Below are 57671 nucleotides of genomic sequence, written 5' to 3' on the forward strand. Positions count from 1 at the left end.
ACTCAAATGGTGGCCCAGGGCCACGATTTTCCGCGGTTGACCCTGGTCGGGGTTCTGGACGCCGACAGCGCGCTCCGCCTGCCGGACTTCCGCGCCGCGGAACGAACCTTTCAATTGATCACCCAGGTGGCCGGGCGGGCCGGGCGGGCCGACCGTCCGGGGGAAGTGATCGTTCAAACCCGGCACCCCGACCATTACGCCCTGCGGTCGGTCCAATCCCGGGATCAGGCGTCCTTCGTGGAAGAAGAATTAAATTTTCGACGGGAAGCGGGCTATCCCCCCTTCACGCGGCTCGCCGTTTTCCGCGTGCGCGCCGCCCGGGCGGATCGGGCGGAGTCCGCCGCCGAGGCCTTGACCCGAACCCTGGAGTCCCCCGCCCTTCCCGACGGCGCGGCGCTTCTGGGGCCCGCCCCCGCTTTTCACGAACGGCGGGAAGACGAAGCCCAGTGGCAGGTCCTGCTCAAGGCGCCGCCGGCCCTATTCCCGGAAATTCTTCAGCGCCTGGAAAATTTTGAAACGCCCACGGGCGTGAATCTTTCCGTCAACGTGGACCCCGAGGACTTGGACTGATGGCCGCGCTCCTTCTTTTCCTGTCGGCCTTCGCTTTTTTCGTGTCCCACCTCCGCCCGTCCATCGGGCCCGGGGACGGGGGTCGCTGGGCCGCCCTGGCGGCCGTGCTGGACCCCCGGTCCGGGCCGGACCACGCGCTCACCACGATCCTCGGAAACGCCGCCACGATCCTTTTTCCCTTCGGGTCCCCGGCTTTTCGTCTGAACGCCCTGGCCGCGCTTCTCGTGGCGGCCTCCGCACCGCTCCTTCTCGGCTTTTTGCGGGGCGCCAAGGATCGGGACGCGCCGCCCTCGTCGTTGGACGCGCTGGACCGCTCCCGGGCCCGGGACGCCGGTTTCTTTTTGGCCGCCCTCCTATGGCTCTTCTCCGAACCCGTTCGCGCCGCCGCGGCCGCCTGGGGTCCCGGGGCGCCGGCGCTCTTTCTTGTGTTCGCGTTTCTTTGGTCCCTGGGATTTCGACCGGCGGGATCCCTGGCCGGGGCGATTTTGATTCGCGGCTTTTTGGGCGGATTGGCCCTGGCCGCAGACCCTCGCCACGTGTGGGGGATCCTGGCCCTTCTCCCTTTTGCGTTCACCCATCGGTTCAAAGACCGTCGATCCTGGGGAACCCTGCTTTTGGCCCTCCCCGCCGCGTTCCTCGGGTGGGGGCTGGCCGACGGGGTCTGGGCGGCCCTCCAAGGCGCCACCGCGCACCAGGCGCTCACGATTTTTTGGAAAGCCCTTCCGGACCGGGCCGTCGGCTTTCTTCCCGCCGTTGGATCATTGAAGCCATCGGGACCGCTCTTGCGATCGGCTCTGGCGCCCCTGCCGCTGACCGCCTGGCCCTTGGCCCTGTGGGGGGCCCAATCCCTTTGGCGGCGGAACCGCCCCCTTTTCGAATCCCTCGGATTCTTTTGGCTCCTGACCGCGTTCGGGCCTCGGTTCATCGGCCCGCCGGGCGTCGGCGCGGCGGCCTTGATCCTGCCGGCGTTGCCGCTGTTGATTCTGACGGGAATGGGCGCCGCCGACCTATTGGAGAGCCGCCCCCGCTGGCTGCCGGCCCTGTTGGCGCTACTGCCCTTGACCCTGTCCGTGGAATCCGTGGGAGGATCCCGGGGCGACCTTTCGGCCTTGGACCGGGGAACCAACCTCTTGGTGTCCCTCCCGGAAAACGCCGTGCTGTGGAACCCCTCCCCGGCCACCCGATCGGGGTGGGCGTATCAAACGAAGGTTCTCGGACGGCGCCCGGACATTCGACTCTGGACGCCGGAATCCCCCCCCGTCGACCTGGACCCCACCGACGTGGTGTGGCAGGGGCTGTTCGCCGAATCGGAAGAATCCTTGCCCACGCCGGACCCCGCCGACGGTTGGCCGGAGGGCCTGGCGGTGCGCTACGCGCCGGCCGGGGAATGGTCCGGTTCGTCGCCCGTGTCGTTGTCGTTGGGCCGCGTGCCCTTTTTCTTTTTCATGCCCCGTTCGGGGGGGACGGCGGGGGCGGACGTGGGCGCCGCCCACGCGCGCCTGGCAAGGGCCTTCGCGCGCCATCGGGTGATCGACGAAGCCGAAACCGAATTTCTGGCGGCCCTGGCGTTGAACCCGGACGACGGCGCCGCGGCCCGGGATTTGGGCCGGCTCTACCGGGACGCCGACGACGGGCGCCGCGCCGCGGTCTTGTTGGCCCGGGCGGTGAACCACGCCCCCGACGACGTCGCCGCGGCGGCGTTGGAAGGGGAACGGGCCGAGGCGGAATTCGCCGAAGGACGGACGGCGCAGGGGCTCGACGCCCTGGCGCGCGGGGTGGCCCGGGACGGAAGCAACGCGGGGTTGCGGGAACGACTGGCCGAAGAATGGGAGAAGAACGCCCGGCCGTCGGACGCGGCGCGGCAATGGGCGGTTTTAAGGGATCGGTATCCGACGGAGAAAACCTACCATTGGCGGTTGACCCAGGCCTGGATGATGGCGCGGGAACCGGTCAAGGCCTTCGGCGCGGTGGAGCGTTATTTGGGGTTGCCGTTGGCGGAAGACGAGCGGCGGACGGCGGAAGAATTTCGAAAAAGGCTGGCGGAAAGCGCGGCCCAGGCCGCCAAATAAGTTAGGCGGGAACCAGCTGGACCAACACGGTGCGGGCGCCCCGGGCCGCCCGGGCGTGCACCAAAAGCCATCGGCCGGCGCCCGGGCTTTGGGCCGCCGCCGGATCGGCGGGCAGAAGAACCAACCGGCTTGTTAATTCCGGGGGCAATTCCTCCAGCCGGCGGGCGAACGCGGCCACGTCGCGGACCCGAAATTCCACTTCGCAAAATCCCTCCTGCCCGGCGGGGTATTTTTCCCCCGGCGGCCAAGCCCCGGCGGCGATCGTCATCACGTCCAACCGTTGGTTCCGAAAATCGATCGTCAGCTCCCGTCGGCCGCCCTCCCCCAAGCGCTCCACCGCGCTCGGCCACGCCCCGTGGATTTGATCGTAGGTTTCGGGCGCCACCGCGATGCCCACGGCGTCGAAGGGGTCTTTGAGCGAGGCGAATCCTTCGGCCAGGGCGGGGTCCTGGGTGAGAAAGGAGAAGGCTTCCCACCCGCGCTTCTCCCCCCGGGCGCAAATCTCCCGGAAGGCGGCTTGGCGGAGGTCTTCGGTGGGGTGGAACAAGGCGGCCACCAGGTCGGGCTCCCGGTGTTTTCGCAAATCGATGTCTTTTCGGGAAGAGGTCATTGCGGCCTCGGTCGTTGCTCGCAAGGAACGAATCGGCGCGGCCTCATTCCCGTTCCTCCCGGACGAGCGCCACCACGTCCGCGTGCCGGACGCCGTTGGTGGCCACCGTCGGTTGGGAATGGGCGTGGCGCCCGCCCTCATTATACGTTAACGGAGAACCGTCCCATTGGGTCATCCGGCCGCCGGCCTCCTCCAGGATCGCCAGGGGGCCCGCCGTGTCCCAGTAATGGACCGGGTGATGATTGAGGTAAAGATCGGCCGCCCCCCGCACCAGGTAACCGACTTTGATTCCGACGCTGTTGATCGGGTCCAAAAATTTCAATCCCGGATCCGCCGCCAGGCGCTCCCGGAGCGGCGCGGGGAACCCCGTGGACGTGATGACCGGCATCTCCCGCCACGCCCGCCGTTCCGTCACCCGCAAGGGCGAACGCCGCCCGCCTTCGGTCAGAAAAGCGCCGTGTCCAACGGACGCTTCGTAGAGGCGGTCCCCCAGGGGATCGTAGACCACGCCCAACACCGGGCGCCCACCGTAAAGCAGGCCGAGCATGACGCTGAAACCCGGTTCCCCCCGGGCGTAGGCCCGGGTGCCGTCCAAGGGATCCACCAGCCAACGATAGGCCGCGTCGGAGGGGCCCTCCAGGCCGGACTCCTCGCTCAAAAGGGAATGGTCGGGAAAGCGCGACCGAAGGCCGTCCCGTAAAATGTCGTTGGCCGCGTGGTCGGCGTTGGTGACGAGGGAATGATCCGCTTTTCGGGAGCGCACCAAGGGGTCTTTCAAAAGGTCGAGCACCCGACGGCCCGCGGCGAGGGCCAGGTCCCGGGCGGGCCCGAGAAACTCCGACGCGTCCGTCACGGGACGTCGGGGGACGTCGGGTCGTGGGGAGGCAAGTGCAGGCCGCATTCTTTCTTATCGTCGGAGGTGTTGAACCATCGCCACCGCCCGGCGCGGCGGGACTCGTGGGGGCCGATGGGCGTCGTGCACATCACGCACCCCAGGGATTCGTAGAAGTAGCCGCCGGGAAGGGTTTTTTCCAACAAGGCGTGGACGGGAACCTTGTTTTCCTTCAAATAAGTCCGAACCCGCTCTTCGGTCCAATCCACCAGGGGCGCGACCTTTAGAATGGGTCGGGCGCCGGGCGGTTCCCGGAGCGTCAGGATCTGCAAACGGGGGGTTTGGGCCCGGGACCGGGATTGATCCGCCCGGAGGCCCGTGACCCAGACGTCGAGCGTGGCCAAGGCGCGGTCGTTGGGCAGAACTTTCCGCACCTCGCAGCAGAGCTCCTGCCGCTCCTTGGAATCGAAAAACAGATGCTCGCCGTAGGCCGACACCATGTCGTTCAAAATTTTGGGGTCGGGAGCGAATCGCTCGATCGTCAGCTTGTAACGCTCCTCCAAGCGCCGAAAGAGGTCGTGGGTTTCGGGAAACAGGCGCAACGTGTCGTTGGTGAAAACCCGGGGCGTGAAACCGGCGTCGACGCAGAGGGCCACGATCGCCGAACCGCTCAACTGCCCGCTGGTGCCGACCGCGAGGCGCGCGCCGAAACGGCGGTGGAGCTCTTTTAAGAGCGCGACGGGGTCCGTCAGGGCTTTGAGTTCTTCCAGCAGGGCGGGGGCGATGGGCGTCATGGGTTTATCACCGAAGGGAGGCAAAGGCTATTTTACCATTTGGGCGCCGGACCGGGCGCCCCGGACCTAAAGGACGCCCTTGCGTTTTAAAAGCGCCAGGACCCGATGGGCGCTTTCCGCCGGGGTTTCCCGGTCGCTGTGGAGAACGAGTTCCGGCGACCGGGGCGGCTCGTAAGGCGAGGCGATCCCGGTAAATTCCCCCACCGCGCCGGCCCGGGCTTTTTTGTAGAGGCCCTTGGGGTCCCGGGCCTCGCAGACCGCCAGGGGCGCGGCCACGTGCACTTCAAAAAAAGCCCCTTTCGGCATCAGGGCCCGCACCAGATCCCGGTCGGCCCGAAAGGGCGAAATGAAGGCGGTCAAGGCCACGACGTTGTTCTCCGCGAAAAGCTTGGCCACTTCACCCACCCGGCGAATGTTCTCCGTCCGATCCTCGGCGGAAAACCCCAGTCCGAACCGCCGGGCCGCCGATTCGCCGTAGCCCGCCGCGGCCAGGAGCGCGGCGTCTTTGTTCAAACCGAGGCGCACGTTGTCGCCGTCCAACACCGCGGCGTTTCGGCCGCTCTCCACCAGGAGCGCCTCCACCTCCCGCGCCACGGTGGACTTGCCGGACCCGGAGAGGCCCGTGAACCAAATCACGGAGCCCCGCTGACCCAATTTCTCCCGCCGGCGCTCCGGGGAGACCTTCCCGGAGTGCCGGGTTAAGTTTTTGTGAACGCGGGCGCCGCCGGTCACGCGGCCCCCGTCGGCACGGGAAAAGAGTGGTACGCCGTGATGCCCACGTAGACCCGCCGGCCCACGTCGAAGCCGCTGGCCAGGGAGACGCCCTTGGGCACGTGGGCCACGATGGGCCGGTCGGCCCCCACGTCCACGGAATGTTCAATCAATGGCCCCCGAAACCGCGTTTTTACGATCGTGCCTTCCACCTGGAGAGTTTCGGGCGCGGAGCTCAGATACACGTCGTTGGGTCGGAAATAGATGCGGACCTGGGCGCCCACGGCGGGGCCGGCGACCGTGAATCGAAAAGGGCCCCAAAGGGCCAGTTCGGGTTGATTGATAACGGAATCCACGTGATTCGTTTCCCCGACGAACTGGGCGACGAACTGGGTGGCCGGATGGTCGAAAATTTCGAAGGGCGTGCCTTCCTGCTCAATGCGCCCTTGGGCCATCACCAAGATTTTTCCGGAAATTTCCATGGCCTCCTGCTGGTCGTGGGTCACAAAAAGGGTGGTGACGTGGGCCTCCTCGTGCAGGCGCCGAATCCACCCCCGCAGTTCGTCCCGCACCTTGGCGTCCAGCGCGCCGAAGGGTTCGTCCAGGAGCAGGACCCGGGGCCGAGGCGCCAGGGCCCGGGCCAGGGCCACCCGTTGACGCTGGCCGCCCGAAAGTTGGGACGGAAACCGTTTTTCGTAACCTTCCAATTGAACGAGTTTTAACAATTCACGAACACGTTCCCGAATTTCCTCCACGGGGGTACGCCGCACCGCCAAGCCGAAGGCGATGTTGTCCCAGATGGTCATGTGTTTGAAAAGGGCGTAGTGCTGGAAAACGAAGCCGACGTTTCGTTCCCGAGCGGATTGGGTGGTGGCCTCCTCCCCGGTCAGGAGGATGTCGCCAGCGTCCGGCCGCTCCAACCCCGCGATCATGCGCAGGAGGGTGCTTTTGCCGGACCCCGAGGGACCCAGGAGAGCGACCAAGGAACCGGAGTCCAAACGGAAGGACACGTCGTCCACCGCCTTGAAAGCGCCGAACCTTTTGGTCAATCCCCGCACTTCGATGCTCATGGGTCTCCGTTCCTTTCAAAAAAAAACCCCGTGCGCGAACCGGCGGCACGGGACTTGCGGCCGCTTTAGCGCCCTGTCTGTCCCGCCCTCCCCACGAGTTCGTGGTCGGGGCGGCCCCAAACGGTTGAACGTTGAGGTCACTTTTCAGTGAAAACCGGCCGGGGCAAGTTGGTACTTAAAGCCTCGCCGTTAGGCGTGGTCCCCGTTTTCCCGCGGCTACGCGGGTTGGGGGCCTCGCCGTTAGGCGTGGTCCCCGTTTTCCCGCGGCTACGCGGGTTGGGGGCCTCGCCGACAAACGCGGCTCCCGATCCAAAAGGGCGCCACGCCTTGAAAACGATTATAGGATAGTTGTTCCCGGGAAACAACCGCCGGGGATCAGGCGTTGATGGAGACGAATTTGGTCCGCTGGAGGTCCTGGCCGATCCGTTCGGTGGCGTTGTAAACCAAATCCCCGGCCAAAAAGACCAGCAGCTGAACCAGGGATTCCACCCCGGCCAGGTCCCAGCCCTCGGCCGAGGGGGTGAACACGTCCAGGGGCCGCAGGGATTCGCCGGGGCGGGACTGAAGGCGGAGGGCCAATTCCCGAAGATGGATTTTACCGTCGGCGAACAAAATTCGGTGGGTGGGCTCGTTGGCGAAGTAGCGAAAATCCGCCGACGCGTCGAACGTCCACCCGGCCCGGGCCGCCAGGGCGCGGGCCTCTTTTTCCAACGCGGCGTCGGTGGACGCGCCCCGGTCCACGAAAACGACGCGCGATCGGCTGTGGGAGGATTCCCGCCGGGCCTTCCCCAATCGCTCCAGGGTGGCGAGAATCGGCTTTTCCCGGGCGGCCGCCGAGGCCAGGTCGATCACGACGTCTCGGTTCTCCGCCAGGGCCGACTGGAACCGCGTGCGTTCGGATTCGACGCGGGAGATTTCGCGAAGATCGTCGTTGAGCCGGGTCTCCAGACGGCGCGCCAATTTCTCAAACAGCGGCGCGTCGAATCCCCGGGGACCGGTGGACGCCAACCCCGCGGCCGCGACCAACCATTTGACCCCGTGCACCCGGCCGGCGTCCCGCAGATCGGCGCGCCGGGCGAACCAGGATAAGACCAGGCGGTCCGCCAGGGCTTCCATCCAGGCAACCGTTTGATCGTCGTTTTCCCGGACAACGGGGATGTCCTGCAACCGCTGGGCGGCGTCCAACACGAGGGCCGCTCCGTCCCCGTTTTCGAAGGCTTCCGCCGCCGCCCCCGCCAGGGCGGCGGGCGACAGCTCCCGTTTGTCCCACCGCGCGGCGCGTTCAATGGTCGACGGCGTGTCCACCCCGGCGACGCTTTCCGTCAATTGACGGGCCCACCAGCGGGCGTAACCGCTTCGAACGGCGGCCTCGAGGCGCACCGTGGTCGATCGTTCGCGCAAAGCGGCTTCGATCCCCAATGGGCGAAGGATGGGGAACAAGCGGTCCAAGGCCCGGCCCGGGTCCTCCGGCGCAATCCGGCGGGACTCCGCCCAATTGTCCAGCAGTCCTTCGGAACCGGTCACGGCGACGATGGGCATCGGTTCCCCGGTCAATTCCCGGTGGGCCCGACGGGAAGCCGTTTCCTGGGCCCGGCGGAAATGATTCATCAACGGGCCCATTTTCGCGGGCGAAAAGGTGACCCGGACCAGCCGCGGAGCGCCGACGTCGGCGGCCTCCCTCTTTTCCAAGACCTCGACGTCGCCGATGGACCGGAGGGCCTTCATCCAAAAATCGTGCCCGCCTTGGGTTTGATGGCGGACCAACAATTCGGCCACGGCTTTGGCCATTAATTCCGTGACGAAGTAGGGCGATTGGGGAAGGGTGGGGTCGCTTTTTAAAATCCGTTCGTCCACGGTGATGACGAACATCGTGGGGCGGACACCGAAGACGGGGTTGGAGCGGATTTCGGCCGGGATCGACTCCTCAAACCGCCGGAGATCCTCCGCCGTGAGCGAGGCCAGGCGATCGGTGGCGGCGGCCACGTAACCGGAGTCGGGCGGCGCCCGGGCGCCCCGCTCCTTGGGGGAAGGCTCTCCCGCCACGGCGAAGAGGCGTTCGGCCAAGCCGAACACGGATTGAATGAGGGCGTTGCCGCCTTGGTGGCCGACGTTGGGGAGGGATTGGGTTTCGTGGAAGCCGCGCCGCTGCAGGGGCGCCCCCTCGCGATAGCTTCCGATAAAAAAGTAGTTCAGGTAGGGGCCGACGCGCGTCCGCACTTTGCGTTGGCCGGAACGAAACGCTGCCGGGGTGCGCCATCCCGTCAAATGGTCGATGTTCTCGGGCAGTGCGGTGTTGGCCGCCGTTTGGACTTCGGCGCGAAGCGCCAGGATCTTCTCCCGGGTCACGCGGCCCGGCGGAATCGCGTCCCGGATGGCTTCGGCACCGGACAGAAGAACGGCCCGGTTGCGGCCCTCTTCCTTGGCTTGGTTCAACGCGTCGTTGGCGAAACGGTACCCCCATTCGATCAAGTCCGCCCGCCGACCGGACAGCCACCGCCCGCCTTTCATCCAATCGCCGTCCGCCTCGGTGGTGGTTTCCTCGAGGACCCGAAGGGTGTCGGCGGCGTTCACGGCCCCGATGGACAAGGTGAAGGGCCCGGCGCCCGGACGCTCAAATTGAAGGGGGGACAAATCCGTTTGACTGAAAAGAGCGCCCTGAATTTCCTCCAAGAGCGATTCGTCGGTCCGCGGCGACGGCGGAGCCCGGCCCGCCAACAGTCGGGCCCAGGCGGCCAGGGCCGAAGGAAAACGGCCCGGCTTTCGTTCGACAATTAGACGGTATCCGGCCCCGTAACGCTCGAGGACCATGGCCCCGGGGAGGGCCTTTAACGCGTTGATTTCGCTGGCCACCAACAAGGGGCGGTGAATCGCAACGAAGGCGTATTTCCCCCGGAAATGCTGATCAACGGCGGAAACAACGCGGTTTAAGAAAAACCGGGCCTTGGGTTCCGTCCCTTTAAATTCAAAAATCAGCTCGTCCCCGCCCACGCCCCGATGAACCCGCCCGCCCCCGCTTCGGGCCGCCGCGGCCACCACTTCTCGGGTTTCGCGAAATATCGATCGGCGGAGAAAGAGAATGTCGGGGCCTTGGGTCCACTCGAAAAGATCGCCGATGGCGTCTTTCCCCAGCAGTTCGTTTTTGCCCCCCAACTTATCGAAGTCCCCGGACAGAAACCACCGATTCGAGAGGTCCACCGGGCGGGCCAGGGACCGGCGAACGCGGGCTTCCCCGTCGGCCTGGGGGTCCACCGGATCGGACCGGTGGCGGTGGATGGACATGTCCCAATCCCCGTGAAGGGCGGCCGTGGTGAGGAGCGCCCAAACCGCGGCGCCGTCAAAAGGAAGGAGGGCCGTCAAGGCATAGACGCCGCTCAGCGTTAGACCGAGCAACGGTCGGGACCCCAGGAACAATTTGCGGTTGGGAACCCATTCGATCGCCCACTCCCGAGCGAAGGACGTCCAAGTCCAACCGTCTTCGGGGGCGTGGAAGGCCCAACGAACCAGGGTGTGGGCGAAGACAAAACCCGGAACCGCCCAAAAGAGGCCGGCCGAGGCGGCGAGCCAAAGCGGGAAATCGGCGTGCACCAAAAGTCCGGGAATCACGGTCAGGCCGACGTAACGGAACGCCGCCGTCTCCCAAAGTCCCACGAGGGCGTAATACAAACCCGGGATTTTCTGTCGAAAGGCGGACAGGCGAGACCAGGGCTCGAGAACGTCCAGGAAACGTCCGGACCGGGCGGCGGGCGCGAAGGACAGGGTCATGGGTTTGCCGTCCACGGAGACGTCCAGCGTCAGGGGGGAATCCGGCGGCCGCCCCGGGTCGGCCGACATCGCCGTCACCGCCACCCGGGCGGGCCCGCCGGGCCCGTCGAAGGCAAATCGATAGGATTCGCCGGCGCGGAGAGGGGCCGCGACCTCGGCCCGATCGATCGTGGCGAGGGCCTCCCGGGCCAGGGCGCGAAGGCGTTCGTTGGCCGCGGCCACGTCCACCGTTCCGGCGGCCAAGGGCGCGACGATTTGAGCCGCCAACAGCCCCTCGACCGCCCGCTGGTGGGGCGCGTCGATGTTGACCGTCGGGCCCAGGGCCCGTTCGCTCACCAGGGACAGCGGCTCACCCACGAAGATTTTTTCCAAGGGGCGGGGGTCCTCCAGGAGAGCCGCCAAACCCGGGTTGCCGGCGGGCAAAACGTCCACCCGGGGGGTGAACACGCCCACGGCGACGCCCCGGCGGGCCAAGGCGTTCTCCAGGCCCGGGGTGTGAAAGCCCCCGGCGACCAGCGCGGCCGCCCGGGCGCCGTCCTGCCGCATCCGTTGCAAGGTGTTGGCGACCAAGGCGTCGTTCCGTTGGGACGCGCGTTCGCAGAAAGACTCAAAGGGGCGGAGGGCTTCGGGCGAAGGGAAACGGGGAACGGCGACTCCCAAGGCGGCGAGATCAACGGGCCAACGACGCAGGGCGTTCCGTTCGACGATATACGCCGACCATCCGTCGGGCGAGAGGGAGAGGTCCACCATTTGGGTCAGCAGACGCCATCGGCGATCCAGGGCCAGCAACCGCCGGGCCGTGGGCCCCGCCGCCAAAGCGTCTTCCACCCGGCGTTCCAGCCCCGCCAATTCCGTCAAAAGGGGGCCGCGTTCGATGCCCTCGGCGGCCTCGGCGTATTGACGGTAGCCGGTCAGGGCCGGATAGGCCGAGAGCGAGAGTCCGTGACGACGGGCCAGCCCTTCCAGGGCGTCGAAGAGCGCTCCGTAACCCAGCCGACCCGCCCGGTGTTCGACCACCCGGTGAAGAAGTTCCGCGTTTTCCCTGGCGCTCAGCGTTTTGGCGAGCCGGGTCAGGAAATCCCGGCGCTCGCTTTCCACCCGAGCGAAATCCATGGAGCGCTCCCGGGCCAGGGCGGTCGCCAAACGGCGCACGTTGGGAACCGCGGCGCCGGCCGCCCCGGGTTGGGACAAAAGATGAACGGCGTAATCGGCCAGGGAGAGACGACCGGCGGCTTTGTCGGCCGCTTTGAGCGCGTGGGCGTGGGCGGCCGGCGAATCCCACCGGGCGTGGGCGTCGGCCAAGGCGCGGCGCGCGGGCCCCAGGGCCGCGCGGAGGGCCGGTTGGCGTCGAAGGGCCGCCCGGGCCGCGGCCAAATTTTCGTGGTAAAGCGTTGGGTCCTCGGCGCCGAAAAGTTTCGGGCCTTCGGGAGCCACCAGGCCCGCGTGCTCCGGCCCGCCGATCATATTGCGTTGGAGGAGGCCATCGGCCACCGAGGTCAACAGGTCCGCCGGAACAAAGCGCCGAAGAGGGTCCAGCCGGAAATCGCCCGTCGCGCCTTCCACGGCCACCAGGGGAAAGTCCCCCCCCGCGGACAAATCCGCCAATAGGATGGAAATGTTTTTTTGCGCGTCGGCGACATCGTGCAGGTCTTGGACCAAGAGAACCACGGGCGCGTCGGCCCGGTCGCCCGCCCGAAACGACGTTAAGCGCGCGGCGCCCCGGCCGCGTTTGGCCCACCGACCGCCGGCCCCCGCCAGCGATCCGCCGCCCTCGATCGTCGCCGCTGCTCCCCACACGGGCTTTTCGCCGGGCCATTGAGACAAGAGCGCCGTGAATTCGGTGGACTCGGCGTTGGGCCGCGCGGCCGCGGCCCGACGGTCGTCCCAAAATCGCCGACCCTCCATCACACCGGCGGCCAGGGGGTTTCCGCCGAGGAGCAGGGACAGGAGGGCCCCGCCCGCCCGGTGGGCGAAAGTTCGGAGGGAACGTCGTGTGGATCGGCGGCGAATTTTCATTGATGAGGGGGCGCTTCCGCGTCCTCAAATTAAGTTTAATAGAAGAAGACCGGCGGGGACCTTAAAGGATTGTAAATGAAATGTAAATACATGGTTTATTCCTTTGTTCTGTTCTTGGGCGGCGTGGCCTCCGCGGAGCCCTTGCACACCCAAGCGGAACTGGTGACCGTCGCCACGACGGCCGCCCCGGGCCAGGTGCTCTGGGTGGGGGTGCGATTGCGCACCTTGGACGGATGGCACGTCTTTTGGGACAACCCCGGGGAAGTGGGGCTGACGACCAAAGTGCAATGGCTTTCCCCGCCCGACGCCGCCACGGCCCCGATTCGGTGGCCTTGGCCCCTTCGCAAAATCACCGACGGTTGGGTCGCCCACACGCTCCCCGACGACGCGACGCTTTGGACGCCCCTTCGACTGGCCGACGCCGTGCCCATGGGCGCGGGGTGGACCGTGCGCGCCCGGGTGGAATGGTTGGAGTGCCGGGAGACCTGCCAGGCCGGCACCGCGGAAACCTCCCTCTTCGTGGTCACCGACCCCCGCGCGCCGGAAGCCCGGGCGCCGGTGCCGCCGGAGGAAAAGGCGGCGCCGTGCCAGGCGCGTCGGGTGGGGAAAAAGAATTGGGAGTTGGTTTTCGCCCCGGAGCGGGGCGGACAAAGCCATGTGCCGGTCGTTTTTTTCCCCCGATCCCTCGGGTGGGCGGCGGCCGCCCCCGCGGTCCCGCGGGTGTCCGGGGAGTTCCGGGTTCTTTCCATCGGCCGACCGCCCGGGGCCCTTCCGAAGCGACTCCAGGGCCTGCTCCTGGGGCCGGCGGGTTGGCGGGGACCGGGCCGGGCCCGGGGCGCCTGGGTGGACGTTCCCATCCCCGAAACCTACGATTAGCCAACTCTTTTCTTTTTAGGCCATTCCCGTCTAACCCCTGGGATAAAACTCCGGACGCCGCTCCGCAAACAGGTCGTTTCCCGAGGACAATCGCTTGTCGTCGGCCTCGGCCGGACAAACGTCGACCACCGCCGCGCCCTCCGCCGTCCCCAACCGCTGCAGCACCTCTCCCCGAGGGGACAGGATCTGGCTTTGGCCGATGAACCGAAGCGTCCCCGCCCCACAGGTCTCCTCGCCCACCCGATCCGCCGTGGCCGCGAACACGCGGTTTTCCAAACAACGGGTGATCATGGCCTGGGGACAATTCGGAAGGACCAAGTTGGCGGGGTGCAAAACGATTTGGGCGCCGGCCAGGGCCAGGGCGCGCATGGACTCGGGGAAGAACCAATCGAAACAAATCATCAGGCCGATCCGCCCGGGCGGGAGGGACCAAACGGGGAACGGGCCGTCCCCCGGGGAAAAAAGCCCTTTTTCCCGGCCGAACAAATGGATTTTCCGGTAAACGCCGACCAGCCCCGTCGGACCCCACAGGGCGGCCGCGTTAAAGACCCGCCCGCCGGCGGACTCGGCCAACCCGAAAACGGCCCACGCTTTTTTCTTCCGGCAGAAATCGCCCACCGCCCGGCCGGAGGGACCGTCGGCGGCGGGCTCGGCCAGAGCGGCGATTTCCTCTGGGCGGTCGAAATGATACCCGGTAAAGGCCAGCTCGGGGAGCACGTACACGTCGGCCGGGGCCTCCGCCATCCGCGCCAGGGCCCGGTCACGGTTCTCTTCCACGGCGCCCTTTCGAGGTTCCGTTTGAATCACCGCCAATCGCGTCCCACCGCTGTTCGCCACTGCCCCCCCCGGGGGGCCCCCCCGGGCCCCTTTGCCCCTTGATTATAGGTGAATCGGGGGCTAAGTATATATGGACCGCGGGCGGGAAAACCGGCGCGCGGGGAAGCGGGGACGACGTTGGAACGAAAGGAGGTCGGATGAATTCACGTCTTCATGGTCTCCTAAAAAAACAGTATGCCCGTTTCTTCAAGGACCGCCGGGGCCCGTTCCTCTGGCGGTTCCGATCCTTTTTGAAAGCCGTCAACGAAGCCTACCACCAGGACGAACAGGACCGAAAGATTCTCGAACATTCCCTGGACCTCCGGGGTCAGGAAATTGCCCGTCGAAACACCCATTTGCAGGCCATTTTCCAAACCTTCCCCGACCTCTTCTTGGTGATCAACGAGCAGGAAGAAATCGTGGAGTTCAGCGGGGCGTCCTTTGACGACACCGGCGAATCGGGGCGGTGGATCGGACGGCCCTTGGAGTCCTTCCCGAACCCCGACGTGGGTCGCCGATTTCGGGAATCCCTGCGCCAGGCCCGAGCCGCCCAGGGACCGACCACCTTGGAATACGCCCTGCTGGCCGGGGCCTCGCTCGGGTTTTACGAAGCCCGTCTTCGACCGATGGACGACGGACAAGCCATTATTTTGATTCGGGACATCACGGGCCGAAAGGCGGCCCTGGAGGCCCTGAAGGCCTCGGAAGAACGCTACGCCCTGGCCGCCCGGGCCGCCAACGACGGGCTCTGGGACTGGAACCTCCCCAACAACCGCATCTATTTTTCGCCGCGCTGGAAAGCGCTGTTGGGCTATTCCGACGCCGAGCTGGGCAACGCCCCCAGCGTGTGGATCGACCGGGTTCACCCGGACGATGTCGAGATGGTCAAACGGACCCTTTCCGAAACCGGCCAACCGGGCAAAGACGCCCTGGAAATCGAATACCGAATCCGCCACCGGGACAACACCTACCATTGGGCCTTGACCCGGGGGCTCGTCGTCCGGGACGACGCCGGGGCCGCGTACCGCCTGGTGGGGTCGCAAACCGACATCACCACCCGAAAATCCGCGGAGGAACAACTCCGCCACGAAGCCTTTCACGACAAAGTCACCGGCCTGGCCAACCGCGCCCTGTTCCTGGACCGCCTGACGAACACCCTGGACCGCGTCAAGCGCCAACCGGGGTATTTGTTCGCCGTTTTGTACGTCGACCTGGACCGTTTCAGCACCATCAACGAACGCGCGGGCCACGAAGCCGCCGACCGACTGTTGCAAGCCGTGGCCGCGCGCCTTCGGTCTTACGCCCGCGTCGGCGATACCGTGGCCCGCCTGGGCGACGATGAATTTGCCGTGCTCTTGGACGGCATCGCCAACGAGCGGTCCGCCGTGGTATTCGCCGATCGCATGCGGGAACTGATCGGCGCCCCCTGCGACATCGGCCCCGAGGTCGTCAACGTGGGGGCCAGCCTCGGCATCGCCCTCAACGGCCCCGACAGCGCCAACGCCGAAATGCTGCTCAACGAAGCCGAAAGCGCCATGCAACGCGCCAAGAAAAACGGAAAGAACCGCCACGAGATTTTCGATCGGGAGACCCACAGCCGACTGGTCTCTAAACTGAAAATCGAATCGGACCTGCGCCAGGCCGCCGAGCGCGGCGAATTGGAACTCTACTACCAGCCGATCTTTTCCTTAAAGGACACCGAAATCATCCGGGTCGAAGCGTTGATCCGATGGAACCATCCTCGCCGGGGGCAAATTTCGCCCGTGGAATTCATCCCCGTGGCGGAAGAAACCGGCCTCATTTTAAACATCGGCGATTGGGTCCTTCAGGAAGTCGCCGATCAGACGCGGCGCTGGCACGCCGAAGGCTACGCCCCCATCGCGATCGCGGTCAATTTCTCCCCCAAGCAGTTCCAACAGCAAAACCTTCTGACGACGGTGGGCACGATTCTCAGCCGGTGCAAACACACCGGGTTCCCCCTGGAGATCGAAATCACCGAAAGCGCCGCCATGCAGGACGTGGACGAAACCATCAAGATTTTGAACAACCTCCGGGAGATGGGCGTCCGCATCTCCATGGACGATTTCGGCGTGGGCTACTCTTCCCTGAGTTGCCTGCGCTTGTTCCCTTTGAACACGCTGAAAATCGACCGGGGGTTCGTCGAAGGCATTCCGGGTTTGAAAGACAACACCGCCATCACCAACGCCATCATCGGCATCGGCCACAGCCTGGGGCTTTCCCTCGTGGCCGAGGGCGTCGAAAACGAAGAACAGCTCAATTTCCTCAAATCCCAGGGCGTGGAGGAAGGCCAAGGGTTCCTTCTCGGAAAACCCATGCCCGCCCGGGACCTCGCCCCTCTCCTCCGCCGCAACGGCAAACCCGCCTAAATTTCCGCGTTTCCGTCGAACGCACCGAAACCCCTCCGACCTTGATTTTGCCCCCACCCGGGGATACCCTAACGGGGTGAGTCGAGGCTACGCTTACATCGTGCTCGGCGCCGGCAAACAAGGCATGGCCGCGGCCTTCGAATTGGCCCTTTTTGGACGGGCCTCCACGGTCACTTTGGCCGACGCGTCCCTCCCCCTGGCGCGCGCCGCGGTTCAACGCCTCCAGTCCCTCATCGGCAAGGAACTCCAACAAAACGGAACCGCCCTCCGTTCCCGGCGGGTGGACGGCCGCCGCGCCACCGACCTGGCCAAAGCCATCGACGGCCATCGGGGCGCCTTCAGCGCTTTGCCTTATTTTCTCAACCCCGCCGCCGCCCGGGCGGCCATCGCCTCCGGGGCCCATTACGTCGATTTGGGAGGGCACTTCGACACGACGCAGGAAATATTGAAGTTGGAGCGGAGCGCGCAAAAATCCGGGGTGACCGTCACGCCGGATTGCGGCGTGGCCCCCGGCTTGTGCAACGTGTTGGCCGCCCGGGGCATCGAACAGTTGGACCGGACCGACGAGGTGCGCATGTACTGCGGCGGTCTTCCCCAACATCCCCACCCGCCGCTGGGGTACAAATTGGTGTTCAGCATGGAGGGGGTCCTGGGCAATTATTTCGGGAAGTCCTACGAACTGCAGGAGGGCCGCGTGGTCCTGGTGCCCTCCTTTGAACGCCGGGAAGAATTGGATTTCGGACCGCCCCTGGGCCGCCTGGAAGGGGTGGTCACCGGCGGAGCGACGTCGACCTGCCCCTGGACCTACGAAGGGCGGGTGCAATCCTACAGCTACAAAACCCTGCGCTACCCCGGCCACTTTGAAAAAATCCAGGCCCTCAAGGATTTGGGCCTCCTGGACGCCGAGCCGGTGCGGGTGGACGGGCAATGGGTGTCGCCGCGGCGATTGTTCATCAAACTCGCGGAGGAACGATTGCGATTTCCGGGCGAAAGGGATCTGTTGGTGATGCGGGTGGCGGTGCGGGGAACCAAAGGCGGGGCTTCGACCGAAATCACCTACAACGTTTTGGAGTATGAGGATGTCAAAACGGGGTTCTCGGCCATGCAGCGAACCACGGGATTTCCCGCGGCCGTCGTCTTGGAAATGTTGGTGCAAGGCGAGGTGGCCAAACCCGGCGTCGTGCCCATTGAAAAATTGGTCCCGCCCAAAACCTATCTGGACGTCGTCCAGCGGCGGGGAATCAAAATCACCGAGAAGACGACCGCCCCGGGCGTTTAACCGCCCTCCAACTTTCCCCGACCCTCCCGCAAGGACTCAAACGCCCGGGCCACCGCGGCCCACACCCGATCGGGATCCTCCGACAGCACGGGGTCCAGCAGCGCCCCCCCGTCGTAACTCCAGGCCGTGATGTGCGTGGCCCCGGCGTCGGCCGCCGCACGGCACGCCGTCTCGATTTCACCCTCCGCGCCTTTGGGCAGCCGCATGGCCTGGATCCAGATCTGATTTCCCTTCTTGAGAGGCCCCGCCACGGCGGCGACGCGCTCCGTGTAGTGCCGGACGTGCCGGGCCGGGTCCTGCTTGGCGGGGCGCCAGCGCCAATAGGGATCGCACCCGAACACGTCCAAATCCGGCAGGGACCCCAGCGTGTTCCACAAGCGTTCGTATTCCGCGTAGCCTTCGAAGGCGTAAAGGCACAGGGCGTTCTTCATTCCTTTGCGCCGTGCATAGGCCATGAGCTCGCCCAGAAAACCCGCCAAGGAATCCCGGCGGAAGGCGAAGGCGTCCTCGTTGAGTTTGGGCGGCGGCGCGCCGCCGAAACGTTTACGGAACAGGGCGGCGCACCCCTCGCACACGCAGGCGTAAACCCCCTCCCATTCCAAATCCCAATGAAAATACACGTGGGGCTCGTCCCAGAAAACGACCTGGGCCCCCAGGTGGCTTGCGGCGATCACCCATTCTTTGACGAAATCCCGAAACGCCGGTCGGTTAATGCAGGCCGCGGGCACCCGGCGGCCGTCGGAAAGGACTTGCCAGGTCTCGGGGTGTTCCAGGAGAAATTTGGAATAACTCTCGCCCCCGAAGACCCCCCCCACCCCCCAGGGGTCGGCCCACACCTCCAGGCCCAAGCGCCGACTCGCCTCCACGATTCGGGCCAGGGCCGCCTTGTGAAAATACAAATCCGTTTCGCTGAACGTATGAACCACGTGGTCGGCCACCCGGGCAATGACCTCCAAATCGCGCCGCGCGTGACCCAGGAACCGATTGCCCAAGTAGGCCACGCCGGTGCGGGGGCGGGGGGGTTTACGATCCACGGCGACGGTCCCCGGGGTCGAAGGGCTCCTCCCGCAGCAGCGCCTCGGGCAGCCAATACTCGTTTTGCGGACGCCAGCCCACCTCGCGGGACAAATACCGGTAAAAGATCTCTTTCAAATCTCGGACGCGGGCGGTCCAGAGTCGGTTGCCCGACAAATCCCCTTGGGAGGCCGCGTCCTCTCGAAAATACTGGAATCGAACTCCGTCCGCGGCGGGGACGTACACCAACGTTTCGTCGGGCCACCGGAGCGCCCGGCGTTTGCCCACCAACACCCGGTCCACGTAAGCGGGGTCGAGCATCAACCGGCCGGGGGCGTCCCGGTCTTCCACCGTCAGCGCCTTCGCCGGCGGCAACGAAAAGGGCCCGCCCGTCAATCCATCGGTTTCGCTGTAGGCCACGGCGGCGTCGTCCACCGCGGGGGCGCCTTCGAACACGGGGACGCCCTCCATGGCTTGCGGAACCGGGAGCCGCAATTCGTCCAAGAGGGTCGGGGCCACGTCGTGGGCGCGCACAAACCCGGGGAGACGACGGGCGCCCGACCGGAGGTGCGGCTCCATCAGGGCGAAGGGCGCCGCGTCGAAAACGGGCCCGGCCAACGCGGCGGCCCGCTCCCGTTCCACCGGCGAGAGCGCGGCGCCGCGGGGCGACCAGACGGCCACCAGCGTGTTTTCCTCGAACCCGTCGGCCTTCAACGCGTCCGCCAGAAACCCCAGCGCGTTGTCCAGGGCGGCAAGGTTCGCGTCGTAAAGGGTTCGTTCATCAAACCGCCCCCCCGTGTCCGAGGCCCGAGAGGCGCCCCGGGCCCGGGACCGCCAGTACCGCCACGCGCGGGCGTTGACCGGCGCGGCTGTTTCCGTTAAAACAGACGCGTGCACCACGAGGAAAAAACGGGAGTCAAACCGGTGGGCGTGCAGCCAGTCCGCCGCTTCCCCGGCCAGGAGGTCGGGGTCCGCCAAAGGACCGGACCCCCGAAGCGGTGAAAACAGCGCGCGTCCCCCGCGGCCGGACAAATAGGGCAACAGGGGGAGCGACCCTTCCAGGGCGCGTCGGACCAAGACCGATCGCGCGTTGCGCACGGGCGCGCGCACCTCGTCGAAATCCTCCTCCAGGCGGCCGTACAAATCGCCCCCCGCGTCCGCGAGCGCCCCCGTGCGAAATTCGTTGGCGCGCAAGACGAGCGGAAGCGCTTCGGCCCCAAGGCGAGCGTCCCCCCCCGAGGCGAAGCGGTTCCGGACCCCATGCCGAAGGGGCGTTTGGCCGGTCAGGAACGTCATCAACGAACAGTCCGTTTCTGCGGCTGGAGGAACGCACCGCGCAAAACTTCGCCCCCGGGCCATCCATCGAACCAAACGGGGCGCCGGGCTTCCGCCGTCGGCCCGAAAAAGACGATCCGAACGAAGGCCGTCGAGAACCAACACGACGGCGTTGGGACCCGTGTTCGGGGTCAATTGCGCCACCCACACCGCGCGAAAACCGACGGCGGAAAGCGTCAAGAACGAACCGAGGACGGCGATGGCCAAGCGGGTCGGACGGTTGAACCCCCAAAACCACATTCCCACGCGGCGAACGACGTTGAGCGCCGCGGACAAAATGCCCAGAAAGGCCCCCGCCGTGAGCGGCCACCGCAGCCAGAGCGGTCGACCGTCGGCCAGAAGAAGGAAGGCGCCGCGGGCGATGAACCGACGCCCCTCGGCCAGATGAAGATAGAGGGCCGGGTGCCGCGCGGCGTCCCGCATCAGAACGGCCGTGTGAAAGAAAAAAACACCCAGGGCGGCAATGGCGATTTGCCGAGGGATCGTCCACCGGGCCCGCCGAAGGGGTTTCCACAGGTCCCCGATGAAATCCCAGGCGTTTCGAAACACCACCCCCCAGGTTAAACCGACGGCCAGATGAAGAAGCAACGCCACCCCTTGCCCCGCCCACGCCCACCCCGGAGCCGAGGACCGGGCCCAATGGAATATTTCCGCGTCGGCCGGGGACGGCATCGGTCCGCCGCCCCCCCCGAGACGGCCCCACAGCCACAACAAGCCAAAAAGGGCGGCACCCGTTTTGGCCTCCAGGGAGCCGACGGATTCCCGGGTGGAGTCCATGACGTCCCGGCCGCTGGAGCGGAGCCAACGGCGGACAAGGATCCATTGCCGCTGAAAAGGATTCTCGAAGACGGTCACGGAACGGCCACCGGGGAGGTCGAGGGCCGGGGCGCCTCGGCGGGAGGCGCAACGGCCGGGGAGGCCACCGCGGCCGCGGGCGCGGCGGCCGGAGCGGAGGGCGGCGCCAGGGGGGCGGAGCCGGACGCGGTGCCGGTGGAAGGAACCGCGACGGAGGGCGCAACGGCGGGGCGCGGAGAGACGGGAGCCGCGGGACCGGACGCCGTGCCCGTGGAGACAACCGGGACGACGGGGCCCCCCGCGCGGGCCGGAGCGGCGGGGCGCGGAGCGGTGGAAGCGGACACCGAAAGAGGATCGATGGGGCTCCCGGGAACGGGAACCGCCGAAACGGGCGGCGCGCCAAGGGGAACGGGCGCGGTCAAGGCGGGCGCGCGACCGCTCCCCACCACCCAGGAAGTCGGGAAGGGCGTCCACACCGGGGACTCCGCGAGCCGATCGGCCGCGGGTCGCCAGACTTTGGGATCGCGTTCGCGCCGCCCAAGATACGCCGTGGCTTCCGTCGCCGTGGCGGGGAGGGGCGCCCAACCGTCCATCCAAGGGAATTTAGTTCGGTCGTGCCAACCGTCGCCGGCGGACTCGAAGAGGGGCAGGTTCAACCGCGACACGCGCAGGCGCGACGCGGGGATATACCGTCCGTTCACGGTGAGATACATCATGTAGGAAGCGCCCGGCGGATCGGTTTCGAAAATCACGGCCCCCGAGGACGCCGGAACCGTGAAGGAAAATTCGGTCCGGCCGCGGGAAATCAGCGGGAGCGTGGCGTCTTCCGCCACCCGGAGGCCGTTCATGGAACAGGTGGCGGCGCCTTGGGCGCGGGCGCCGTCCGCTCCTTGGAAGGCGACCCGGATGTCCGTGGGATCGGGATCGATCTCGTCCATGGCCTGGCGAAGGCGCGCCAAGAGCGTGCGCCGGTGGACCGCCAGATTTTGCTGTTCCCCCGGATCGTTCCACAGATCAAAGACTTCCTCCCGGGGGTAATCGATCCAAAAACGGCGGGGGCGCCACCACCGCGGGGTCGGGCCACGGTGGCGGATGTATTTGTAGTGGCCGTCGATGAGAAGCCCTTTGGCCTCCCGGCCCCGAAACGCGATGTGCACCAGGGTGTCCTCCGTGGGCGACTCCCGGCGGAAATCCAAAGCACGTCCATCGACGCCCGCCACGGGGCCCAGGCCCGCCAACGCGGCCAGCGAAGGCCCGACGTCGACCAGTTGGCCGGGCTGGGCCAACAACCGCCCGGTGGGCAGGGACGGGTGCCGAACGCACCACACCCCGCGCACTTCGCTTTCCCGCAACCCCAACCCCGGTTCCGACCAATAGGCCCATCCGCGACGTCCGCGCCCGGGCCACCGCACCGGCCGGTCGCCGGCCGGACTTCCCCCCAAAGACAATACGCTCAACACCGGGCGGTCCGGGACCACGGCCAAAAAAGTGGACAGAAACCGCCCCAAGGCGTCGTCCACGTAGGATTGCACCGCCGCTTCCCGCCAACGGGCCCAGCGGCGGTGGGACCAGGGCAGACGCTTCAGGGACAACGCCCAAAATCGAACCGGGGGCCAGCGATGGCGGGGGACGCCCCGCAAAAAAACGACCAGCAAAAACGGTCCCCGCCCTTCGTAACGGCGCGTCCATTCCAGCGCCTCCGCCGAAGCGGTCAGGGCGGCGTAACCGTCGTTGGGGACGGTGTAAATTTCGTCGAAATCATTGCCCGGCGCGCCCGCCAAGTCCGCTTCGCCGAAGGCCCCCACGGCCACCGTGCGATAGCCGTTGTCGGCAAAAGCCCGCACCCAATTCGGCGCCGGGGCCGGGGAACGCGGGGCCACGGCCGGACTCCCGACCCGGGGCGTTTGAGCGGTCAAAAGCGCGGACCAGGCGCCGACCGGCTCCACGGCGTTCGTGTAAAAACGGCGAACGCCCACGCCTTCCAGAAAAAAGTCCCGCAAGCGGGGCGGGGTTTGCTCCGAGAAGCCTTCCAAACTGATGCCGTCCCCCCGGGCGTTCTCCAGAACGACCAAGGCCAGGGGGGCTCCGGCCGTGGGCGGTCGCCCCGCACGGCGAATCTCCGACCCCTCGGTCCGGGGGCCCCACACGCGGGGGTCCCCCCAAAACGCCGCGGACTCTCCCGCGTCGACGCCTTCCGCCATCCCCGGTTCGACGCGGAACCGAAGTCGAACCGATCGCCGGGACCAAGCCGATAAATTGACCCGGACCGGCCGCCAGCGTTCGTCGTGATGGGTGCTTTGGGCCAACACCCGGGAAAGGAATCCCGGAAGCCATCGGGCCAGCCGGTGGGCGGCCCGGTGGCGCCGGGGAATCAAAGCGTCGTGGAACACGGGCGTCGTGGCGCCCCGCTCGTCGATCACGTCCACGGAACACGACAAGCCGGCGCCCAGGGAGAGCAAGCCCAATTGGAACTCCAACCAACCGTCCACCGGAATCAAGGCCGGAAATTCATACTCGCCGCTCGGGGGCGACACCAGGGCCCGGCGACGAACCGCCCCGCCCCCCCCCGCCAGCGTGACGCGGGCGGCGGGAAGCCGGGCCTCCGCGTCCCACGCCAAACGCGCGGTCGGGTGTTCGGTCAACAGCGCCCGCAGGCCGTGAAACAGCTCCTCCGGGCCGCGCCCGGCGGCGCGAAAGGACCCCGTCCCCAAACGTTGGAGGAGCGGGTCCGATTGGAAATGCGGCGTCCGGGCGCGCTCCTCGTCCGACGGGAAGGAAACTTTGCGGTCGTCCACGAGCAGAACCTGGAGGAAGTAAATCAAGGCCAGCGCGGCCCCGGCCAGCAGGGCCACGACGGCGGCGGCGAGTCCCCGTCGAACGGGGGAAGGGGGCATGCGTTAGCGGAAGTTCTTGAATTGGACGGGCGGGCCGAAATCGCCGCCCCGCAGGAGGGCCATGGCGGCCTGCAGATCGTCCTTGGATTTGCCGGTGACCCGGAGTTGCTCGCCCTGGATGGAGGCGTTCACTTTCAATTTGGCGTCTTTGAGGACCCGAACCATTTCCTTGGCTTTTTCCGAGGGGATGCCCTGGGACACTTTGGCCACTTGGCGGACGGTCCCGCCTTCGGCGGGTTCGATTTTTTGAAAATCCAAGGCTTTCAGCGAAATGCCTTGCTTGATCATCCGGTTCTGCAAAATGTCGATGACGCCTTTGAGCTTGCCTTCGTTATCGGAAAGGATCGTGATCTTGTTCTCTTTTTTATCCAGATCGATGCGGCTCACGCTGCCTTTGAAATCAAACCGGGTCTGCAGTTCCCGATTGGCCGTGTTGACGGCGTTGTCGGCGTTCTGCAAATCCACTTCGCTGACGACATCGAACGAGAATTCCTGCGCCACGCACCCTCCCCCGCGCGGCCGCCCGTCAACGGGGGCCCGCGCTCGCGGTCACCGCAAAAACGCCGCGCCCAGCACCACGAGAAAAATTCCCAAACCTTTTCGAACGGTCAACGTTTCCCCGAGAAACAACACGCTCAAAACAAAAGCCACGACCGGCCACGCGCCCCCCACGGCGGCGACGCGTCCCACGTCGCCGACTTTCAGCGCCCGGTAAAAAAACAACTGGGCGATGACGCTGGCCAACGCCCCGCCGCCCATCAAGGTCAGCCGGGTCCGCCAATCCAACGCGAGGAACCCCGTCCCCACGTCGGGACGCAAGAACAAAAGGACGGCGCCGGCCACGCCGACGCCCAAGGAACGGGCCAACACCCCGGTTTGCGGATCGGCGCCCCGCAAACCGATCTTTTCAACGAAACCCGAGACGCCCCAAACAACGGCGGCCAGGACGGCCATTCCGAAAGCGCTCAGGCGACGGTTCCCCCACGGTCAATGATCACCGGGGTATTTTAGGAAATAAGGGGGCGGTCTTGGCGATCCCCGGCGAATGTGAAAAAATGGGCGGGATGAACGAACCGGTGGTGGTGCGGCTGGACAAAAGCGGACGGCGGGGCAAAGCCGTGACGCTCGTGGAGCGCCTCCCCCTCCATCCGGAGGGGAAAGTGGAAATCCTGAAGGACCTCCAACGGCGCTGCGGCGCCGGCGGAACGATGAAGGCCGGCGTTGTGGAAATTCAGGGCGATCACCGGGAGCGAATTGCCGCCCATCTCGAATCCTTGGGCCACCGGGTGCGGCGGGGTTAACCTGGAATTCTCAGTCGCCCGCGGGATTCGCCAAAAAATACGGGCGTTTTCCCTTCACAAAAAAGGTTGTCCGTATTCCCGCTACGGCCCGCACTTTTTTGTTCGTAAAACCCCCGCTTTTTTCGTCTCGAATCAGCGGCTCTGCCGCCCCCAGTGCCACGGGCTCCGCTCGTGGCCGTTCCTCGCGCTCAACTGAGAATTTCAGGTTAAAAAAGAACCCCGCTCCCCCCGGGAGGACAATCCTCCGAGAGGGAGCGGGATTCAAGACGACGGGAAGGGAGCGACGCCCCGCAAACCGTGTCCACGGGCTGCGACCCCTGCAACGGGGCCAATCCGCTTTTAACGGCGGACCATTTTCGCGCGGGAAACGTCTCCCTGCTTGTCGAGGAAGTACAGGAAGCCTTTTTCTTTCTTGATCCCCACCTTTGCGACCTTCTGGGGTTTGCCGCCTTTTTTTCCACCGCGAGCCATCTTCGCGCGGGAAACGTCCCCTTGCTTGTCGATGAAGTAAAGGAACCCCTCTTCGCGCTTAACGCCGGCTTTCGCCACTTTTTGTGCCATGTGTTTCACCTCCTTCGTCGAGAAATAATCGCTGCGTGACAAAACATTAGCAAATCCTCCGCGAATTGCAAGACGGTTTCCGTCGGAAACGGCGGAGTCGCCCGACGGGGCCGCGGGACGCCTCAGGCGGGACCGGGCTTGCCCTCGAACAGGCCCCGCTGGGGTTCCGGGGGCTGGGTGATGAGGCTTTCGCGCAACCACGCGTCGATCACGTCCTTGGAAAATCGGTATTGCCGTCCGATCCGGGCCGCCGGAATTTTCCGCGCGCGGATGAGACCGTAAATTTTGGATTTGCCAATTCCCAGGTAGCTGGCCAGTTCCCGGATGTCCATCACTTCCCGGGTGGTGCGCGGTTCCGTCGGCATCGGGGTTTTTATATAAAAAGCTCCGACGGAAGTCAAAGCTTTTCGTGGGCAGGCGGCTCGGCGAGGTAGTCCCGGAGGGCGTCGGGCCAGGGGCGCATCGGCGGAAACCCCAGAGCGGCGGCGCGCTCGCTGGCCAGGGCCGATTGGACGGGACGGGAAAATTTGGCGGGCCATTGGTCGGACCGGAGCGGGAGAACGTCGGCGCGCACCGCCGCGGCCCGAAGGATTTCGACGGCGAATTCAAACCAGGTGCAGGACCCTCCGTTGGAGACGTGGTAAACGCCGCCGGGAACCGCCCGCGTTACCAACGCCCAAGCGCGCTCGGCCAAATCGCGGGTGTAGGTGGGGGACATGCGCACGTCGTTGACGACCGTGAGCGGAGCGCCGGAACGCGCCCGGGCCAAAATAGACTCCACAAAATTTCCGCCCAGGCCCCGGGACCCGGCCCGGCCGAAGAGACTCGAGGACCGCACCACCCAAAAATCGGGGGACGCCGACAGAACGCCTTGTTCCCCTTCCCGTTTGGATTGGCCGTATTGGCTTAACGGCCGGGGGACGTCGCTTTCCACGTAGGGCGCGGTTTTCGTTCCGTCGAAAACGTAGTCGGTGCTGAAATGGAGGAGGCGGGCGCCGCGGGCCCCCGCCAAGGCGGCCAGAACCCGGGGGCCTTCGGCGTTGGCCCGAAAGGCCACGGCGGGATCGATTTCGCATTGATCGGTGAGATTGAAGGCGGCCGCGTTCAAGACGACGTCGGGCGCGTGGCGTTCCAGGAGGGGCCCCACGTCGCCGGCGTCGGCGATGTCGGCCTCGGCGCGGCCCGGGCACACCAGGTCGACGCCGGCGGGCCGGGTTTTTCGGAGGTCCGTCCCCAGCTGGCCCGCGCCGCCGAAGAGGAGAACTTTCACGCGCGGGTCAGCGTCCGGCGGGAACGGACGGCTTGAGCCACCCGCGGGTCGCCAGCGTTTCGGCGATTTGCACGGCGTTCAACGCCGCGCCTTTGCGCAAATTATCGCCCACCACCCAGAAGGCCAGGGCGTGGTCGCTGAACAGGTCGCGCCGGATGCGGCCGACCAGGGAATCGTCCTTGCCTTCGGCCAGGAGCGGCATGGGGCAGTTGACGCCCTCCAAGGGGGACGCTTCGTCCACCACGCGGACGCCGGGGGCCGCCGCGAACACCGCGCGGGCCGCTTCGGGCGTGATGGGTTTTTTGGTTTCGATCCACACCGACTCCCCGTGGCCCACGTAGGTCGGGACGCGCACGGTGGTGACGGCGACGCGGATGGAATCGTCGCCCAGGATCTTGTGCGTTTCCTTGACGACCTTCCATTCCTCGTTGGAGTAGCCTTCTTCCTCGATGGCCCAGTTGTTGGCCAGGACGTTGAAGGCGATGGGGTTGGGAAACCCGTTCAAATCCGACACGGTTTCGCCCTTCAAGGCCGCTTCGGTCTGCTTCCGCAGTCCCTCGACGCCCTTGGCGCCGGCGCCGGAGACGGCCTGGTACGTCGAAATCACGGCGCGGGTCACCCCGAACGCCTTGTGCAGGGGCCCCAGGCCCATCAGGATAATGGCCGTCGTGCAGTTGGGATTGGCGATGATGCCCTTGTGGTTTCGAAGGGCGTCGGCGTTGAGCTCCGGGATCACCAGAGGCACGTCGTCTTTCATGCGGAAATCCGACCCGTTGTCGATCACGACGGCGCCGCGTTTGACCGCTTCGGCGCCGAAGGTCAGGGCCGCGCCCTTCTCTCCCTCGGTGCCGGCAAAGAGGGCAATGTCGATCCCGTCAAAAGCCTCGGGGGTCGTTTCCCGCACGGCGTAGGAACGGCCGTCGATGTCCAGAGTTCGGGCGCTGCGGGCCAGCACGCGGAGTTCCTCCAGGGGAAATTTCCGCTGGTTTAAAATTCGAATCATTTGAACGCCGACGGCGCCGGCGCCCACCACCGCCACACGATATTTTTTCACGATCGATCACCTCGCGCAAACAAAAAAGGCGCGCCCCGCGGGGCCGCCTTTTGGGATTATAACAAATTTCTCCCCGACGTCACGCTTGCAGGTCGACGGAACCCCGCCCCAAAAGATTTTCGAGCTCGTGGACGAACCCGTCGGTGGGGGCCACCTTGTGCTCGGTCGCCAGGCGGTAGGTGCCGTGGGTGGGCGTCGAAAGTTCGAAGCACAGGCGGCAGGCGCCGGGATGGGCCGCGGCGGCCCGCTGGATTTTGGCCACGCGGTCCTCGGCCAGGCCGGCGGTGGAAAGACGGACGACCACGCGCTTGACGAAGCGCGCCCGGGCGTCCCGGAGCGGCACCGCCTCCTCCACCAGAATGTTTTTTTCGTCCATGCGGGTTTCCACCCGGCCTTTGACCACGATCATCTCGTGGGCCACCAGCGCCCGGGCCAGGTCCGCCGTGTAGGTTTTGGGGAAGACCACGCATTCCACCTCGCCCTCCAGGTCCTCGAGCTTGAACCGGCTCATGGCGTGGCCGGACTTGGTGACGGTCTTTTTGGTGTTGACGATCATGCCCGCCACCCGGACGATGCCGCTTTCGGGCAACTTTCCCAGGGTGTGGGTGGTGTAGCTGGCGAGCTCCCGCCGGTAGCGCGCCAGGGGATGGCCCGACAGGTAAAAACCGAGGACTTCCTTTTCGTTGGCCAACAGTTCGTGCTCCGACCATTCCGCCGGGGCCGTTCCGTTTTGGGCCCGGGGCGGCCCCTTGGACACGCCCACCAAATCAAACAGGGCGCCCTGGCCCACGGACGTCTCCTCCCGGGCGCTCGTGGCGCGGCCGAGGGTGTCGCCCACGTCGCCGTGGATTTGGGACCGCCAGCGGCACAATTCCAGCAGGCGAACTTCGTCGGACTCCTCCCCCAGGACCGGGCGGAACCCGTCAAAGGCGCCGGCCTTGACCAGGGATTCCAGGACTTTGCGGTTGACCTGGCGGGTGTCCACGCGGCCGCAGAGATCGTCCAGGGAAACGAAAGGCCCTTTGGTCCGCCGGGCCTCGAGCAGGGACGCCACCGCGCCGTCCCCCACGTTCTTCACCGCCAGCAATCCGAAGCGGATCGCCGGATTCTCTTTTTCCGTGGGCGGCGTTTCGATGGAAAACACGTCGACGGATTTCTGAACGTCCGGCTGGAGGATTTCGATGCCCATTTCCTGGGATTCCCCCATGTACGTCACCAGCTTGGACTCCACTTCCTTGGACCCCAAATTGGAATGGCCGATTTCCGACGTCAAGACCGCGGCCATGAACTCCGTCGGGTAATTGGCCTTGAGGAAGGCGGTTTGGTAGCTCACCAGGCCGTAGGCCGAGGCGTGGCTTTTGTTGAAGCCGTACCCGCCGAACTGGACCACCAGGTCGAAGACTTTTTCGGCGATTTTTTTCTCGACGTTGTTGTCTTTGCATCCCTTCAGAAAGGTGTCCCGCTGCTGATCCAGAATTTCCTGGATTTTCTTTCCCATGGCTTTTCGGAGCAGGTCGGCTTGGCCCGGGGTGTACCCGGCCAGGACCTGGGCGATCTGCATGACTTGCTCCTGTACACGATGATGCCGTAGGTGTCTTTCAGGAGGGGCTCCAAAAGCGGGTGGTCGAAAACGACTTTGGACCGGGCGTGTTTGCGCGACACGAACTCGTCCAACATGCCGGAGCCCATGGGGCCGGGGCGGTAAAGGGAAATGAGCGCCACCACGTCGGACAACGTCGTGGGTTTGAGTTTCCGCAGCAAATCGCGCATGCCCCCGCTTTCCAACTGGAACACCCCGGCGGTGCGGGCCTGGGCCAGCAATTTAAAAGTGGCGGCGTCGTCCAAGGGAATGTGCTCGATGTCGAATTCCGGGGCGTGGCGTTCCCGGACCAGCTTGATGGCGTCCCGGATCACGGTCAATGTCCGGAGCCCCAAAAAGTCCACTTTGAGAAGGCCGAGCTTCAACACGGATTCGTCGTTGTACTGGGTGGTCACCACGTCCCGGGACCCTTTGGCCAGGGGCACGTGCTCGGTGAGCGCCCCCGCCGCGATGATGGTGCCCGCCGCGTGAACGCCCGTGTGCCGCTTCAGGCCTTCCAGCCGCTGGGCCAGGTCCAGCAATTTCTTGACGTTGGGATCGGTTTTGTAAAGGTTCTGCAGATCGGGCACCTGTTGGAGGGCCGAATGGATGGTGATGCCCAACTCCCGGGGGATCAGCCGCGTGACTTTGTCCACTTCCGGGAGCGGCATGTCCAACACCCGCCCCACGTCCCGCACCACGAGGCGCGCCAGCATGGACCCGAACGTGATGATCTGGGCCACGCAGGCCTCGCCGTATTTCTGGCGGACGTACTCGATGACCTGTTCGCGGCCGTCGTCGGAGAAATCGATGTCCAAGTCGGGCATGGACCGCCGCTCGGGGTTCAAGAAGCGCTCGAAAAGCAGGCCGTTTTGAATGGGGTCGATGTTCGTGATGTTGAGCGCGAAGGCGGTGAGGGCGCCGGCGCCCGACCCGCGGCCCGGCCCCACGGGGATCCCCTGGCGGCGCGCGTAATGAATGAAGTCCCAGACGATCAGGAAGTAGGTGGAGAACCCCATTTTGCGGATGATCGACAACTCGTAATCCAGCCGGGTCTTATAATCGGGCTTGATGTGCCCGAACCGTTTTTTGAGACCCTCGAGGCACAGCTTCTCGAGATAGCCCTCCGGCGACTCCCCCACGGGCACGTCGTAGCGCGGCAACAGGATCTGATTAAAGGTGAGGGACAGCCGGCAGCGTTCGGCGATGGACAGGGTGTTTCGAAGGGCCTGGGGCACCTCCTTGAAGGTTTCCATCATCTCCTGGGGCGCTTTGTAATAGAACTCGGGGGCGTTGTACTTCAGGCGATTGGGGTCGTTCAAGGTTTTCCCGGTGCCGATGCACAAAAGCACGTCGTGGGCGAAATGGTCGTCCTTGCGGAAGTAATGGCAATCGTTGGTGGCCACCAGGGGGGCGTCGAATTTTTTCGCCAATTCCACCAGGCGCGGAAACACCTTCCGCTGGTCCGGCAGACCGTGGTCCATGAGCTCCACAAAAACGTTTTCCTTCCCGAAAATGGACCGGTAATCGTCCAGGGCCTTGGCCGCCTTGTCCGGCTGTTCCCGCAGGAGGGCCGAGGAGACTTCGCCTTTCAGACACCCCGTCAGGGCCACGAGCCCTTCCGAATGTTTCGCCAGGATTTCCCGGTCCATCCGGGGCTTGTAGTAATAGCCTTCCAGAAAGGACTGGGAGGTCAGCTTCATCAAGTTTTTGTAGCCGGCGAGGTTGGTCGAAAGAAGGGTGATGTGGTGGGCGGACTCCGAGGGGCTGCCCTTGCGGTCCAGTCGGGACTCGGGCGCCAGGTACGCCTCGATGCCGATGATGGGGTTGATGCCCACCTCGGTGCAGACTTGGTAAAACTCAATGGCCCCGAAGAGGTTCCCGTGGTCGGTGATGGCCAGCGCCGGGAACTTGGACGCGGCCATGGTTTTGATGAATTCGGAGGGATTTCCTTTTTCGTCAGTGAGGCGGGTGGCCCCGTCCAACAGGCTGTACTCCGTGTGGTTGTGGAGGTGGACGAACTCGGCGGTGGTCATGGGTTTTAACGGAAGAGCGCATTATACCCGTTTGCCGCCGGGTTGTCGCGAACCGACGACGAAGGTTCAGTCGAGGGGGGCCCGGAGGTCGACCAGCCGGCGGCGCAAAACCGCCGCCGCGTCCGGCCGGTCGCCGGAAAGCGCCAAGGCCCGCCGGTAGACCCGGCGGGCCGCGGGCGCGTCCCCCGCCAAGGTCAACGCCTCGCCCTCGGCCAGGAGGGGCAAAGGGTTGGCCGGGTCCAGGTCGCCGGCCCGGCGGAATTGCCGGAGCGCCGGAGCATGGAGCGCCCGGCGGAGGTACCAAAGTCCCAGCTTAAATTGGCTTTCCGGATCCCTCGTGACGTCGAAAACGAAGGAGCTGTACCCCGGTTGAGCGAAGGGCTTTCGGTTCCGAAGCCACGCGAAGGGGTCCCCGTCGACGCCCCAGCCGTGAAGTTTGCTCGCCGCGACCACCAGCCATTCCTTCGTCGGGGCCGTCGAATTGACGTGCCGGTAATACAGCCAGGGCGGGGTGTTGTCGTCCGAGGTCACGTCCTGGTGGGGTCCGAAATAGTGATCGCGGTCCGCAAGGCCCGCCGTGGCCAGCAGCAATTCCGGTTTCCCCTCCCGCTCCCAGAGGGCGCGGATCGCCGGAAAATCCTGGCCCCAATCCAAATTGCAATCCACCAGCCAAAGGTGCCCGTTCCGAGCCCCCCCCCACCAACGGGCTGAAATACGCGAGATAATGGGGTGCCACACCAACGGATTCGATGGCCAAGCCCCCGACCAGAAGCAGCGCGGCCGGCGTTTTCCACCGACCAAACAGCGCCGGAACCCCTCCCATGGCCAAACAGAGGAATGGGAAAATGGGAAGAACGTAACGCAGGCCGTTCTGTTTGGAGGAGAGCGAAAAAATCACGACGTAAAGAAGGACCGGCGCGACCACAAAAACCAGCCGCCGGTCCCGCCGGCAAAAAGACAGGACGGCGGCCAGCCCGAAAGCGAGCGGCGTTTTTAGAAAAAACGCCAGGGGGTAGAAATACCGGTATCCCGTTTCGAGGATCTGGCCGTGCAAATAATTTCGCCAACCCTTCTGAAATCCCATTCCCACGCCGAATTTCAAGAGTTCGAAAAACCGCGGAAGAAAACGAACTTGATAAACGGCCACCACCACCAAGGCCGCGACCCCGGCGGACAGGAGAACGGCCCCGACGAGGCGTCGCGGGTCCCGGGGCCGCGGCGAAGGGCCCCACCAAAGGCACGCCGGAAAGGCCCCCAGAGCGAGAACCCCCGGCGCTTTGGTGGCCAGGGCGGCGCCCACGGCCGCGCCCGCCAGGATCAGAGGGCGGCGGCGGCCCGTCTCCACGAACAACGACAGGAAAAAGAACGCCGCGAAAAAAAAGGCCGTCAGCCCCATGTCCATGGTGGCGAGGCCCCCGTGGGCCAACAGATTGGGCTCAAACACAAACATGGCCAAGGCGAAGAGCCCCCCCGCGGGACCATACCAGCGAACGCTCCAGATCCAGATTAGGGCTCCCAGCGCCAGGGCCATCAGCAACGAAGGCAAACGCCCCCAAAAAAGGATTTTTTCCGGCGAGACCGAGTTGCGATAAAGGTATTCAAATCCGCAGGCGTAAAAGCGATCCTGCTCGACGAACCCGGGTCGGCAGAGGAACTGGGCCCCGGCCCCCTCGAGCGACAACCCCACGAGGTATTTCATCAGCGGCGGGTAGTTGGTGGTCTCCAATTGAATTCGGCCCGTTCGGACGTAGGAAGCACCCGACGCCAGCACCGCGGGCTCGTCGTAAGTCGACGAAGAAGCCCGCATCATCGCGAGGATTTGGATCGCGAGCACCGCTCCCAGGACCGCCGCGGCGAAAAGGGGGCCGACCCCCCCGCTCCAACGGATCAGTCGATTCGCTGGGCCACGAGGGTCCACGACATCCCTTGGGTGTGCGTCACGTGTTTGACGGTCAAAGGAAGATCCGACAGAAGAGCGACCGCTTCTTCCCGGGACCAATAGCGGGCGATGGACGGCAGCAATTGATCGAAAACGATCGACTCCGTGTGCCGAAAGGAGAACGTTCGCAAGAGTTCAAAATAAGGACGCCGCCAAGGCCAAATCAAGAGGGCCCGCAGGAGGACCGTCAACCCCTTGGCCAAGGCGAGGGTGAACCTCACCGGAAGGAAGCGGGTGAGGGCGCGAAGGGGCGTTAAGAGGAGAAGGAGCGCTTCATTGCCCTCCCGCCCGTACACCCACACAATCAAGGTGCCCCCCGGCTTGAGCGCGGCGACCAATCGTCGAAGAACGCGCCGAGGATCCGCCAAATGGTGGAGAACCCCCAGACAAAAAACGACGTCAAACGTTTTTTCGAAAGAAAGGTCGTACAGCGACGCCAATTCGACCCGGGCGCGGGGGAACGGCTCTAAATTTCGTTGAGCGGCGGCCACCGTCCGCGGATCAAAATCCACCGCGACCCCGGACGCCGCGCCGGCCTCGAGGGCCCAAAGAGCGTTCCGGCCCATGCCACAGCCGGCGTCCAAAAAGGTCCGACCCGCAAAGAATTCCAGCGGGACGGGCTGGATCCATTTTTTGAATTGCTCGCGATGCGCCGGGAAGATTTCCGTGTAACGGCTCCACTCTTCGCCGAACTGACGGGCGATGCCGCCCGGATCGCTTTTGAATTTGTTGTTTTCCAACGGTTTCACCTTTGCCTTTCAGGGATTCCCGATCGGCCTCGGACCCGCGGCGATTCCACGACGGTCCCCCCGGGGGGCGTTGACCGCGACGGCGTACAACTGAGCTCCCCGTTGATTGGAATTGAACCCAAAGAGACCGCGGAGGACCGCGCACACGGCTTTCTGGGGCAACGAATAAGTCCCTTGGCCGAAAAACCCCAAAGCGGCCGCGGGGAAAAGATTGGCCAAACGTTTGGACCAATCGTGGAAGGGGAATCCCGCGTTCCACACGCGCTCCGGCCGCCAACCGCTGGACGCCAGCAAATCCCGCATTTCCTCCGCGGTGAAATGACGGCGGTGGCCCACGCGCCGCTCCGTGGCGCGCACCGGCCCACTTTGGGTGGTAACGATCAGCCGCGCGGCGGGGGAGGCCAAAGACCGGGCGTGTTCGAGAAGCCGACGAGGCGATTCAACGTGTTCGATGACCTCGCAAGCCACGACGGCGTCAAATTTCCCGCGCCAGGGGGCCGGCACGGGGACCTCGCCGTCCAAATCGAAGGCCAGCCAATCAATGGTGGAATCGTTCCGGCGATTTTCAGCGATCCGGGCCGCGGCCAGGTCCACCCCGGCGCGGGCCGCCCCCGGAAAACGCCGGCCGATGTCCCGCAAGAGCGTCCCGTCGCCGCACCCCAAATCGACCACCGTCAACGGGGCCGATTCCCCAAGGGCCGCCAACACCTGGCGCGCGCGGGCGCGGGGCGCGGCCATCCAACGCCAATAATCCCGGCGCCCTGGATGGTCGGCGTCGTAGTAAACGCGGTTGATTTTAACAATGTCGGGGACGGGGGGCTCGGAAGTCACAGGATCGATGGGAAGTTTACCACATTGAATTGCCCCCTCCCACCCGGCCCGCCCCCCATTCCAACGCCCGCAAACAACGAACCCGGTGCTATAATGAGCCCTCAATCGACCTATGAATCCGCGCCTCAGCGTTGTCGTGCCACTGCTTAACGAATCCGAAAACCTTCCGGGGCTTTTTGAAAGCCTCCACCGGGGGTTGACCGGGTTGTCCGCCGAAATCCTTTTCATCGACGACGGCTCCCGGGACGGCAGCGCCGCCTTGATCGAACAATGCCAAAAAACGGACCCGCGGGTACGACTGATCTCCTTCGCGCGCAACTTTGGCCAAACCGCCGCTCTCTCCGCCGGAATCGAAAAGGCCCGGGGCGAGGTGATCGTCACGCTGGACGCCGACGGGCAAAACGACCCGGCCGACATCCCGGCGCTGTTGGCCGTTCTGGACCAAGGGGCCGACGTCGCGTGCGGCTGGCGCCGGACCCGGCACGACCCGTGGCTCTCCCGCCGACTGCCCTCCGCCATCGCGAACCGGATTATTTCCTGGGTGACGGGCGTCGCGCTTCACGATTACGGCTGCACGCTGAAGGCCTTCCGCCGGTCCGCGGTCGAGGGCTTGCGCCTCTACGGGGAAATGCACCGCTTGATTCCCGTGTGGTGCGCCTGGCGGGGAGCGGTGATCCGCGAAATCGAAGTGCGCCACCACCCCCGTGCGCACGGCCGATCCCATTACGGCATCGGACGGACCTTCAAAGTCCTCCTGGACCTCCTGACCGCCAAATTCTTTTTCAGTTTCCTGACCAGCCCCAGCCACCCGCTCGGCGGTTTGGGCCTGGTGTTTTTGTTTCTCGGTTTCCTGGCGGGCCTCTTCCCCATTCTGGACAAATTCGTTTTCAATCATTGGGCGGTGTACCGTATCCCCTTCATGATTTTGTCCGTGTTCCTCGGCCTCCTGGGCATGCAATTCCTGGCCCTGGGCGTGCTCGCGGAAATTCTGGTGCGCATTTACTACGAGAACAAAGGGGAAAAGCCCTACCGCGTCAAACGCGTCGTCCCCGACGACGCCGGCCCCCGCTAGCCCCCATGTGCGGCATCGTCGGTAAAGTCGCCTGGTCGGGGGCCGTGGACATTGCCACCCTCGAACGAATGAACGACCGCCTCGCTCCACGGGGCCCGGACGAAAAGGGCCTCTGGGTCAGCGGCCCCATCGGATTGGCCATGCGTCGCCTCAAAGTCATTGATTTGGTCGGCGGCCAACAACCCATGTCCAACGCCCACTGTCCGGCGTCGGAAAAGGCCGGCCGCTTTCGACTGGTTTTTAACGGCGAAATCTACAACCACCGCGCCCTTCGCGGGGAATTGATCCGCCGGGGCCACCGCTTCGCCTCCACCTCGGACACCGAAGTGCTCTTGCACCTCTTCGAAGAGGAAGGGGACCGGGGGTGGGAACGACTCCGGGGCATGTTCGCCATCGGGTTGTTCGACGAACGGCGCAATGTTTTGCGCCTCGTGCGGGACCGCGTGGGCATCAAACCTCTTTACTTCGCCCGCACGCCCGCGGGGTTTTCCTTCGCCTCGGAAATCAAAGCCCTGCTCGCCGACCCCGACACCCCGCGGGAGTTGGACGCGGCCGCCCTGAACGCCTATTTCTCTCTGGGGTACGTTCCCACGCCGGTGTCCCCCTTCGAGCACGTGCAAAAACTTCCCCCGGGCCGGATTCTCACGCTGGAATTAAAAACGGGCGCGGTGAATCAATCGCCCTATTACGAATTTTTTCCCCGGCCGCCCCAACCACGGCCCCTCGCGGACACCCTCGAAACCCTGGACCAATTGCTGTCGGACACCGTGCGCGAACACCTGGTGTCGGACGTGCCCCTCGGGTTGTTTCTCTCCGGAGGCTTGGACTCGGCCACCATCGCCCACTACGCCCGGGCCGCGGGGAAGACGCTCGACAGCTACACCATTTTTTTCGGCGACGCCTCCTTTTCCGAACGGCGCGAGGCGGCGGAAACGGCCAAACGGCTGGACCTGCGCCACCACGAGGAGGAGATGCGTCCCTCGGCCGACGTCCTGACCCGCCTGGGGGAAATCCTGGACGAACCCCTGGCCGATCCGTCGGTCCTTCCCACTTATTACCTGTGCCGCCTGGCCCGCCGGGGCGTCACCGTGACCCTCTCGGGAGACGGGGGCGACGAATTGTTCGCGGGCTACCCCACCTATTTGGCGGACCGCTACGCGGCCTGGTTCCGCCGTTTGCCCGCCGCGGCCCAACGCTGGGCGGTCAAAATCGCCGACGCCGCCCCCACGTCCTTTAAACGGATCCCCTGGGACTATCGATTAAAAGCCTTCGTGCGCTCCGCGTCCCGCCCCCAGCCCGACGCCCACTTCGGCTGGCTCGAGGCGTTCCAGCGGGAGGAGAAGGAACGGCTCTTTACGCCCGACTTTTGGGCCACGGTCCAGCGCCACGACCCGGAACAAAGCTTCCGGGAGGCCTTTGAGGACGGACGCCACCGCCCCTTTTTGGAACGCCTCCTTTACCTGGACCAACGAACTCGCCTGCTGGATCAATATTTGGTGAAGGTGGACCGGCTCAGCATGGCCAACTCCCTGGAAGTGCGTGTGCCGCTCCTGGACAACGCCCTGGTCGAATTCGCCTCCACGGTGCCCGCCAACCACAAAATCCGCGGCTGGACCACCAAATATCTTTTCCGCCGATTGATGAAAGACCGCCTGCCCGCCTCGGTCCTGACCGGCCAAAAGAAAGGTTTTTCCCCGCCCCTGGCCCAATGGCTGGCGGGGCCCCTCAAAGCCTGGGCCGAAGAACTGCTTTCACCGGAATCGCTGGAGCGCACGGGAATCCTCCGTCCCGAATTCCCCCGGGCGCTTTTGGAAGAACACGCCGCCCACCGACGGGACAACCACCGTCGGCTCTGGGTCCTTCTGAGTTTTGTCCAATGGCACCGGGCCTACGGCTCCCCCGCCGCCTGAAAGTTTACACCTCATTTACAATAAATTAGGGGAACCTTTTTCCCCCGGGGGTTAAACTTTCCCCATGAAAAAAAGGACACACCGCTTCCGGGGATTTTTCGCGGCCGCCCTGTTCTTTTCGGCTTCCCCGCTGTGGGCCAAAACCTCCGACTGGGACAGCCCCACCCTTTGGACCGTCGACACGGACGACCAGAGTTCCTTCTCGGTTCGTCCGGTGGAGGGCATCGACGGCCTTCGCCTGGAGCTGAAATACACCCTGCTGGGGGCGGGCCACCGGTGGGTTCAGATGAAACGCGAATGGGACCCCACCGCCCTGTTCGACGGACGCCCCCTCACCTTCCTGTTCCGCGCCAACGGCACCGCCACCATGGAAATCAAGCTGGTCGACGAAGACGGATCCAATTTCATCTGCCGTTACCCGCTCAAGCGATACGGCGCCCGCTGGGAACCGGTCGTGCTCTACCGCGACAGCTTTGAATACGGCTGGGGCGGGAACGCCACCCTGGACCGGCCCAAACAACTGGCCATCGCCATCGCCGGGCCCGCCGAAAGCGGCACGGTCTACATCGACGAAATCGGCCTGGGCCGCAAGGGACAGCCCGCCACCCAGACGCCCGACGGACCGCGGTTGGACCCCCGCCGCTTTAAAACGGGCTTCGGGTTCGCCGCCCGCCGGGACAAGGAAGCCCGTCCCGAGGACCCGGGCGTCCTGGCCTGGATGAAAGCGGTGCAGGACGCCGGCTCCCTCGAAGGCCAATTGCTACCCTCCATGGAAGACAACCGCGCCCAGACCTACAACAACGCCCTGGGGGCGATCGTCTTTGTTCTCAAGGACGAACGGGAACGGGCCGAGCGCATCCTCGACTTTTACGCGGCCGCCACCCGAACCGACAACGCCGACCCCACGCTTCAAAATTTTTTCTACAAGGGCGAACCCCGCGGGTTCTACCAGGACTGCCTGCTGACGGATTCCACCGCGGGCGCCGCTTTTCACGCCCCCCAGGAGTCGGACCGGTGGATCGGCGACATGGCCTGGCTCCTGATCGCCTACGAATATTACGGCCGCCGCTACGACTTGTCCCGGTACGAGCGGATCACCGGCCTTTTGACCGAGTTGCTGGCTTCCTATTATCAACCCACTCCGGTGGGCGGCTACATCCGCCACGGGTGGCGGCGCGGAGACACTCAATTGCACGAACGGGTCGGTCACCCCGAAGGCAACATCGATTGCTACGCGGCGCTCCGATTGGCCGGCCGGGACGACGTGGCCAACAACGTCAAGCGATGGTTGGACAGCACCGTGGGCGGCAGCCGCCTGCCGCTGGACTTGTACACCTGGCGGGTGCTGGCTCTCGGTAAAACCTACGAGACCGCCCTCGCGGTCCCCGAGAACGATTTGCGTTTCCGCAAGACCCTCGTGATCGACGGGCGCAAGACCATGGGCTTCTTCCACGGGCCCGCCACGGACGCGAACAACTTTTGGACGGACGGCATCGGGCACATGGCCTGCGCCTATTACTCGGTGGGCGACGAGACCCGGGGAAATTTTTACGCCAACCAAATGGACGCCCTCTTGATCGACCGCGCCATCGGCGACAAGGCGACCCGAAGCCTGCCCTACACCGCCAACGCCGAAGGCGGATACGATTGGGTCAAAACCGACCGGGGGTTCCTGTCCTCCGCCGCCTGGTACATTTTCGCCAAGAACCGCTTCAACCCCTTCACCCTCCGGGTGTCGGTCCCCGCGGCCGCGGCCTACGCCGACCGCGGCCGCTGACCCCCCGCCTCCCCCCCGTGACGATCGTCATTGACAGGGCGCCTTGCGCCCGGTCAGAATGGAGGGGTCGTTAAAGCCCGGCCCCTTCCCGGGACCGCCTCCAGGAGAATTTCATGATCCCCTACCGATTGACCCGCGAGAAAACCGGCCACGTCGTCGTCGAAACGCCCTTGGCGGGGCAAATGTTGTTGGACACGCCGTTGCTGAACAAAGGGAGCGGCTTCACGGAGCAGGAACGACAGGCCTTCGGGCTGGAAGGGCTGCTGCCCCCGCACATCTCCACCTGGGAAGAACAATTGCTCCGCACCTACGGCAACTTCCAACAGAAAACCACCGACTTGGAGCGCTACGTGTTCCTTCTCGCCCTCCAGGACCGGAACGAAACCCTTTTCTACGGCCTCGTGCAGGCGCATATTCAGGAAATGATGCCGATCATCTACACGCCCGTGGTGGGCGCCGCCTGTCAGCATTTCAGCCGGATGTTCCGCCGGCCCCGGGGCCTTTTCCTCTCCTATCCCGACCGGGACCGCATGGACGCCATGCTGGCCAACGTGGCCAACCCCGCCATCGACGTCATCGTCGTGACGGACGGCCAACGGATCCTCGGCCTGGGCGATTTGGGCATGAACGGCATGGGGATTCCGGTGGGCAAATTGTCCCTCTACACCCTGTGCGCGGGCATCCACCCGGCGACCACGCTGCCGATCCTTCTGGACGTCGGAACGGACAATCCCGCCCTGTTGAACGACCCGCTGTATCTGGGCTGGCGCCACGAGCGGGTGAAAGGCGCGGACTACGACGCCTTCATCGAGCGCTTCGTTCGCGCGGTGATGAAACGGTGGCCCCACGTTCTCCTTCAATGGGAGGATTTCTCCAAGGGCAACGCCTCCCGCCTGCTGGACCATTACCGCGACACCCTGTGCACCTTTAACGACGACATTCAGGGCACGGGCGCGGTGACGGCGGCGGGGATCCTGGCGGCGGTCAAAGCCGCCGGACGGCCCATCGCCGACGAGCGGGTGGTCATTTTGGGGGCGGGGTCGGCGGCCACGGGCATCGGCGATCAAATCGTCCTCGCCAAGGAAAAAGCCGGCGTTTCAGCGGAAAAGGCCCGACGGTCCCTCTGGCTGATCGACACCCAGGGGCTGGTCCACACCGGACGGGCGGAAATGGAAGACACCAAGAAACGGTTCGCCCAACCCCGGGAAGGCTTGGCGGGGTGGACCGTCGATCGGCCGGGGGAATATTTCCTGGCCGATGTGGTGCGGAACGTCAAACCCACCGCCTTGATCGGCACCTCCGCCCAGCCCGGCGTGTTCACGGAGCCCATCGTGCGGAACATGGCCCAATCCGTCGACCGGCCGATCATTTTCCCCTTGTCCAACCCGACCTCCAAGTGCGAAGCCCTGCCGGCGGATCTGCTCCGGTGGACCGACGGGCGGGCCCTGGTGGCGACCGGCAGCCCCTTCGCCCCGGTGGAGGTCAACGGCGCCAAGGTCAAGATCGGGCAGTGCAACAACGCCTACATTTTTCCCGGCATGGGGTTGGGGGTGGTGGCGAGCCGGGCTCGACGGGTGTCGGACCGGATGTTTTTCGCCGCGGCGGAAACCCTGGCGGAATTGTCCCCCGCGCTGGGGAATTTGGCGGCGGGCCTGTTTCCGGACCTGACGTCCATCCGATCGGTTTCCCACGCGGTCGCCCTCGCCGTGGCGCGGCAGGCCCAGCGGGAAGGGTTGGCCGATAAAATTTCGGACGCCGAGCTGGAAGAGCGGGTGTCGGCGAAAGTCTGGGTGCCGCGCTACGTTCCCTACCGGCGCGGGCAGGCGGCGGATTTCGTCAAAACGCCGGCCGGCGAACCCATCGCCCGCTCCTAGCGCGGTCGGGGACCGGGCCGGGGACGCGGACGCGCCGCGCCGCCCGGTCGGGGACCGCGGGCCGGTACCGGGCGGGGCTTCCCGTTGGGGCCCCATCGGCGAAAACGCAGGTCGCGGCGATCGGCCGCGGGCCGGGGCCGCCAACCCTTCGCCAATCGGGGGCGTCGCTCCCTTAAAATTCCCAGCCGTTCCCGGCGGCCGGCCAGGGCCCGCAATTCCCGGGGCGCCCGGGGGGGTTTCCCCCGACGAACTTCCGTTTCCTGATTGGGCCCCACCCCCACCGGCGCCCCCTCGCCCCGAACCTCCACCCGCCCTTCGTCAAAAACGCCGACCGCGGTTTCCCCGGTGGGGTTCTGCGCCACGACCAACTCCGTGCCGCGCACCGCGGCCACGGCCACGGGGGTTTTGAATTCCATTTTTTCCCGCGCCAGTAATTTCTTAACGCTCGCCACCACGCTCCCCAGGTCCAATCCGAAGAGCGTCTTGGAGCGACGCAGGGAATGGAGCGTGAAATCCGACGACGGGCCCAACTCCATCACGGTCTCCCCGTCCAGCGTGATTTCGGCGGCGCCGTCGGCTCCCGTGCGGACGCGGTCCCCGGCCTCGAGCGGCATGTCCTGGCCCTCGGCCAGGGCGATGGCCCCGTCGCCTTCCGGGCTTGTGACGGCCACGACGCCTTCGGTCCGCGTCAACCGCGCTTCCCGGTCCGCGGCCCAGGTCGAAACGGCCGCGGTGAAGGCCACCATCGTCAAAAAGGTTTTTTTCCAAGGCGTGCGATGCATGTGTCCTCCCGAAGGTTCGGTTCGCCGGCGCCGCCATTTTATAATGTCGGGAGCCCCGCGGTTCATCCCTCCGGTCAAACCTGATATAATGAGCGTCGTCGCGCACGACGGAATTCACCCCCATGACCCTCGCCGAACCCTCCATCGATCAGCTTCTCGCCGAGACCCGCTCCCGGCCGACGCCCTTTTACCTGCTGGACGAAACCCGCCTGCTTCGAAACCTGCGCGTGATCACGCGCCTGCGGGAACGCTCCGGGGCCAAGGCCGTGTTGGCTCTCAAATGTTTTTCCACCTGGAGCGTGTTCCCCTTGATGCGGGAACACCTGGACGGCACGACCTCCAGCTCGCTCTTCGAGGCCCGGCTGGGCCACGAGACCTTCGGCAAGGAAACCCACGCCTACAGCGTGGCCTTCTCCGACGCGGACATCGAGGAAATCCGCCGGTTCGCCACCAAAGTGATTTTCAATTCGACGTCCCAGCTCCGGCGTTACCACGAGCGCGTTCAACACCTCCCCGTGGGCCTTCGCGTTAATCCCGGCGTCAGCCATTCCCACTTCGACTTGGCCGACCCCGCCCGGCCCCGGTGCCGCCTGGGGGCCACGAGCCCGGCGGACATCGACGCCGTCGCCGATCGATTGTCGGGCGTGATGTTCCACTGCCAATGCGAAAACGACGATTTTGAGAAATTCAAATCCCTCTTGGACCGCATCGCCGCCGATTACGGCCCGCTCTTGAAACGCTTGGACTGGGTGAGTTTGGGCGGCGGGATTTATTTCACCAAAGAAGGCTACCCCGTGGACGACCTGGCCGAGGCCCTCCGGGAATTCTCGGCGCGCTTCGACGTGCAGGTCTATCTGGAACCCGGCGAGGCGGCCATCACCCGCACGGCGTATCTCGTCACGAGCGTTCTGGACCTCGTCCGCAACGAAGTGGACATCGCCGTGGTCGACAGCGCGGTCGAGCCGCACATGCTTGATTTACTGATTTACCGGACAGATGCTAAGATGGACCTTCCCCCCGGCGGGCGTTTTCCTTACACGGTGGCCGGAAAAACCTGCCTCGCCGGGGACGTGTTCGGGACCTTTCAATTTCCGACGCCGTTGGCCGTGGGCGATCGCGTGGCCTTCGCGGACGCGGCGGGCTACACGATGGTGAAGAAAAACTGGTTCAACGGCGTGGCCATGCCGGCCATCGTCGTCCGCCGGCTCGACGGCCGGCTGGACCACGTGCGGCAATTCACCTACGACGACTACCGTTCGCAACTATCTTAAGGGAGGGGGAGGGCGTCATGAAGAAAAACGTTTTGATCATCGGAGCGGGCGCGGTGGCCCACGTGGCCGCCCACAAAGCCGCCCAGCACAACGACGTCCTGGGGGACATCTGCCTGGCCTCCCGCCGGGTGGAGAAGTGCGACCAGATCATCGACAGCGTCCGGCGGAAAAAGAGCCTGAAGGACCCCTCGAAAAAATTATATTCCCGGGCCGTCGACGCCCTGGACATTCCGGCCCTCACGAAATTGATCCAGGACACGCGTTCGGAGATCGTCATCAATCTCGGCACGGCCTACATCAACATGTCGGTCCTGGAGGCCTGCCTGGCCGCCGGCGTCACCTACATGGACACCGCCATTCACGAGGACCCCGCCAAAGTCTGCGAAGACCCGCCCTGGTACGCCAACTACGAATGGAAACGGAAAGACCGCTGCAAGGAAAAGGGCGTGACGGCCATTTTGGGCGTGGGCTTCGACCCGGGCGTCGTCAACGCCTACTGCGCCCTGGCGGTCAAAAAACATTTCGACGTCATCGACACCATCGACATCCTGGACGTGAACGCGGGGAGCCACGGCAAATACTTCGCCACCAATTTCGATCCCGAAATTAATTTCCGCGAGTTCAAGAAAGTGTGGACCTGGATCGACCGCCAATGGGTGTGCAAACCCGTCCACGCCGACAAATGGACCTACGACTTCCCCCTGGTGGGCCCCCGGACGGTGTATCTCACCGGCCACGACGAACTGCATTCCCTTTCCAAGAACATCAACGCCCGGTCCATCCGCTTTTGGATGGGGTTCGGCGACCACTACATCAACGTGTTCAACGTGCTGAAAAACATCGGCATGCTCTCGGAAGTGCCGGTCAAAACGGCGGAAGGGGTCGAAGTGGTCCCCTTAAAAGTCCTCAAGGCCGTCCTGCCGGACCCGGCCTCCCTGGCGCCCAACTACACCGGGTGGACCTGCATCGGCAACCTCATCAAAGGGACCCAAAACGGCCAACCCAAGGAAATTCTGATTTACAACACCTGCGACCACGCGGCCTGCTACAAGGAAGTGGAATCCCAGGCCATCTCCTACACGGCCGGCGTGCCGCCCGTGGCCGCGGCCCTTCTGGTGGCCCAGGGCGTTTGGAACCCGAAAACCATGGTCAACGTGGAAGAGCTCGACCCCGAGCCTTTCCTCGCGCTGTTGGATCAAATCGGTCTGCCGACGCAAATCGAAGACCGGACGCCCGCCGTGGCGAAAGCGTAACCCGAACGATCCCCGTTTCCCCGACCGGCCGGGGGGGACTCCCCCTAACATCTTGACCACCGACCTTGCCAAAGACCCCGTCTGCGGCATGACGGTTGATCCCCGACAAAACCCGCCCCGGGTCGACCACGGGGGCCGGTCTTATTTTTTCTGCAACCCCCGCTGCGCCGACAAGTTCCGCGCCGATCCCGCCCGCTTTCTTTCCCCCCGCCCGGCGCCGCCCGCCGACGCCCGCGCGATATACACCTGCCCCATGGACCCGGAGGTTCGGAACGTCGGACCGGGAACCTGCCCGATCTGCGGCATGGCCCTCGAACCCCTGCACGCGGCCGATTTGTTCTCCGATGAAAACGCCGAAACGAAGGCCATGGAACGACGTTTCGCCGTGGCCCTCCTTTTGACCGTGCCGGTGTTTCTGGGTTCCATGGCGGAAATGATCTCCGGCGCCCCCTTTCACGCTTTCCTCGGAAGTCCCGGCGCCCGGTGGGCGCAATTTTTGCTCAGCGCCCCGGTCGTGCTCTGGGCCGGGGCCCCGCTCTGGGTCCGCGCCTATCGGTCCGTCGTCCAGCGGCACCTCAACATGTTCACCTTGATCGGCCTGGGCCTGGGCGCCGCCTACGGCCAAAGCGTTTTCGCCCTTCTCCGCCCCCAATGGATTCCCGCGTCCCTGCGCGGACACGACGGAGCCGCGCCCCTTTATTTTGAAGCCGCCGCCGTCATCACGACGCTGGTGCTCCTGGGCCAGGTGTTGGAGGGCCGCGCCCGGGGAAAAACCAGCGGGGCCCTGCGCACGCTCCTGGCCCTGGCGCCCAAGACGGCCCGACGGGTGGACGATCAAGGAAACGGGGAGGACGTTCCCTTGGACCAGCTTCGAACGGGGGATCGCCTGCGCGTGCGCCCCGGGGAAAAAATCCCCGTGGACGGCGTGGTGTTGGACGGCTTGAGCGCCGTGGACGAATCCATGGTCACGGGCGAATCCCTCCCCGTGGAGAAGCGTCCCGGGGACCGGGTGACCGGCGGCACCGTCAACGGACGCGGCGGACTCCTGATTCGGGCCGAGCGGGTCGGCGCGGACACTCTGTTGGCCCAAATCGTCCAGCGGGTGGCGGAGGCCCAGCGATCCCGGGCCCCCATCCAACGACTGGCCGACCGCGTCTCCTCTTATTTTGTTCCCGCCGTGGTGGGCGTCGCCCTGTTGGCCTTCGGCGCTTGGTCTTTGTGGGGGCCCGAACCGCGGTTGGCCCACGGCCTGGTGAACGCCATCGCCGTTTTGATCATCGCCTGCCCCTGCGCCCTGGGGTTGGCCACGCCCATGTCCATCGTCGTGGGGACCGGTCGCGGGGCCTTGAGCGGCATCCTGATTCGCAACGCCGAGGCCCTGGAAATTTTCGAAAAAGTCGACACCTTGGTCCTGGACAAGACGGGCACCTTGACCGAAGGGAAACCCCGGGTGTTGACGGTGATTCCACTGGAAGGATTTAACGACGAAACGCTTTCGCGTTTGGCGGCGGGGCTCGAACAATCGAGCGAGCATCCGCTGGCCGGGGCGGTGGTGGCCGCCGCCCTGGAAAAAGGCCAGAGGCCCGGCCGCACCGAAGAGTTCCAGTCTTTTCCGGGACGGGGCGTGGCGGGACGGATCGAAGGGAAAGACGTGGCTTTGGGGAACGCGGCTTTTTTAAACGAACGCGGCATCGACACCGCCGCCCTGACGTCCCGGGCGGAGGGCCTCCACCGGGAAGGACAGACCGTCCTCTGGGTGGCGGTGGACGGACGGGCGGCGGGCCTGCTGGGCGCGGCCGACGCCGTCAAGGAAACCACGGCCGCGGCCCTGGAGAGTCTGCGACGGGAAGGACTGCGGCTGGTGATGCTCACCGGCGACACCCGGGAAACCGCCGACGCCGTGGCCCGGGCGCTCAAAATCGACGAAGTGATCGCGGGCGTGTTGCCGAACCAGAAGGGCGACGTGATCCGGCGCCTTCAGGCCGAAGGCCGACGGGTGGCCATGGCCGGCGACGGGGTGAACGACGCCCCGGCCCTGGCTTTGGCCTTGGTCGGAATCGCCATGGGCACCGGGGCCGACATCGCCATGGAAAGCGCGGGCATCACGCTGGTCAAAGGGGATTTGCGGGGGATCGCCCGGGCGCGGCGGCTCAGCCGGGCGACCATGGGGAACATCCGGCAAAACCTGTTTTTCGCCTTCGTCTACAATTTGCTGGGAGTGCCGATCGCGGCGGGGGCGCTTTATCCGTTTTTCGGGTGGGCCTTGAGCCCCATGCTGGCGGCGGTGGCCATGACCTTCAGTTCCGTGTCGGTCATCGCCAACGCCCTTCGGCTTCGGCGCGTCGAACTTTAGGCGGGGGGCGTCGGGCGGCGGGCGAGCAGGTCGGCCACGGACGCGGCCACCGCGTCGCGGGTTTCGGTGCCCTTGAGGCGAAGGTCCGCCGCCGACAAAGACGACGCGGCCCCCACCTCCACCACCAAAACGGGAAAATCGGGGATCAGGGCCTGAACCTCGGCCACGTCGGCCAATCCGATGGCGTTCGTCGTGGAAACAACGATGAGCCCCGCGTCCAGGAGCAGATGGGCGACCTCGGCGAAGCGCCGAACCAATTCTTGTTGCGTGGATTGCCGGAAAATCAAATCGCTGTCCACGCCCAACAGCACGTTGGTCCCATCCAATAGATAGGCCGAGCGCCCCCGATCAAACAGGGATTTCTCCACGCCCCGGGCGTAGTCGTGTTTTCCCGCCCCCGTCGCGCCCACGAACATGACCAGCGCCGCCCCGTGGCCGAACCGCCGCGACCGGGCCTCCGCCGTCACCTCGCCCCGAATCCAATTGAAATCCCGAAGGCGCGCTTCGGCGCGGAACTCGTCCTGGTCGTCCTTTTCGGCGGCGGCGATGATGCCGCCCCCGGCGATGTCGTAGCCGTCCACGATCACGAACCGCCCGGTGGCTTCGCCCTGGGCGATGTCGTCAAAGGCGATGGGCCGGGGGGTTTCCAAAATCACGTCCGCCACGTCGTGGCGGTCCACCCGGTCCTTGGCCAGGGCGGTGGACCCGACGGTCGAAGCATCAATCACTTTTTTGATTTCCCGAAGGCGGACCGGCACGGACTGGGTGTGGATCTTCAGTTTGTAGTCCTTGTTCTTCTCCAGGGGCTTCTTGCCCAGCCAGATCATGTTGGCCCGGAAGCGCGTGCTCACCTGGGGCGGCTGGGCCTCGTGGCTCATGATTTCGCCCCGGGTGATGTAGATCTCCTCGGTCAGGGTGAACCCGGTGGACCATCCGGCGTCGATTTCCGTCCGGGGGGCGGCGTTGAAGGCCTCGATGCTTTTGACGGTACTCACCTTGTTGGAGGGCGTGAATACCACTTTGTCCCCCACCCGCACCCGGCCCGCCTCGATGCGCCCGGCCACCAATCGACGGTCGTCGCCCTGGCTGACAAATTTGTAAATGGCCTGGACCGGCATGCGGAAGGGACGGTCGCTTTTGGAGGGGGCCTTTTCAAAGGCGTCCAGGGATTCCAACACCGTCGGGCCTTTGTACCAGGGCATGGACGGGCTCCGCTGGGCCAGGTTTTCGCCGTTCACCGCGCTCACGGGAATGAATTGGCGCGGGGCGGCGGCGCCGATCCCGGCCAGAAACTCCCGGTACTCGGCTTCGATCTTTTTAAAGTGGGATTCGCTCCGGTCCACCAAATCCATTTTGTTGACGCAGACGATGATCTGGCGGATGCCCAGCATGGAGAGCAGATAGCCGTGGCGGCGGCTATTTTCCCGCACGCCTTCCTTGGCGTCGATGACCAGGACGGCGGCCTCGGCGCGGGCGGCGCCGGAAATCATGTTTTTCAAAAACTCGATGTGGCCCGGGGCGTCGATGATGATGTAGTCGCGCCGGTCGGTTTTAAAAAAGGACCGGGCGGTGTCGATGGTGATGCCCTGGTCCTGCTCGTCGGTCAAGGCGTCCAACAGAAAAGCGTATTCGAAGGGCTTGCCGGTCCGGGCGCATTCCTTCCGCACGGCGTCCAGCTTGCCTTCCGGAAGGGAACCCGTGTCGGCGAAAAGGCGGCCGACCACGGTGCTTTTCCCGTGGTCCACGTGGCCCACGACCACGATGTTCATCTGCTCCCGCGGGGCCGTCGGCGACTCTTTGGTTTTGGCGGAGGCGCTCACATGTAACCTTCCCGGCGCAATTCTTCCAGGCCGTGCTTGCCGTCCTGCAGGCGGCCGGAGCGTTCGGCGATGTTCTTGAGTTTGCCGGATTTAAGCTCGGCGATGATCTCGTCCACGTTCTTGGAGGCGCTTTGAATGGGCGCCTGGCAGGGGCCGCAACCGAGGCTTCGGTAGCGGGTGCCCGCGCCCTGGTCGTAGTAGAGGGACACCGTCGGGATCTTCTCCCGCTTGATGTATTCCCAGATGTGCAGCTCGGTCCAATCCAGCAGGGGATGGATGCGCACGTGGGTGCCGGGGGCGAAATCGGTTTTGAACTGGTTCCAAAATTCCGGCGGCTGTTCGCCGATGTCCCAGTTGTTGTTCTTGTCCCGGGGCGAGAAATAACGCTCCTTGGAGCGGCTGCCCTCCTCGTCGGCCCGGGCCCCCACGATGACGCCGTGGTAGGGGGCGCGGTCGGGGTCGATCTCGTATTTTCCGGTTTTCAAATTCAGTTTCTGCCGGGGCCAGGTGCCGTTGAGCGTGTTGGTCAGGGCGTCTTTTTTCAGCATTCCGCAGCATTCCTGACGGGACACCTTGTCCGGGTGACCCTCGGGCAGGTGCTGGGTGGCGGGGAAGGTGCGGCCGGCCTTGATGACGTCGACGTTTTGACCCACGACCATCGTGAGCTTGTATTCCAGGGCCAGCCGGTCCCGGTAGGTGATCATTTCGGGAAGCTTGTAGCTGGTGTCGATGTGGACCAGGGGGAAGGGGACGTGCCCGAAGAAGGCTTTGCGGGCCAGCCAGAGGAGGACGGTGGAGTCTTTGCCGATGGACCAAAGCATGCAGAGCCGCTCGAAGTGCCGGAAGGCTTCGCGGAAAATATAAACGCTTTGTTGTTCCAGTTGGTCCAGATTGTCCATTGAAAGTTGAGGCGCGGTAGGCAGAAGAGCTATTTTACAAAAAATCCGGGCGGTCGATCACCGGGGACCTACGCCAGGGGCGTGGACGACCCGAAGGCCGGCAGGGCCACCCGGTCGATCCCGGCGGCGGCCAAGGCGACCCGAAGGGCTTCCCGCTGTTCGGGATCCCCGTGGACCAGGAACACCGTCCGGGGGCGCGGCGACAGGGCGCCGATGAAACGCAAGAGATCCGCCTGGTCGGCGTGGGCGGAAAAGTGCTTGAGCGGCCGCACCACCGCGGCCACATCGTGGGGCAGGCCGAAAATCCGAACCGTCTTTGCGCCGTCGGCCAGTCGCCGCCCCAGGGTGCCCTGGGCTTGGTAACCCACCAACAGAATCGTGGTCGAGGTTTCCCCCACCAGGTTGCGCAGATGGTGCAGGATGCGCCCGCCCTCGCACATGCCGGAACCGGCCATGATGATCTTTCGCCCGGGCGCGTGGGTCAAGGCCTTGGACTCCTCCACCGATTTGATGTAGCGGATGGTTTTGAGTCCGAAGGGGTCGTCGTTCCCTTTGATTTCATCCCGAAACTCTTTGGAGAAGCTCGTGTGGTTCGGATACTTTTGAAAAATGGCCGTGATGTCCGAGGCCATGGGGCTGTCCACGTAGATATTGATGGGCTTTATCCGCCCTTCCCGAAGCAATCGCTCCAGGAGGAAAACGATTTCCTGGGTCCGCTCCAGGGCAAAGCTGGGGATGAGGACGGGCCCGTTTTCCTCCTCCGCCCGTTTCAGAGCCTCGGCCAACACGTCGCCGGCGTTTCCGATGTCCTCGTGCCGGCGGCCACCGTAGGTGCTTTCGATCAACAAGTAGTCCACGGGCCCGGGGGAGCCCGGGGGGTTCATGAGGATGGAGCTTTGCCGCCCCAGGTCTCCGGTGAAAACGATGCGGCGGATTCCGGCCGCCGTCCGGGCGGTTAAATGGATCATGGCGGAACCCAACACGTGCCCCGCGTTTTGAAAGCGCCCCTCGAGCCCCTCGACCACGGAAACGGACTTGTCGTAATCGGTGGGGACCAGGAGGGAGAGGGTTTTTTGAACGTCTTCCCGGGTGTAGAGGGGGTCGATGCGGAGGCCCTCGGCCGCGTGGATCTTGTTGAAGAACTTGGCGTCTTCTTCCTGAAGGAAAGCGGAATCCATGAGCATGATGGCCAAAAGGTCGGCGGTGGGCGGGGTGCAATAGATGGGGCCGGTGAACCCTTTTTTGACCAACAAAGGCAGGCCGCCGCTGTGGTCGATGTGCGCGTGGGAGAGGAACACCGCGCGCACCGTGGGGGGTTCGGCGGGAAAGCTTTGGGATTTCGTGAGGGCTTCCTGGCGGTGACCCTGGAACAGGCCGCAATCCATCATCACGCGGGTGTCGCGGAACTCCACCAGGTGTCGCGAGCCCGTGACTTCATCGGCGCCGCCGTGAAAAACGATTCGCAGTTCGTCGGTGGTTTTCATTGGCAAAAAGAATACCACTTTGAACCACCGTCCCGCCCGGCGCGGCTCCTCCTTCGCCCCCCTTGGAAAAAGGGGAGATGGGAGGATTCCCCAACGGGAATGCGATAATGAACCCCTATGACCCCCCCTTCCTCGGGCCATGACGTGATCGTTCTGGGCGGCGGCGCGGCGGGTTTTTTCGCCGCCGTCACGGCCGCCGAGGGCGGCGCCCGGGTGCTCCTGCTGGAACGGGGCGCCCGGGTCCTGACCAAGGTTTTGATTTCCGGCGGCGGCCGGTGCAACGTGACCAACGCCGAAGAAAAACCGGAAAAATTGGTGCGGAACTATCCCCGGGGCGGGGCGGAGCTTCGGGGACCCCTCACCAAGTTCGGCCCCCGGGAAACCCGGCGTTGGTTCGAGTCCCGGGGAGTGGCCCTTAAAACCGAAGAGGACGGCCGGGTGTTCCCCGTCACCGACCGCTCCCAAACCATCGCCGACGCTTTGACCGACGCCGCCGGCCGGGCCAAGGTGGAGGTGCGGACCGGGGTTGCGGTCCGACAAATTCTTCCCGAGGGCGACGGTTTTCGACTTGTTTTAAATTCCGGGGAATCCCTCCCGGCCGCCCGGGTTCTGCTCGCCACGGGCAGCAATCCCCAGGGACACGCCTGGGCCCAGGCCCTGGGGCACACAATCGTTCCCCCCGTTCCCTCCCTGTTCACCCTGACCATCAAAGACCCGCGCCTCAAAGGGTTGGCGGGCGTGGCCTCGCCGCGCGCCCGGGTTAAATTGGAGGGAACCGACCTGGAACAAACCGGCCCCCTGCTGATCACCCACTGGGGCCTGAGCGGCCCGGCGGTCCTTCGCCTGTCCGCCTGGGGAGCGCGGCACTTGCACGACAGCGATTACAAAGCCCCCCTTCGGGTGAACTGGCTGGATCAATCCCGGGAGGCCATTCAAAAAACCTTCGACCAAAAACGGAAGAACGATCCCCGGAAAAGCCTTTCCGCTTCCCCCTTTGACATTCCCCAACGCCTCTGGGACTCCCTGCGGACCGCCGCGGGCCTTCCGGCCGAACGGCGGTGGGCGGATCTTTCAAAATCGGAAATGTCCCGCCTGGCGGCGGAGCTCGGGGACGGGACCTACGCCGTCACCGGCAAGAGCGCCTTTAAGGACGAGTTCGTGACCTGCGGCGGGGTGGCCCTGGAGGAGGTGGATTTTCGAACCCTGGAAAGCCGCCGACGGCCGGGGCTCCATTTCGCGGGGGAGATCCTGAACATCGACGGGGTGACGGGCGGGTTCAACTTTCAAAACGCCTGGACAACCGGGTGGCTTGCCGGAAAAGGGATGTTGCCCTGCTCCCCTCCCTTCCCCGGGCGGTAGAACCGGAGCGCCCATCGATCTCGCGTCATTTTCCGCCCGCCGGCGAATATTTCGGAAACGGTGCGCCGTCCAAGAATCGGCGGTCAGCTCCCGCGGGAAGGGGGGAGCCTTGATTCCTCGTTGAAAGGCCGGAGGGCCATCGCTTCAATGACCGTTCGGCCCTGATAGAGGCGGCGGATGTCCACATTGGCGAGGCCGATGACAATGAGCTCCTTGGTTGTTGGAAGATCGGAGATTTTTCCCGGAACGACGACCCAACCCAGGGGATCGATTCGACAAATCACCCGATCGAAATCCCGGCGGTCAAAGAGTCGGGACCAATGGGGGATGGACGTGTTGGCGGCCAAAAAATACCGATACGACGTCAACCGTCCAAGGCCGACCACCCACCGTCCGTGGTTTTCGCCTTCGCGAACGAACCCGAGCGTCGGATCGAAAAAACGCGATTTCGAATCCAGGGCCCTTTCCGAAGGCGGTTTTCCCAAGGCGGCGCCCATTTGTTCGACCCAGGCCTTCTTTTCCTCAAAGGTCAAGGGCGCGGGCTCCGTGGTCGGCAACGGTCCTCGAAAGGCGTTCAGGTAAAAAAGCTTAAGCCCGCTGACAAGGAAAAAACCGACGCCGACGGCGACCGCCCCGCCGATGGTTTTCCGCGCCAGGCGGGCCAGGGGGCCCGCGGGTTCCGCCTCTCCTATTTGGATTCGGTCAACGGTCAACAATTCATCGATCGGTTTTCGGAAAACGACACGGCGCCCGTAGGCTTCCACCGCGAGTCGGATTCCTTCAAAAAAGAACAACAAAAAGAGCCATTGGCCCATCGTGAAGGTTCGGTCCATGATGGATCCGCCCACCAAAGCGTTTCCAAGACCGGCGAACAACAGGCTCCCGATGAGAATCCAGGCCACCGTTCCGCCACGACGTCCCGCGCCCAGAAGGCCGAGAACCGAAAACAAGAAATAATATTTGCTCGGCAAGAGAAAAACGCCGACCGCGGGGGCCAGCCAAAGCCACCAACGAATGGGGGACGCTTTGACCCGCGGGGATAAAAACCGCCAAACGAAGAGGAAAAAAGCGGCCACGACAACCCCATTCGCCCTCGGAAAAGGGGTCGGGACTTGGGCGATGTAACGCCCGAAGGAGCGGATCACATTGCCCAGGTAAAAAGAGGGGTTCGATAGGAGATTCTCCCGGGCTTTCGCCATTTGAAAGAGATATTTGTCCCGGGGGGTTTCACCGCCCTTCACGGTGGATTCGAAATCCGAGGAAGAGGACCATTGCCCGAACCGGGGGGTGGTTGCCGCGTAAAACGACTCGGCGGTTTTGCTGGTGATCGCCCATATTCCGATGACCTTTTTCTGGCGAATCAACCAAGGGGCCAGCCCCAAAGCGGCCCCCAGGGCGAAAAGGCCCACCCGGCGAAGGGTCCGCCGGTGATCGAAGCCCCGGCGCCGATACTCCCGGAAGAGACACGCCAAATAAACGGGGAAAGCGAGAAGCGTCAGAGGACGGGCCAAATTGCAAAAAGCGAACAACAACCCCGAAAAGAATAAATCCCGGGGGTATTCTTTTTTAACCCCCCGAATCAACAGATAGACCGACGAAACAAAAAGGCCCAACCCCAACGGCTCGCTCATGAGGGTCATGGATTGACACGCTTGATCCCAGTCGATCATCGGCAAGGCCGCGGCCAGACAACCGATGGTTCGCCCAAAAGCCCAATCGCCGATCCGGAAAACCAACGCCACGGAGAGCGCAACGACAAGGGCGTTTAGAATTTTCGCTAAAACGAAGGACTCGCCGAACCAGGTATAAAAGGAAGCCAAAAAAACAGGATAGAGGGGCCGTTGGGCGGCCCAGGGACCCACGATCCCGTCGCCGCGGATCAAATGATTCGCGAGATCGTTCCACTCCATCGCGTCGCTGAACGGAAGGCCCAAAACGCTCACGAACCCATAGTTTAAATGGGGGTTTAAAAACAAGAAGGCCAAGCGCGCCCCCAGGGCCACAAAAAATAGCCCCAGGGCGACCGATGCTCGGTCGTTGAAAATTTCCCAAAAACGTCGTCGAAGTTCCAAAGCTATTTGATTGGAAATTGGACGGCCCCCCCCTCCCGGGCCGGTGCGGGGGCCAGGTCCCGCTTCTCCGGCCGGTCCCCCCGCACGGTCCCCGGCTCCCCCCGGGAAGGCGTCGTCGGATTTCGACGCCCGCCTTCCCGGGAGAATTCGCCGCCCGATATCATTTGAATTTAACGCCGCAGCCGTAGGGGGTGGTGCTCGCGGTCTCCACCGGTTTTCCGGCGAGCACGCTGTCCAGGGCCTGCCGGACGTAGTTCTTGGCGCCGGGCACGTCCGCCGGGTCCGCGGAGGGGCGGTCGTCGATGGCGCCCTTGTAGGCCAGGCGGCCTTCGGCGTCGATCACAAACATGTGGGGCGTCGTCTTGGCGCCGTAGGCCCGGCCCGCCACGCCGTCCGGGTCCAACAGCACGGCCGTCGCGGCCGATTTCTTTTCGGCGATGGCCTTGTTCCAAGCGTCGGCCTTCATGTAGCCCTCTTTGCCCGGGGCGGAGGAGGCGACGGAAAGCCACACCACGCCCTTGGCCGTGTAGTCCTTCTGCAGTTTCTGCATGTTGCCTGAGCCATAGTGCTTTTTCACGAAGGGGCAACCGTGGTTGATCCACTCCAACACAACGACTTTCCCCTTTTGGTCCGCCAGGGAAACGTCCTTCCCGTGGGTGTCTTTTAAAACGAAAGCCGGCGCGGGCTTTCCGATTTCGGGGGCCGCCGCCGCGACCGTCGCGACCGACAAGAACAACACCGACAACAATGAACGAACGTTCATGAAACCTCCTCTTTCATCTTCAGTAAAGCGTCGCGCACGAGCCCCGGCGTGAGCAGGGCGGGCAGTAGCGCCGGGGCGCCCCGGCCTTTCAAAACATAAAGAGGAACCCCGCTTCGTCCCCAACCGGCCAGGGCCCGGGCGATGGTCTCGTCCCGGTTGGTCCAGTCGGCCCGAAGGAGCGCCACGTTGCTCTCCCGAAAAAGTGCCAGGGTCTCGGGTTTCTCGAGCGTGGTTTTCTTGTTCACCTGGCAGGTCAGGCACCAGGCCGCGGTGAAGTCGATGAAATAGGGCCGCCCCTCTTTTTCCAATTGGGCCACGCGTTCGGGGCTGTAGGTTTCCCAGAGCCCGCTTTCCGAGGAGGAAACCGCGCCGGTTCCCGCCGCCATCCAGGCCCAGGACCCCATGGCCAGAACCGCCGCTAGGGTGGTGGCGTTCCAGCGGAAGCGAAGGCCCCGTTGTTTTTGGCCATAGGCCCAGGCGGCCACGCCCAGGGCCGCGCCCAGGGCCGCCGCCGGTCCCACCGCCGCCGGGCTCTGACGATAGAGCACCCACAGAAGCCAACCCGCCGTGGCGAGCAGGAAAAATCCCAAAACAATTTTTACCCGGCCCATCCAGGGACCGGGGCGGGGCAGCCAGCGCCCCGCGGCCGGTACCACCGTGAGAAGCCAATAGGGGAAGGCCATGCCCAGGGCCAGGGAGGTGAACACCGCCAAGGCCACCGGCACCGGTTGAGCCAGGGCCACGCCGATGGCCGTTCCCATAAAGGGCGCCGTGCAGGGCGTGGCGACGACGGTGGCCAATACGCCGCCGCCGAAGGCGCCCCAGGAACGGCCCCGCTCCGCCGCAACGCCGACCAAGCGCCCGCCGACTTCAAAGAACCCCCAGAGGTTGGCGGCCAGCAGGACGAAGAGGCCGATCAAAACCAAAACAAACCGGGGCGATTGCAGATGGAAACCCCACCCCAGTCCCTGCCCCCCCGCCCGAAGGGCGAGCAACACCCCCGCCAGGGCCCAAAAAGAAACCACCACCCCGGCCGCGTAGAGCAGGCCCTGCCGCCGACGGGAAGCGGGGTCCAACCCCGCGTCTTTAAGGAAGCCAAAGGCCTTGAGCGACAGGACCGGCAAAACGCAGGGCATCAGGTTGAGCAACAACCCGCCCGCGAAGGCGAGCAGTAAAATCCAACCCAGTGGGGCCGTCGCGGGGCCCTGGGTCACGGGCAGGTCCAGGGCGTAGGCGGCGATGGCCCCGGGACCGTCCGCCGCAACCAACACAGCCTGCACACGCTTGGTTTCCGATGGAAATTCCACCGTGATCTTCCCGTCCCGGAGAACCGCCGCCGGAACGGCGCCGGCTTCCGCCGTGTCTTCGTCCTCGGGGAATAGGGTGAAGGCCTTGGACGAAATGTTTTCCCCCGGGGGCGGTTGAAGGGTGACTTTTACGGACTTGCCCGACCGGTTGGCTTCCAGGGTCCAGCCCTCCGGGGTTCGGGGAAGGCGGTTACGGTAACGGGCGAAGAGGTCGGCCACGGCGGGATTGGGTTGGGTCTTGGAACCGACGTTCAAGCGAAGCTCAAGGTCCGCCCGGCCGGGAACGCAGACGTCGGAACATTCCAACCAATCCACCCGGGCCGACAACTTCACCGGCCCGGAGGCCCCCGGGGCGATTTGAAGGGGCACCAACAAAAGGGTTTCTTTTTCGTAGCCGAAGCTAACCAAAGGCGGCAGGACGATCCGCCCCGGCGCGGGCCAGAGAATGTCCCCCGCCGTCACCACGGAAGGAAGGGCCCACCGAATCCGCGTGGCCATCCCCGAATCCCCCGGGTTCTTCCAATA

At 64.9% G+C, this 57671-nt stretch carries 43 protein-coding genes (2 of these 43 running past the window's edge); 14 read left to right on the forward strand and 29 right to left on the reverse strand.

The genetic code is table 11. The features are described 5' to 3' along the window. Both priA and IPP68_08410 read left to right on the forward strand, forming a co-directional pair. Nucleotides 1-570: the 3' portion of a primosomal protein N' gene (priA, locus tag IPP68_08405; GenBank protein ID MBL0350382.1), read on the forward strand. 1428 nt of this gene lie to the left of the window's left edge; only the last 570 of its 1998 coding nucleotides appear in the window; its start codon lies beyond the left edge, outside the window; it ends in the stop codon at nt 568-570. Beyond that, nucleotides 570-2639, forward strand: coding sequence for a hypothetical protein (locus IPP68_08410; GenBank protein ID MBL0350383.1), 2070 nt, complete (start codon nt 570-572; stop codon nt 2637-2639). Before priA ends, IPP68_08410 begins: the two co-directional genes overlap by 1 nt. 1 nt (nt 2640) lies before the next feature. Here the strand turns inward: IPP68_08410 and IPP68_08415 are convergent, their stop codons facing one another. The 6 genes from IPP68_08415 to IPP68_08440 all read right to left on the reverse strand — a co-directional run bounded on the left by IPP68_08415 (nt 2641) and on the right by IPP68_08440 (nt 12434). Beyond that, nucleotides 2641-3249 carry a hypothetical protein gene (locus IPP68_08415; GenBank protein MBL0350384.1) on the reverse strand — a complete coding sequence of 203 codons (609 nt, stop codon included), beginning with the start codon at nt 3247-3249 and terminating at the stop codon, nt 2641-2643. Between the two features lie 43 nt (nt 3250-3292). After that, nucleotides 3293-4102: a 3'(2'),5'-bisphosphate nucleotidase CysQ gene (locus tag IPP68_08420; GenBank protein ID MBL0350385.1), complete on the reverse strand. Its 810-nt coding sequence runs from the start codon at nt 4100-4102 to the stop codon at nt 3293-3295. Continuing rightward, on the reverse strand, nt 4099-4875 hold the full coding sequence (locus IPP68_08425) for a phosphoadenylyl-sulfate reductase (GenBank protein MBL0350386.1): 777 nt from the start codon (nt 4873-4875) through the stop codon (nt 4099-4101). Before IPP68_08425 ends, IPP68_08420 begins: the two co-directional genes overlap by 4 nt. 66 nt (nt 4876-4941) lie before the next feature. After that, on the reverse strand, nt 4942-5607 hold the full coding sequence (cysC, locus tag IPP68_08430) for an adenylyl-sulfate kinase (protein ID MBL0350387.1): 666 nt from the start codon (nt 5605-5607) through the stop codon (nt 4942-4944). After that, a complete protein-coding gene (locus IPP68_08435; GenBank protein MBL0350388.1) occupies nt 5604-6656 on the reverse strand; it encodes a sulfate ABC transporter ATP-binding protein in 1053 nt (350 codons plus the stop codon). Before IPP68_08435 ends, cysC begins: the two co-directional genes overlap by 4 nt. 375 nt (nt 6657-7031) lie before the next feature. Next, nucleotides 7032-12434 carry a hypothetical protein gene (locus tag IPP68_08440; GenBank protein ID MBL0350389.1) on the reverse strand — a complete coding sequence of 1801 codons (5403 nt, stop codon included), beginning with the start codon at nt 12432-12434 and terminating at the stop codon, nt 7032-7034. A gap of 75 nt (nt 12435-12509) precedes the next feature. Between IPP68_08440 and IPP68_08445 the strand changes: the two genes are divergently transcribed. Continuing rightward, nucleotides 12510-13310, forward strand: a complete 801-nt coding sequence (locus IPP68_08445; GenBank protein MBL0350390.1) for a hypothetical protein — start codon at nt 12510-12512, stop codon at nt 13308-13310. Nucleotides 13311-13340: 30 nt separating this feature from the next. Here the strand turns inward: IPP68_08445 and IPP68_08450 are convergent, their stop codons facing one another. Beyond that, entirely contained in the window at nt 13341-14087 is a 747-nt protein-coding gene (locus IPP68_08450; protein MBL0350391.1) for an acyltransferase, read from the reverse strand. A gap of 197 nt (nt 14088-14284) precedes the next feature. Here IPP68_08450 and IPP68_08455 point away from each other — a divergent pair, with 197 nt between their 5' ends. Continuing rightward, a complete protein-coding gene (locus IPP68_08455) occupies nt 14285-16513 on the forward strand; it encodes an EAL domain-containing protein (GenBank protein ID MBL0350392.1) in 2229 nt (742 codons plus the stop codon). Nucleotides 16514-16589: 76 nt separating this feature from the next. Then, entirely contained in the window at nt 16590-17792 is a 1203-nt protein-coding gene (locus IPP68_08460) for a saccharopine dehydrogenase NADP-binding domain-containing protein (protein ID MBL0350393.1), read from the forward strand. Here IPP68_08460 and IPP68_08465 read toward each other — a convergent pair. From IPP68_08465 to IPP68_08485, 5 genes are read right to left on the reverse strand one after another with little or no spacing between them, the layout of a single operon-like run. Beyond that, nucleotides 17789-18826, reverse strand: a complete 1038-nt coding sequence (locus IPP68_08465) for a hypothetical protein (GenBank protein MBL0350394.1) — start codon at nt 18824-18826, stop codon at nt 17789-17791. The two genes, IPP68_08460 and IPP68_08465, sit on opposite strands and share 4 nt — an antisense overlap. Further along, nucleotides 18816-20996, reverse strand: a complete 2181-nt coding sequence (locus IPP68_08470; GenBank protein MBL0350395.1) for a sulfatase-like hydrolase/transferase — start codon at nt 20994-20996, stop codon at nt 18816-18818. The genes IPP68_08465 and IPP68_08470 overlap by 11 nt, the downstream gene beginning before the upstream one ends. Then, nucleotides 20993-23830 (reverse strand): hypothetical protein, encoded by a 2838-nt coding sequence (locus IPP68_08475; GenBank protein ID MBL0350396.1) that lies wholly within the window; start codon nt 23828-23830, stop codon nt 20993-20995. The genes IPP68_08470 and IPP68_08475 overlap by 4 nt, the downstream gene beginning before the upstream one ends. Before the next feature lie 3 nt (nt 23831-23833). Further along, nucleotides 23834-24331, reverse strand: a complete 498-nt coding sequence (locus tag IPP68_08480; protein MBL0350397.1) for a YajQ family cyclic di-GMP-binding protein — start codon at nt 24329-24331, stop codon at nt 23834-23836. Between the two features lie 48 nt (nt 24332-24379). Continuing rightward, entirely contained in the window at nt 24380-24784 is a 405-nt protein-coding gene (locus IPP68_08485) for an EamA family transporter (protein MBL0350398.1), read from the reverse strand. Between the two features lie 110 nt (nt 24785-24894). Here IPP68_08485 and IPP68_08490 point away from each other — a divergent pair, with 110 nt between their 5' ends. After that, nucleotides 24895-25131, forward strand: coding sequence for a translation initiation factor (locus IPP68_08490; protein MBL0350399.1), 237 nt, complete (start codon nt 24895-24897; stop codon nt 25129-25131). A 339-nt stretch (nt 25132-25470) separates the two neighbouring features. Here IPP68_08490 and IPP68_08495 read toward each other — a convergent pair whose 3' ends face one another. The 10 genes from IPP68_08495 to IPP68_08540 all read right to left on the reverse strand — a co-directional run bounded on the left by IPP68_08495 (nt 25471) and on the right by IPP68_08540 (nt 35150). After that, complete coding sequence (locus tag IPP68_08495) at nt 25471-25692, reverse strand: hypothetical protein (GenBank protein MBL0350400.1); 222 nt, start codon at nt 25690-25692, stop codon at nt 25471-25473. 122 nt (nt 25693-25814) lie between these two features. After that, nucleotides 25815-26057 (reverse strand): helix-turn-helix domain-containing protein, encoded by a 243-nt coding sequence (locus IPP68_08500; protein ID MBL0350401.1) that lies wholly within the window; start codon nt 26055-26057, stop codon nt 25815-25817. Between the two features lie 32 nt (nt 26058-26089). Next, the gene (gene rfbD, locus IPP68_08505) at nt 26090-26962 is read right to left on the reverse strand and encodes a dTDP-4-dehydrorhamnose reductase (protein MBL0350402.1); all 873 of its coding nucleotides are present in this window, start codon (nt 26960-26962) and stop codon (nt 26090-26092) included. Between the two features lie 7 nt (nt 26963-26969). Further along, nucleotides 26970-28016, reverse strand: a complete 1047-nt coding sequence (locus tag IPP68_08510) for an aspartate-semialdehyde dehydrogenase (GenBank protein MBL0350403.1) — start codon at nt 28014-28016, stop codon at nt 26970-26972. Between the two features lie 79 nt (nt 28017-28095). Continuing rightward, nucleotides 28096-29577, reverse strand: coding sequence for a hypothetical protein (locus IPP68_08515; GenBank protein MBL0350404.1), 1482 nt, complete (start codon nt 29575-29577; stop codon nt 28096-28098). Continuing rightward, nucleotides 29463-31631, reverse strand: a complete 2169-nt coding sequence (gene dnaE / locus IPP68_08520; GenBank protein MBL0350405.1) for a DNA polymerase III subunit alpha — start codon at nt 31629-31631, stop codon at nt 29463-29465. The genes IPP68_08515 and dnaE overlap by 115 nt, the downstream gene beginning before the upstream one ends. A 66-nt stretch (nt 31632-31697) precedes the next feature. Next, the gene (locus IPP68_08525) at nt 31698-31856 is read right to left on the reverse strand and encodes a hypothetical protein (protein ID MBL0350406.1); all 159 of its coding nucleotides are present in this window, start codon (nt 31854-31856) and stop codon (nt 31698-31700) included. 88 nt (nt 31857-31944) lie between these two features. After that, nucleotides 31945-33549, reverse strand: a complete 1605-nt coding sequence (locus tag IPP68_08530) for a glycosyltransferase family 39 protein (GenBank protein MBL0350407.1) — start codon at nt 33547-33549, stop codon at nt 31945-31947. Next, entirely contained in the window at nt 33519-34319 is an 801-nt protein-coding gene (locus IPP68_08535; GenBank protein ID MBL0350408.1) for a class I SAM-dependent methyltransferase, read from the reverse strand. The genes IPP68_08530 and IPP68_08535 overlap by 31 nt, the downstream gene beginning before the upstream one ends. A gap of 9 nt (nt 34320-34328) precedes the next feature. Beyond that, nucleotides 34329-35150: a class I SAM-dependent methyltransferase gene (locus tag IPP68_08540; GenBank protein ID MBL0350409.1), complete on the reverse strand. Its 822-nt coding sequence runs from the start codon at nt 35148-35150 to the stop codon at nt 34329-34331. 112 nt (nt 35151-35262) lie between these two features. On the opposite strand from IPP68_08540, the gene IPP68_08545 reads away from it, so the two are divergent. The 4 genes from IPP68_08545 to IPP68_08560 all read left to right on the forward strand — a co-directional run bounded on the left by IPP68_08545 (nt 35263) and on the right by IPP68_08560 (nt 41783). After that, nucleotides 35263-36222 (forward strand): glycosyltransferase family 2 protein, encoded by a 960-nt coding sequence (locus IPP68_08545; protein ID MBL0350410.1) that lies wholly within the window; start codon nt 35263-35265, stop codon nt 36220-36222. Between the two features lie 5 nt (nt 36223-36227). Next, the gene (gene asnB, locus IPP68_08550; protein MBL0350411.1) at nt 36228-38132 is read left to right on the forward strand and encodes an asparagine synthase (glutamine-hydrolyzing); all 1905 of its coding nucleotides are present in this window, start codon (nt 36228-36230) and stop codon (nt 38130-38132) included. Between the two features lie 64 nt (nt 38133-38196). Further along, complete coding sequence (locus IPP68_08555) at nt 38197-39909, forward strand: hypothetical protein (GenBank protein ID MBL0350412.1); 1713 nt, start codon at nt 38197-38199, stop codon at nt 39907-39909. 113 nt (nt 39910-40022) lie between these two features. Beyond that, nucleotides 40023-41783: an NAD-dependent malic enzyme gene (locus tag IPP68_08560; protein ID MBL0350413.1), complete on the forward strand. Its 1761-nt coding sequence runs from the start codon at nt 40023-40025 to the stop codon at nt 41781-41783. Here the strand turns inward: IPP68_08560 and IPP68_08565 are convergent. Beyond that, nucleotides 41780-42565 carry a FecR domain-containing protein gene (locus tag IPP68_08565; GenBank protein ID MBL0350414.1) on the reverse strand — a complete coding sequence of 262 codons (786 nt, stop codon included), beginning with the start codon at nt 42563-42565 and terminating at the stop codon, nt 41780-41782. The genes IPP68_08560 and IPP68_08565 overlap by 4 nt on opposite strands. A gap of 122 nt (nt 42566-42687) precedes the next feature. Here IPP68_08565 and nspC point away from each other — a divergent pair, with 122 nt between their 5' ends. The 3 genes from nspC (at nt 42688) to cadA (ending at nt 47442) form a co-directional block, all read left to right on the forward strand. Next, entirely contained in the window at nt 42688-43836 is a 1149-nt protein-coding gene (gene nspC, locus IPP68_08570; GenBank protein MBL0350415.1) for a carboxynorspermidine decarboxylase, read from the forward strand. Nucleotides 43837-43853: 17 nt separating this feature from the next. Then, on the forward strand, nt 43854-45089 hold the full coding sequence (locus IPP68_08575) for a saccharopine dehydrogenase family protein (protein ID MBL0350416.1): 1236 nt from the start codon (nt 43854-43856) through the stop codon (nt 45087-45089). An 88-nt stretch (nt 45090-45177) separates the two neighbouring features. Continuing rightward, nucleotides 45178-47442: a cadmium-translocating P-type ATPase gene (gene cadA, locus IPP68_08580; protein ID MBL0350417.1), complete on the forward strand. Its 2265-nt coding sequence runs from the start codon at nt 45178-45180 to the stop codon at nt 47440-47442. On the opposite strand, the gene IPP68_08585 is transcribed toward cadA, so the two are convergent. From IPP68_08585 to IPP68_08595, 3 genes are all read right to left on the reverse strand, one after another. Further along, on the reverse strand, nt 47439-49211 hold the full coding sequence (locus IPP68_08585; protein ID MBL0350418.1) for an adenylyl-sulfate kinase: 1773 nt from the start codon (nt 49209-49211) through the stop codon (nt 47439-47441). The two genes, cadA and IPP68_08585, sit on opposite strands and share 4 nt — an antisense overlap. Before the next feature lie 47 nt (nt 49212-49258). Next, nucleotides 49259-50161, reverse strand: a complete 903-nt coding sequence (gene cysD, locus IPP68_08590; GenBank protein MBL0350419.1) for a sulfate adenylyltransferase subunit CysD — start codon at nt 50159-50161, stop codon at nt 49259-49261. A gap of 68 nt (nt 50162-50229) precedes the next feature. After that, nucleotides 50230-51645 carry an MBL fold metallo-hydrolase gene (locus IPP68_08595; protein ID MBL0350420.1) on the reverse strand — a complete coding sequence of 472 codons (1416 nt, stop codon included), beginning with the start codon at nt 51643-51645 and terminating at the stop codon, nt 50230-50232. A 117-nt stretch (nt 51646-51762) separates the two neighbouring features. On the opposite strand from IPP68_08595, the gene IPP68_08600 reads away from it, so the two are divergent. Then, nucleotides 51763-53004, forward strand: coding sequence for an NAD(P)/FAD-dependent oxidoreductase (locus IPP68_08600; protein MBL0350421.1), 1242 nt, complete (start codon nt 51763-51765; stop codon nt 53002-53004). 83 nt (nt 53005-53087) lie between these two features. Here IPP68_08600 and IPP68_08605 read toward each other — a convergent pair whose 3' ends face one another. The 3 genes from IPP68_08605 to IPP68_08615 all read right to left on the reverse strand — a co-directional run. Beyond that, a complete protein-coding gene (locus IPP68_08605; protein MBL0350422.1) occupies nt 53088-55076 on the reverse strand; it encodes a glycosyltransferase family 39 protein in 1989 nt (662 codons plus the stop codon). A 160-nt stretch (nt 55077-55236) separates the two neighbouring features. Next, on the reverse strand, nt 55237-55839 hold the full coding sequence (locus tag IPP68_08610; GenBank protein MBL0350423.1) for a thioredoxin family protein: 603 nt from the start codon (nt 55837-55839) through the stop codon (nt 55237-55239). Beyond that, nucleotides 55836-57671, reverse strand: partial view of a thioredoxin family protein gene (locus IPP68_08615; GenBank protein MBL0350424.1) — the 3' portion only. It continues 207 nt past the right edge of the window; 1836 of the gene's 2043 nt are visible here — the last part of the coding sequence; its start codon lies off the right edge, out of view; its stop codon occupies nt 55836-55838. Before IPP68_08615 ends, IPP68_08610 begins: the two co-directional genes overlap by 4 nt.

This window comes from Elusimicrobiota bacterium, assembly GCA_016722575.1.
Classification (GTDB): Bacteria; Elusimicrobiota; Elusimicrobia; order FEN-1173; family FEN-1173; genus JADKIY01.

Excerpts from the sequence above, each read along its gene's own strand:
- IPP68_08565 (MBL0350414.1), bottom strand. The coding sequence starts at position 42,565 with ATGCATCGCACGCCTTGGAAAAAAACCTTTTTGACGATGGTGGCCTTC.
- IPP68_08585 (MBL0350418.1), bottom strand. The coding sequence starts at position 49,211 with ATGAACATCGTGGTCGTGGGCCACGTGGACCACGGGAAAAGCACCGTG.
- IPP68_08415 (MBL0350384.1), bottom strand. The coding sequence starts at position 3,249 with ATGACCTCTTCCCGAAAAGACATCGATTTGCGAAAACACCGGGAGCCC.
- IPP68_08560 (MBL0350413.1), top strand. The coding sequence starts at position 40,023 with ATGATCCCCTACCGATTGACCCGCGAGAAAACCGGCCACGTCGTCGTC.
- IPP68_08475 (MBL0350396.1), bottom strand. The coding sequence starts at position 23,830 with ATGCCCCCTTCCCCCGTTCGACGGGGACTCGCCGCCGCCGTCGTGGCC.
- nspC (MBL0350415.1), top strand. The coding sequence starts at position 42,688 with ATGACCCTCGCCGAACCCTCCATCGATCAGCTTCTCGCCGAGACCCGC.
- IPP68_08555 (MBL0350412.1), top strand. The coding sequence starts at position 38,197 with ATGAAAAAAAGGACACACCGCTTCCGGGGATTTTTCGCGGCCGCCCTG.
- IPP68_08490 (MBL0350399.1), top strand. The coding sequence starts at position 24,895 with ATGAACGAACCGGTGGTGGTGCGGCTGGACAAAAGCGGACGGCGGGGC.
- IPP68_08485 (MBL0350398.1), bottom strand. The coding sequence starts at position 24,784 with ATGGCCGTCCTGGCCGCCGTTGTTTGGGGCGTCTCGGGTTTCGTTGAA.
- IPP68_08600 (MBL0350421.1), top strand. The coding sequence starts at position 51,763 with ATGACCCCCCCTTCCTCGGGCCATGACGTGATCGTTCTGGGCGGCGGC.
- IPP68_08455 (MBL0350392.1), top strand. The coding sequence starts at position 14,285 with ATGAATTCACGTCTTCATGGTCTCCTAAAAAAACAGTATGCCCGTTTC.
- IPP68_08435 (MBL0350388.1), bottom strand. The coding sequence starts at position 6,656 with ATGAGCATCGAAGTGCGGGGATTGACCAAAAGGTTCGGCGCTTTCAAG.
- cysD (MBL0350419.1), bottom strand. The coding sequence starts at position 50,161 with ATGGACAATCTGGACCAACTGGAACAACAAAGCGTTTATATTTTCCGC.
- dnaE (MBL0350405.1), bottom strand. The coding sequence starts at position 31,631 with ATGACCACCGCCGAGTTCGTCCACCTCCACAACCACACGGAGTACAGC.
- asnB (MBL0350411.1), top strand. The coding sequence starts at position 36,228 with ATGTGCGGCATCGTCGGTAAAGTCGCCTGGTCGGGGGCCGTGGACATT.
- IPP68_08595 (MBL0350420.1), bottom strand. The coding sequence starts at position 51,645 with ATGAAAACCACCGACGAACTGCGAATCGTTTTTCACGGCGGCGCCGAT.
- IPP68_08610 (MBL0350423.1), bottom strand. The coding sequence starts at position 55,839 with ATGAACGTTCGTTCATTGTTGTCGGTGTTGTTCTTGTCGGTCGCGACG.
- cadA (MBL0350417.1), top strand. The coding sequence starts at position 45,178 with ATGACGGTTGATCCCCGACAAAACCCGCCCCGGGTCGACCACGGGGGC.
- IPP68_08545 (MBL0350410.1), top strand. The coding sequence starts at position 35,263 with ATGAATCCGCGCCTCAGCGTTGTCGTGCCACTGCTTAACGAATCCGAA.
- IPP68_08575 (MBL0350416.1), top strand. The coding sequence starts at position 43,854 with ATGAAGAAAAACGTTTTGATCATCGGAGCGGGCGCGGTGGCCCACGTG.
- IPP68_08445 (MBL0350390.1), top strand. The coding sequence starts at position 12,510 with ATGAAATGTAAATACATGGTTTATTCCTTTGTTCTGTTCTTGGGCGGC.
- IPP68_08495 (MBL0350400.1), bottom strand. The coding sequence starts at position 25,692 with ATGGCACAAAAAGTGGCGAAAGCCGGCGTTAAGCGCGAAGAGGGGTTC.
- IPP68_08410 (MBL0350383.1), top strand. The coding sequence starts at position 570 with ATGGCCGCGCTCCTTCTTTTCCTGTCGGCCTTCGCTTTTTTCGTGTCC.
- IPP68_08440 (MBL0350389.1), bottom strand. The coding sequence starts at position 12,434 with ATGAAAATTCGCCGCCGATCCACACGACGTTCCCTCCGAACTTTCGCC.
- IPP68_08515 (MBL0350404.1), bottom strand. The coding sequence starts at position 29,577 with ATGCAGATCGCCCAGGTCCTGGCCGGGTACACCCCGGGCCAAGCCGAC.
- IPP68_08500 (MBL0350401.1), bottom strand. The coding sequence starts at position 26,057 with ATGCCGACGGAACCGCGCACCACCCGGGAAGTGATGGACATCCGGGAA.
- IPP68_08425 (MBL0350386.1), bottom strand. The coding sequence starts at position 4,875 with ATGACGCCCATCGCCCCCGCCCTGCTGGAAGAACTCAAAGCCCTGACG.